We start from the raw sequence: 55,363 nt of genomic DNA, 5'->3' as shown, positions 1-55,363 counted from the left end.
TCTCAACGTATGCCTGGCCGCAGGAGTGGGCTCGGCTGGCGAGCCACGTCTCTGCTCGAGCGCCGCCTGCACGGCCTGGGCAAGCTTCAGCAGCGCAGGGACCGAGAGTCGGACCTCTCGGCCACCGACGCTCGGCGGAACGAGGGGTGGGGAACGGTCCGTCCACTCGAGCGGCAGTCTCATGTACTGCCCGGGAGGATGCTCCACGTCTACGTAGCGCCGACCATCCTGGCTACGGATGAACCGAGCGACTGGCAGTTCCATGCCTTTGAGGGGGTGGATCGGTAGCGTGACGGTCACGCGCTCAATTAAGGGGGGCGGACCCGTGGCAGTGTGTCGATGCTGTCGTGAAGGGAGCAGGAGGGGTGAGAGCGATTGTGGAGCACCTGGGGTTGCCCACGGCGAGTGAGCACCTGGCCCCTGCGCGAGGGCCGCCCCAGAGCGCGTGGTGTTGAAGCTCAAGCCGCCACAGCCAGCCAAGAGAGCCAGGCCCCTGCCGCGTCCCGCCTGGGAAGGCGGCTGGGCTGGGCAGGCGTGTGTCTGCTGGAGATGAATGGCTTCTGCGCCGGCCCGGAGTGCGGCTCATGGGCTACCCGTCAGCGTCCCTCACCTCCCGCTCTGCTCCCGCCCGCTACGCCCAATAGTGCTCCTGTCCTTCTTATGCTCGCTTCGAGCCCGTCCACCCCGGGCCCACGAACAGGTACGAGCCGGCGCGAGGCCCCGTGGCCCGCGTGCCGACGTAGCCGATGACATTGGTGAAGTAGTCAATGATCTGGAAGCTGTAGTAGCGGCGCTCGGGGATGGGGGGGACGGTGAGCACCATGGGCTCGGCCCGGAGATCCACCCACGTCTTGGAGTAGGCCGTGTCGTTGTTGGGCGTGGGGACCTCGTGGTTGGCGGGGGTATAGAGCGCCGCCGTGCCCGTGAGCCGGTTGTACCCGAGGCCCGCCTTCACGGCGTTCGAGTACATGACCCGGTAGTTCTCCACCATGGGGAGACCATAGATGTAGGCATCGTGGGCGATCTGGAAAGCGTCTTCTGGGCTGGGTGACATGCCCAGCGCGGAACCCGCGTGTCAGCCCGGGCCGCTGACATGTCAGCAGGCCGCCCGGCGGGCCAACACAGGGGCGAGTCAAGGCCGGACGGCAGCGCTCGCCCCCGTGTCACTGTCTACGAATGCCCCGGGTCTGGGGCTCGGGGACTCAAGGCGTGGGCTTGACCGTGCCCAGGTTGAAGCTCGCCTGGATGCCGCACCAGAGGGCGTTCGTGGGCGTGTTGGTCGTGTAGGTGAAGCCGTTCGACCAGGTGATCTGGCAGCGCGCGATGTGCTGCGTGATGTTGAACGAGAACGGCAGCGTGTCCGTGCAGTTGTTGGGGAAGCGCCACACCGTCTCGTTGGTGGGCATGTTGTTGTTCCGGGAGAGGCTCGGGGTGCCCCGGACGCCGAACTGGAGGAACCCGGTCCAGACCAGGGACCCGGGGCTTCCCACCGTGTACGGCGTCCCGTCATCGGCGGTGTTCATGTTGAACTTCCAGTTTCCCTGCGTGGCCGGGCTCTGGTTGATCACCGCCCAGTCCGTGATGTTGATGGTCGTCGTCTGCGACGAGTTGTAGGTGGCGGAGACCGAGGCCTTGGGGCCGGAGCTGCTCCCCTCGAACGAGACTCCCAGCGAGAAGCCCGTCGTAGCGGCCACCGACGACGAGTTGACCGCGTTCAGCGGCGCAGTCATGTCGATGGCGGAGCCCGAGGGCAGGGTGCTGGAGCTGGGGCCGTAGCTGACCTCGATCTGCTCCTGGTAGTACCCGGAGTCCCAGCCATTGGGCTGCGGTGAACCGGTGATGCTGCACCCGGTGCCCACCGTCTGGATGTCGAGGTACTTGTAGTTCGGACTGGTGACGGAATAGAGCCCAAACATGAAGTTGACGTTGATCTGCCCCTGGCAGCCGGGCGCGTTCTTCGAATCCGGGCTCCAGGAGTGCGGCCCCAGATCGACGTAGCCCTCGTTCTTGGCGTACGCCGGGAGGTTGTTGCTGCCCGGAGCGAAGAAGGACGTCGTCCCCACGAACTGATCCACCTCGGAGAACTTGTCGAGGTGCGTCCGCACGAGCCGGGCCAGCGCCCCGGGATTGCTGGCCACCCGGTAGACCGGCGCGCTCGACTCGTAGTCCGCGTACGCGGGCGTGAAGGCCTTGCGGCTGGCAGCGCCGCCCTTGGGGCTCTTCGCGTGCATGAAGAGGCGGGTCTCCTCCTGGGTGAACCCGACCTGCTGCATGCCGTGAGGATCCAGGATGCTGATATAGGAGGCGCGCCGGCTCTTGAGCGGCTGCAGAAGCACGAGCCGCGCGTTGCAGGTGAAGGCCGAGACCTGAGCCATCGCGTCCGGATCAGACATCTCGTAGAGGACGGGGATGCCCTTCTCGAAGGCCTGAGCGATCAGCCCGGCCTTCACGAGATCCTGCCCGGAGAGCTCGAAGCCATTGAGGTAGAGCAGATCCACCCCGGACAGGCTGGCGCCGTCAGCCAGCGAGGCATGGGAGATGCTCAGCTTCTCATTCTGGCCGACGAGGTCAGCGACAAGGCTGGGAGAACCAATGGAGAGTAGCTTGCTCACGATTTCTGCTCCTGTGTTTTCAGGTGTTGGAGGTGAGAGCGAGTGGCCCTCACGTGCTGCGCCCAGGCGGAAGTGCACGCCTGGTGCCAGCACCAGCGATAGAGCGGCCTCAGAGCGAGCCCCGCGAGGGCCGCGCTGTGAAGCGAGGCGGCTGCCGGGCACTGACACGTCATCGGCGTGTCACTGACACGTCAGCGGAGCCCAGCGCAGCGCGGGCCTCTTGATGAGACAGCCTGGGCGCCATCTGAAGCCGTGGGCCTCGCATACCCGAGAGGCCGGTATACCGAATGCACTTCGAGCCGATATCTCTCCAAGTGCTCGAAAGGAGCAGCGCCGCCATTCACATGGCAGCAACCAAGCTGTCCCCTCTCAAGAATCGAGGTAACCCGTATGAACTACATTCGCGTCATGATCCGAGCCACCGACGTCGCGTTCGCGCCCTCTCCTCCGCAGATGAGGCAGGGGGACACGGTGACGTTCTTCCTGCAAGAGCAGCAGTCCCTCCCGTCACGATCCACTTCGGGGAGCAGTCCCCCTTCGACGTGGCCTCCATCGACCTGTCCGTCAACGACCGCAAGCGGGATCTGATCGTCAAGACGTTCGCGAAGAAGGGGCACTACTCGTTCAAGGTCATCCCCCAACTCCCCATTGTTCAGGGCGTCTCCCACGAGCCTCCCGGCACCGTCTCGGGGGATGTCGAGGTGAGCACGGATCCGCCCTCGCCGGACGATCCCACCGCTAACAAGAAGTGAGTCCGCGCGGCGCGGGCGGTTAGGGGGTGCCCGCCGCGAGCGACCGCGGATTCAGGAACCTGCCCCACTCCCTGCCGAGGTGGGGGGTTGCTGGCGAGCGCCTGGGTCAGTTCCTCCCGGGCCTCGCGCCGCCAGTCCCGCTGCTGCTGGGGGCTGGCCGGCGTCTCCGCCAGCATCAGGAGCAGGCCGGCGTGTGCGGCTCTCGCGTGCGCCCACTGGGGCCGGGCCGCCAGCGCTTCCTCCAACAGCTTGAGCCCCTGCCGCAACGCAGGGGTTGGATCGACCCCCGAGCGCGCCAACCAGCTCCCCCAGTCTCGATCCAGCAGCGCCGCGAAGAGGCGAAACTCCTGCCACTCGGGATCCGCCTCCGTGGCCCGCTGGAAGGCGCTCGCCGCCGCCTCGAAGTCCTCGCCCCGGGCCCGCCTCTCCCGGGCCAGCCAGCGTGCGCGAAGCGCGAGCGCCTCGGCCTGGTACCGCAGGGCATTGGCCATGCGCGGGTTGAGCTCGAGAGCGCCTGGCGCACGGCCTCCGAGGAGCGCGCCAGCTCCGGCCCGGGATCCCTCCCCTGCTCGAACTCCCAGGTGGCCAGCGATTGGTGGACCTTGGCCATGTTGGTCCAGAACTGGGCGTTGCGAGGAACCCGGTCGATGGCCTGCTGGTAGGCCTCTACCGCCGCGCGGCCGCTCGGGTTCGGATCCTCACCTTGCCGGAGCTGGAGCTGCGCCCTCCAGGCGTACACCTCACCGAGGTTGTTATAGGCGAAGGCCTGGAGCATAGGAAGGACAGGAGCCCTCATGGGCGTAGCGGGCGGGAGCAGAGCGGGAGGTGAGGGACGCTGACGGGTAGCCCATGAGCCGCACGCCGAGCCGGCGCAGAAGCCTTTCATCTCCAGCAGACACACGCCTGCCCAGCCCAGCCGCCTTCCCAGGCGGGACGCGGCAGGTGCCTGGCTCTCTTGGCTGGCTGTGGCGGCTTGAGCTTCAACACCACGCGCTCTGGGGCGGCCCTCGCGCAGGGGCCAGGTGCGCACTCGCCGTGGGCAACCCCAGGTGCTCCACAATCGCTCTCACCCCTCCTGCTCCCTTCTCGTACGCCAACACCCTCCGCCTGCCTCCACACCTCAAGCACGCGAACACATCCAGGGCTTTCCGTCCTGCGCAGCAGCCCGGCCCAGCCCAAACGGGGTGTGCTCTCCTTCCTCGGCTCCTCCACCGTCGCGCCAAAGGCGGGGCTCTCCTCCTCCTGCCCCGGCTCCGCCCCTGCTTGAGGGAGCGGGTGGGCTTGCCCCGATTACGTGGACAGTAGGGTAATGCTGCCAAACTTCTGCGTATGGCTTGATGGTGCTCGTCTCGCGCGGCCTCTACCGCTGGTCCCAGGGGGCAGACGCACCCGCCCTGGGCCTCGCTCCCTCGCGTGGCGCGCTGTGGCAGCACCTGCTGGGCCTGCTGCTGGGCTTCGCGCTCACCTCCTGGAGCCTGTGGCTGGGGCTCGCCACCGGGACGATGCGGGTGACGGACACCCTCACCCGGCACTTCTCTCCCGGTGCGCTCGTGCTCGTGGTGCTCGTGGCCTTCACGAGCCTCACGCTCAACAGCCTCAACGAGGAGGCCTGCAGCCGCGCGGTGCCGCTGGGGCTCGTGCGCCGCTCTCCGCTGTGGGCGCGAGTGCTGCTGCCCGCCCTCGTCTTCTCACTGCTCCACCTGGCCGTCGAGCCCTTCCGCATGGAGGCCTTCCTCCACCGCACCCTGGCCGGCGCGGAATTCTCCGTGGCCTACCTCCTCACCCGCGACATCTGGTTCGCCGCGGGCCTGCACACGGGGCAGAACGCGGGCGTGCTCCTGTGCACCGGCCGCTGGTACATGGGCGGGCTCCTGGTGGTGGAGGGCGAGGGCTGGGTGGGCGCATGGGAGGAGCCGGCGGTGCTCCTCCTCCTCACGCTCGCGGGGCTGTGGGTCCTGTACCGGCGCGAGGCTCCCGCGGCCCCGGCCACGCCCGCGCCGCTGCGCCCACGAGTCGTCTGACACCTTCCGTGGGTGGTGGAGGACGAAGGCTGGGAAGGCGCGGGCCCCCCTTGTCACTTCTGGTACTTCGCGAGCGTGTGGGTCGTGGCATTGCAGCCCTTGCAGTTGCAGGCATGCACCCGGTAGCGGCCATTCGCTTGCGCCCAGTCGGCCCCGGCGAAGCCGTAGGCCGCGTAGTTGCCATGCGCCTCCGTGATGGCGTCGTGGAATGCCTGCAGCCAACGGTTGAGCTCGGCGTGGAGTTCATCCGTCACTTCGAACTTCACCTTCTCGCCGGCGAGGATCTTCAGCAGCTTGTCCTCCTTGACGTGCTTGAAGAGCGTATAGGCGAGCATCTTCAGCGCCACCCACCGGGCACCATCCAACCCATGCGGCTTGGTCTGCTCGATTCCGCTCTTTGGATCGTCGGTTCGATACTGACCCGTGGGGCCTTGGAACAGGTTGTAGGGCGTCCAGACCCACTCGGCGAGCTTGTTGGTCGCCGTGTTCTTCCACGTCATGGCATTGATATTGGTGAAGCGCCGGAAGTAGTCAGCCTCGCCCTTGAACTCCTTGATGCGGAAGATCAGCTGCATGTACCGCTGGCTCAGGATGTGGTGATTCGAGAGCGGTGGAACGTTGCCGGGTACACCTGGGCCGGTACCGGGACGGTCATCGGCCGTGAATTCGAGCGTCACCGCCTTCTTGGCTGCTTGAAGCGCCTTGGTTCCGAACTTGGCTTTCTGGGGCACGAGCGTCCTCGTTTCGAAGGCCAGAGCAAAGAGTCGTTGTTCACGGGTGTCAAAGAACTCGAGCCCCCGGGGCTGCGATGCCCAGTTCCTCCCGGGGCGCCCACCGATATGCAGGGCTCGAGCATAGGAAGGACAGGAGCCCTCTTGGGCGTAGCGGGCGGGAGCAGAGCGGGAGGTGAGGGACGCTGACGGGGAGCCCATGAGCCGCACGCCGAGCCGGCGCACAAGCCTTTCATCTCCAGCAGACACACGCCTGCCCAGCCCAGCCGCTTTCCCACGAGGGGCGCGGCAGGTGCCTGGCTCTCTTGGCTGGCTGTGGCGGCTTGAGCTTCAACACCACGCGCTCTGGGGCGGCCCTCGCGCAGGGGCCAGGTGCGCACTCGCCGTGGGCAACCCCAGGTGCTCCACAATCGCTCTCACCCCTCCTGCTCCCTTCTCGTACGCCAACACCCTCCGCCTGCCTCCACACCTCAAGCACGCGAACACATCCAGGGCTTTCCGTCCTGCGCAGCAGCCCGGCCCAGCCCAAACGGGGTGTGCTCTCCTTCCTCGGCTCCTCCACCGTCGCGCCAAAGGCGGGGCTCTCCTCCTCCTGCCCCGGCTCCGCCCCTGCTTGAGGGAGCAGAAATGGACGCACTTTCGCGCCTGGGGCAAAGACGCCGTGGAACCTCGTCAGGTTTGCCCTCGGAGGAGGCACCAGGCTGGCCAGCCGGCGGAGCAGCTCCAGCCCGGTGAAGAGCAGATGCGTCGTGCCGTCCGGCAGCGGGCGCTTCATGCGGTAGGCGATGCGGCCATCCTCCGCTTGTGACAAACGCTCCAGTGCCAGCGCACCGCGTGCTCCGTAGCGGCCTGGCCGCTCCAGTCCCTGCCTGTCGTTTTCGTGAAGGTGCGTATTGGCATGCAGGGAGAAGCCTTCCAGCCGACGGCGCATGGGGTTGTCTCACTTCGCTAGGGAAGTAAGTTCCGCCATGCGCCGCCACGCCCATGCCGGCTGGTTATCCGCGACAGACGCCGCTGACGGTGTTGTTTCCTTCGTTTGATTCAGCGACTACGCCGGTTGCGTCCACGGTGATGCGGAAGGCACAATTGCCTTGGAAGCAGTTCGGTGGAAAGGGTGCAGGCGGCAGAACGACTTGAGCTCCCGGGCCGAGGGGCGGGGTCGGAATGTCGACGGATGCCCCGGTGGCGAAGGTGACGCGAGTGACCGATGCACCGGCGGCGCCTGTCCCCTGATTCTTCACAGTGACGATCAAGCCCTCGTCCGTACGGTTGCAGAAACCGCCGTTGGGTAACGGCACCGGGATCAGGTCCGGCTGTCCCACGGGTGGCTGCTCTCGGCAACAACAGGCTGACTTGCGCGGGTGGACGCGTTCGGTGTGGAAGGAAACGACCTGGCCGTCGCGTCCTGATGCGGTGTAGACAGCGACGATGTCGAGCTCGACGTCGCTTTCGATAATGGCGAAGCCCTTGACGAACGGTTCGTCGGTGCCGATGTGGCGGAGAATGTCCTCGGTATCGATTTCGAGAGCGCGGTCCGGACCGAGCTTCGCGTTGAAGAAGTTCGTGACCGGGCCGGACTTCTCCGAGGGCAAGCCCACGGCGAACTTCTTGCGGAGGCGGATGGTCTTGTACGTCGGGTTGTGGACGTTGATGGCGGTGAAGTACGCCCCAGGCGATAGGATTCTGCCTTCGGATTTGCCGCAAACGAACTTGACGGCGTATTGGTAAGCCGGGGTGTCTTGCGTAAGCTCCAGTCTGGCGCCGGAGACGAGGGAGTCGTCAGCATAGCGCATGGGCACCCTGCCGCTGCCGGCGGCGAGGGCGGCGAGGATCGCGCCTGGGGTGTAGGTGGGTTGGGCGAGGAGGTCGATTTGGATGGTGCTGGTCACGTTGACCGGCAGGGTCACAATCGGTCCGGAGATGGGATTGAAGCCTGGGGCATCCAATACAACCATGTCGGTGGTGACGAGCGGGTCCCTGGGCGTGAGTGTGAGGGTGAGGACAGCGGATGTGAGTCCTTGGGCTTGGGTGAAGAATTGAAAGGCCGGGTCGGCGTTGAAGTCGAATGTCCAGCGGGTCTCTTCCTCGGTGCCTTCGCCAATGACGATTGCTCCGGGGCCGGTGCCGGTGATGACGAAATCGCCGTTTTCAACAGAGTCGGGGAAATTGCCCGTAGGCGGGGTGAGGCTACCGCTTGCGGTGGCTGTGATGGTAATGCTCATGGGACCTCCTGAATGCGGCAAGTCTTGCGGTACCCGTTCACGCGTCTGACCTCTTCACGCGCTGGCATCGGTGAGATACCCGTGCAGCTTTTGCGTCAATCTTTCTACTTCAATATAGAAAGAGGAACTGTGTGGCGGATGTGACAGGCAGTGTGCGCCCTCACGCGATCGGTTTCCTGGAGGGCTTCAGCCTGCACGCCGACTCTGCGACCGTACGTCAATGCCTGTGCACGAGATATCGCTCACCAGCTCGTAGCTCATCGGAGAGGAGCTTGAAGTCAGAGGCACGCAGGAGGCAATGCCTACTCGGAGTCACGAGGGATGCCCCAAGTGGCAGGGTGACCGCGAGGCATGGCTTGCCTACCTTTCGCGGCCGAATGAGAGACGCATGGGTCTGCCCCCTGAACCTGCAGTGCTCTGCAATACCCGCCACGCTGACCGAGGCGCTCCGATGCGAAGGCATCGAGGCCAGGACATGCGCGGAGGGAGCCCTCTCGGGCCCCGGAGTGCTATTGCTCGACTCCGTGAATCCGGATGTCCTGGAAGCGCTGCGTGAGCTCAGCCACAGCGGCTCGGCTCGGGTCCTTGCGGTCGTGACGACCCGTGACGCGCTGGCGGGTGATGCCGCATGGCACCTCCTTCAGGCCGGGGCCTCGGATGTCCTCGCGTGGTGCCATTCCAAGGCTCCGGTCGCGGAGATCGCCGCCCGCCTCACACGCTGGTTGCAGGTGGAGCAGCTCATCCGCGCGCCGCTGGTCCAGAGCCGTCTCGTCGGGACCAGCAGAACCTGGCTCTCCACCCTGCGTCAGCTCGTCGAGGTGGCGGCCTTCACCGATTCGTCCGTGCTCCTCCTGGGTGAGAGCGGCACCGGCAAAGAGGAGGCGGCACGCCTCATCCACGCTCTAGACCCTCGCGCCGGCAGGCGAGAGCTGGTGGTTCTCGACTGCACCACGGTCGTCCCCGAGTTGTCGGGCAGCGAGTTCTTCGGTCACGAGCGCGGGGCCTTCACCGGGGCGGTGGCCGCACGCGACGGGGCCTTCGCGCTCGCTGACGGGGGGACGTTGTTCCTCGACGAGGTGGGAGAGCTGCCCCTGGGACTCCAGGCCCAGCTCCTTCGAGCGGTGCAGGAGCACTCCTACAAACGCGTGGGCAGCAATGTCTGGCATCAGACGGAGTTCCGTCTCATCTGCGCGACCAATCGCGACCTCACCACGGAGGTCTTGCGTGGCGGCTTCCGGCGCGACTTCTTCCACCGGATTGCGAGCTGGAGCTGCCGTTTGCCCCCGCTACGCGAGCGCCCCGAGGACGTCCTGCCGCTCGTGCACCACTTCCTGAAGGAGCTGCGCCCCGGCCAGGAGCCGCCCGAGCTCGACGCGCCTGTGCGCGGGTATCTCCTCACACGGCAATACCCCGGCAACGTGCGCGACCTGAGACAGCTCGTCACCCGCATCAGCAAGCGCCACGTGGGGCCCGGGCCCATTACCGTGGGAGACATCCCCCCGGATGAGCTGCCACGGGAGGCCATCCCCGACGGATGGCAGGGGCATGGGTTCGAGCAGGCCATCCGGCGCGCGCTCGTGCTGGGCGCGGGGCTCAAGGACATCGGCCGTGCGGCCACCGAGGTGGCCATCCAGATGGTCATCGCCGACGAGGCGGGCAACCTCCAGCGCGCGGCCAGAAGGCTGGGCGTCACCGACAGGGCGCTGCAGCTGCGCCGGGCACAGAGGGACAGCCGCCCCGCGCCCGCCAATAAGCCCGCAGTGCCGGCCCGATGAGGCGCACCAGATTCCCGCCGAGTATCAACCGCTCGTCCCCCGGCGGTAGCCCCAGGGCCCGGACCTTTGCCAGCTCGAGCCCCGGGTGGAGCCAGGGCCCATCCGAGCCGAACAGGACCTTGTGCGCGCCGGCCCGCCGCACCGCCTGTTCGAGGAGGTCGAAGCGGCGCACCCCGGAAGTGTCGGTATAGACGTTCGGGTGGCGGGCGAGGAAATCAATGAAGGTCAGCTGGGCTTGCCAGTCGTCGGCGAAGCTTCCGAGATGCGGGATGATGAACGGGACTTCCGGGTACTCCGTGGCCAGCGGCTCGACCGCCGACACCTCCCCCATCAGGTCATAGAGCACCGGCAGGGAAAGGGCGCGGGCCACCTCACACACCTCGCGGGTGATACGCGCGTCGTGGCGGTGCACCTTGATGCCGCAGAAGGCGAAGCCCCGGACCATCTCCTCCACCATCACGTGGATCCGCCCCCGATCTCGCTCTGGATGGACGAAGGCGAAGCCCAGGTAGCGCTGGGGGCGGCGGGTGACGAGCCGTGCCACCTCCCGGTTGGCCACCGCGTAGTCGGAATGAAAGGTGGCGAAGAGCACCGTCCGCTGGATTCCCGCACGTGCCGCACGCCGCTGATACTTCCCGAGCGGTGCCACGGTATCCCAGGGACCCGTGAGGCCGTCACCGTGCCCCGCATGGCAATGACAGTCGATGATCATGCCGGCCCGCTCAACGCCGTCCGAGCCTTTGCCATCTCGCCCTCCGCCCCTCCCACTCCTGTTGCGCAACGGCAGCGGGCGCGGCGGCCGGGCCCTCGGGGGGTCCTTCCTCCGGAGGTTCCACCCGCTCCTCTGGAGGAGGCTCGACCTCGACCGGGAGCTCCACGCGGGAGGCCCCGATAACGGCAGGATACCGGTAGGGGTAGAGAAGCCACGGCCGCCGCGGGCGTGGTCGTCGCGGGGACGACGAGAGCAAGAGCCCAGGGTCGGAAGGCCGGCGCGGTCTCGTTCCCCGGGGCACTCCTCGCCTCCCGGTGGGTGCTGCCGGGGGACGACGCCAGCTCCCCGCGGTCATCAGCTCCCCTGCCCCCTGCTCCCAGAACTCCCAATCGAAGACATTGCTCATCGTACCCTCTCCCCGCGAATTCGCCGCACCGGAGCCTCCGGCTCAGCGCCGCCGCTGTGCCTCCAACCGGTTCTGGAGATGGACCGAGGGTGGAAGGTAGCGCTCAGCCGTTCGCTGCCGATCGGTGAGCTCCACCGACAGGTCCACGCCCGTCACGGCCCGGTAGCCATGGACATAGCCCTGGACCTCCGGTCGCCAGTAGCGCGCCCAGTTGGCGGCCTGGCTCGGGTCGTTGACCACGCTCCACCCTCCGAAGCGGATGGACAGGAGGAGCCGCTCGCCGAAGACGGCGAGATCGTGGAAATGGACCATGCTGACGTCGGTCCAGCCCAGGAGCGTCTTCAGGGAGTCGACGCGATCCATCCAGGGCTCGGGATAGGGGACCATCACCCGCGTGCCGAGGAACTCCCTCATCTCGGGCCGGCTGAGCAACCACTGCTGCATGAGCATCTCCTGACGGGCCGTGGAGGGCATGTCGCTGTACTGGTTGTGTGCGCCCTGGGCGAGCATGTAGTGGGTTTCCTTGATGGCGTTCAGCAGCGGAAACCCGTCGGCGATCACCGTCGTGTCGTCGTCCTGCCGGAAGAAGCGGATGGCCTCGTGCAGGAGGTTGTGGAAGGACTCGAGGAACTTCGACCGGCGGTCCGCGGAATGGAGCTCACCCACGGCCTTGCCGTGCAGCGAGAAGCCGTAGTGGTGGTCGTACTCATAGGCACGCCGTACGACGCTGAGCCGGTGCTGCTCATCCTGGATGTAGCCCCACAGCAGGCTGTTGAGCGGTCGCAGGGGATCCAGCTCGAGCTGGGCGAGCGGATCCCGCTCTCGGCCCCGCCGACGGTTCTGGAACCGGAGGCTGATGACATTCAGCGCCTGCGCCAGCATCCCCTCCTCATGCCAGTAGGACCAGATGAGCTCGACCAGGAGGGGATTGGTGAGCTTCTCCCGGAGGATGCCGATGCAGTCGATGGTCTCGTCCATGTCCTTCGCACTGGGTGGACGGCTCAGTGGTACATCCTTGAGCCGCTCCCGAACGAGGGCCAGGTAGGGGAGCGCCTGGGCGCCGTTCACCTGGACCAGGTACTTCTTGAAGAGGCGCTCGAACACTCTCGAGGTGTCCGCCGGGTCGGGCACCCCAGGGGGCACGATGGGATGCTCGAGACGCCGCTCCTCCTCCTGGATGTCCAGGGTCGAGAAGTCGATCTGCACACCGCCAAAGCACATCAGGAACGTCTCGGTGGCGGCCTTCAGCAACCGGTAGGCATCCACTCCGGGAAAGGGCAGGCGGATGGAAGACATTCTTCGGATGGGGGACGTACCTCCCCGCTGGCACGGTACGGGGGGCAGGAGAGCCCCTGTTCCTTCTCCGCAGAGGATCCTGTCCAGGAAACGCTCGTAGTTCTCGAAAGAGAGATCCTGGGTGCTTCGCCGTATCACCATCCAGAGGATTTCATCCTCGGTGGATCGCCGCGAGGTACGCTGGAGCGTTACCAGGGACTCGCGGACGGCCCGGCCTGCGGGTCGTTGTCCGCCAGCCGGTCCGCCAACCGGTGGTGTCTCAGGCTCTTCTTCCTCGGGTATCTCGTCAACCGGTGGTACCTCAGGCACTTCCACGGGCACTTCCACGGGGGCCTCCGCGCTCTTCGCGACGGTCGTCGCGCCCGGGCGCGCCTGGACGGTGAGCTCCACTTCGCCATCCAGGTCGAACGTCTCCTCCTGGCCCGTCGTCGGTCGGACATAGGTCTCCCGGATGACGACGCTGACCTTGTGTCTACCGGCGCCCACCCCCCGGGCCGTCCAGCGCGCGGAGGCATGGGTGGCCATGCTCACCAGGGGTTTTCTGGGGTCGATGATGCCGCCATCCACGTGGAACGTATAGACGCGCTCCTTGAGCTGGGCATCGCACTGCCTTTTCCGGATCTCCGAGTTGGGATTGGGAGAGGCGATGAGGACGACTTCGTCACCCTCCGTGATGGATAGATGGGAAGCCGTGATGTCGGCGCCAGACATGTCCGTTCTCCTGTTTGTTAGTCATTGAAAGCCTGCTGAAAGGGTGGGGAGAGCCGGAGGGCCGCCTCCCGCCCCGCCTGCCGCACGTGCGCGGCGCATTCCGCCGAGGTGTCCAGCGTGCTGCGCAGCGCCCAGTACCTGAGCAATTCGGCCAGTGCCTTGCCCTCCTCCTCGGGGGTGATCGTCCCGTTGGCCCTGGCCTGGCCGAGCACCGCGAAGACCAGCGAGGGAGACGCTCCACGCATCAGCGCGGGAGCGGCCCGCCACTCCCGGTAGAGCGCGCCCAGCCGCGCCGGCTGGCGCTCCTCCTTCATCAGCAGCGCTTGCGCCAGGGACCTGCCGCGCAACCTCTCGGGCCGGTGCGACAGCAGCAGCTCGACGAAGCGAGGCATGCTCTGCTCCATCGCCGCCAGGTGCGCCCTGCGCTCCGCGCCCAGGCCCTCGGTGGGATAGAACTGCTCCCACAGCCGGGACAGCCGGCCCCACTGCGGATGCGGGTAGAGCGCATCTCCCAGGGCGCAGCTCAGCTTCACCCGCACCCAGGGGCTCGGGTGGGGATCATCGAAGTTGGGGCGGAAGACGAACGCGCGGGGCAGGCTGACCACCGCGAGCAGGCCCAGCGTGGACGTCACCCCGACCCTGGCCACGGACCAGAGGTCGGCGATGATTTCCGACAGCCATCGCTCCCAGAGGCGCCAGGCGGTGTCCTCGCTGCCGACGGACCTTGGCTCCGCCTGCACGGCCTCGCGCAACGAGGGGAGCAGCTCGAGCAGCGCCGCGCCCTGGTGCCCGACCTCGTGGATGAGCGAGGAGGCGATCCCGCTGCCGATCATCCGCTCCCGGGGGATGCGGATGATGGCCACCGGGTTGTCTCCGCCCCCCGGGAGCCGGGTGCGCGCGCGACGGATGGCCGCGCCCGGCCCCCGCGCCAGGTAGCAGACCACCGGTGGCGGCTCGAAGTAGCCCGGCAGCGCGAGGGCGTCCTGCGCCGCCACGTCGAGCCCCGCGAGCCACACCCCGGTCTCGGCCTCGCTCCGCTGGCTCATCGCCTCGTTGAACAGGTCGAACTGCGAGAGCACGACGTTGAAGCGCAGCCGTAGCAGGACAAAGCGCTTCTGAGCCTCGGCGGGCGACGCCTGGCGGCCCTCCGGTGTGTCCAGCCACTCGAGGAACTGCAGAATCTGTCGTCGCAGCACGCGCCGGCCCTCGAGGAGGTAGCTCTCGATGGCCGTCTGAGCGGCGGTCGAGAGCGCCGCGGCCGGGACCATTGTCTCCTGCAGCACGAAGGGCTTGATGAGCCCGAGCCGGGTGAGCAGGGCACGGGCTTCCTGGGACAGCATCCAGGAGGCGAACGCGGCGGCAGCCATTGGGCTCAGACCCCGTAGAGAATGATCTTGTGGCCCTCGCGGACCCAGCGTCCGCTCAGGTTTCTTCCGGCGGGTCCTCCACCGTCCCGGAGCAATCCGGGGGCATGCTTCTGGATCGCCTGGACCACGGACTTCTTTGCCACCGCAGCGGGGTTGGTGCCCTCCGGCGCGGCGAGCGCCGTCTTCGTGGCATCGGCCGCGAGGCGGACGAACTGCTTGGAGGCCTCGAACTCGGCATCCTCCTGGCTCAGCCCCTCCAACTCCAGGCCGAAAATCTCTCCGGCTGCCGCGACACCCTCGCTCCCGTTCGGGCCCCCGTGGCCGGGCGCGGGGATGTTGCTGATGGCGGCGCCGGCCTGCGGGAGCGCCTTCTTGGCCACTCCCTTCAACAACCCACCCAGCGGCTTGCCGAGGGAAGACTTGACGACCTTGCCCACGACGGACCCGAGCTTCCCGAGGAGGCCGCCCAGGAACAGATCCAGCTCCTGCTCGTTGGAGACCGAGAGGAGCTCGGCGGCCATCTCATGCAGATCGGCCTCGTTGAGCACCTCTCCCTCCATCCTTCTCCCAGCGCTGAATTCGAATGCCTCGGGTTCCAGTTCAGCATACGTACGATCCACATCGTGCATGAGCCTGCTCCTTGGAAATCGGGGGCGTTCGCCACCAGGTTCGAGAGAGTTTTCCTGCAGTGGATGTGCCAGCGGACTCCCGCGCATTCTCCGTCGGGGACCCACCTGGCCTGGGCGAAGCGTGCTTCGGAAGGACGACGCTGGAGGAGAAGAAGGGCGAAGCTGACTTCGGCCTCCCGATACTTCCTGTAGCTGCTGCGCCGCGGCCGTCATGGCGCTCCTCACCGCGTCCAGCGGAGGGATGTCCGGGGACGTCTGCGCCACCTGCCGGGCCGCCAGACCAGCAAGCCGCACGAAGCGCTTCGACAGCTCGAACTCACGCACCTCATCGCTCCGTCCTTCGAGCTCCATCTCCAGCGCCTTGCTCACGGCCGACCCCAGCGCGGAGCCGATCGCTGTGCCCAGGAATGGCACGGGAATAAACGTGCCCAAGGCACTTCCCAGGAACGGCAGCGCCTTCTTCGCTATGGCCTTGAGCACTCCACCCAAGGGGCGGTCGGTCTTCTCCGCGACCTTCCGGACGCCTCCCCTGGCCTTCTCGAACAGCCCGCCCAGGAACTCATCGAGCTCCGCCTCGCTCGAGAGGGTGAGCAGCTCCGCTGCCAACTCCATCTCCTCGGTCTCGCGGAAAGGCTCCTCCCGGGTCAGGGCCTCGACCTCCGCTTCACCCTCGAGCGCAAGCTCCGGGTCCAGCTCATCGAACTTCCACTCCGGCCGCGGGTCTGTGTGAGCCACGTGTCCTCCTGCGGTGTAGGCACCCTGGAGGCAGCAAGGACAATGCCCGTCCATGCTCGTGCACGGTGCCCCCGCGATGGCGAAGCGCACTTCGGGCGCGGAGCCAGGAGGATGGGATTGCCGAACCGCGCTTCGGCGCCGGCGGTCCGCTGGCCCCGGTGGTCGCGCGACCCAAGGGCGGCACGAGGGCTGCAACCCTCAACGGCGGGAGGCGTGTGTATGCGTGCAAGATGGAATTGGAGAGAGCCCTCGGAGGGTGAGCTCGACCTGGAGAACCTTGATGTCGAGGTGAAAGGCCCCAAGGCAGGCTTCTCGTGTGCATCGAGCGGCCGCTGGATTCGCAAGGGTTCGACATTGATCGTCCTGGGCGTCGAGCGGGTGCCCACCGGGGCGATGCGCGGCGAGTTACCGCAGCAGGAGGTCTTCGAGACGAGCCAACCGACCCTTCGTCTGGGCTCGACCGGCGAGGCGGTGATGGAACTGCAGCGGCGGCTGCAGCAGGCCGGAGTCCCCCCCGGGCCCATCAACGGGACTTTCGGCCCGATGACCGATTCCGCGGTTCGGGCCTTCCAGCGGTCCCGTCAACTCGCCGTCGACGGCATCGTCGGCCCCAACACCTGGGGTGAGCTCCTCTCCTCGACGCCCGACGTCCCGGTCCCGTGGATGCCCCCCACGAGCAGCAGCGGCGGCATCCACGCGGGCCGCGGCTGGGGCGGGTCGGAGGGCGTGGCTGACGCGGCCAAGGCCATCGCGCGGGATCTGGGCATCCCGGTGACGAGCGAGAAGCGCAACCTCGAGGACACGCGGCGCGTGGGCTCCACCACGGGGTCGGACCACTACACGGGCAACACGAACGCGTTCGCGACGGACTTCGGAGTCACCGGCCAGCGCGGGGACCAGCTGGCAGGCGCCATCGCGAAGAAGTACGGCATCCCGGCGAGCAACATCGGGACGCCCGACCGGCACATCATCAACGTCGATGGGAAGAAGTACTCGCTGCAGCTGCTGTGGAATGTGAAGGGTCACTACAACCACGTGCACCTCGGCATCCGGCGCGTCGACTGAGCTTCGCGGCCAAGACAGGCCGTCCATCCTCCCAGGAATCTCCGGCTATGCTCGCGCACATCGAGGAGGCTGCGAGGATCTTCCCGCTCGACTTCTTCACCAGCCCGCAGACCGAGCCGATGAGCGTCGTCTTGCCGGCGCCATTGGGGCCGAGCAGGGCGAAGATCTCCCCGGGACGGATGGCTGAAGAGGTCGCTGGCCGCGTGTCCTCGCGCCAATTGCACCCGGCGTGCGGCCCGCGGGCATGCTTCGTGCAGTCCGGCCGTGGACGCTGCATTCAGCCAGCGTCTCGAATGGGGGAGCCGCCATGCCACCAAGGACAGGAACATGGGTCAGAAGAGGATCAACGATTGAGCTTCTCAGTGGGGAGCCTCCCACGAGGTCCACCCGCGAAGCCGAGGGAGAGGAACAGTTCCTCTCGGGTCTTTTCAGCAGCGTCGGGTCGTCGGCGAAACAGGTTTCGGACTACCTCGGGTCCCGTTACGGGAAACCCGGTGGGGTGCCAAAGCCAGTCCCCTCCTCGGCCACGCCGCCGCTGCCCAACGCAACGCGCTTCCCGGTGTCCGAGTCGGCCCTCACGTCGCTGCTGCCCGCATTCACGGACTTCCTCTACGACTTCAAATCCCCCTACTACCCATGGGCGATTCCAGGAGTCTCGCTCCCGCTGGCACCTCCTAAACTCATCAACTGTTGCACGTTTGCCGAGGCCTTGCTGGTGAAAGCCTGGGCCAACACGTATGGGCAGGCCTTCCAATGGAATAGCAAACGTCACGGCCAGATGATGATCACTTCGGCGAGTGACCTGTTTTCGCCGGTGACAGCGGTGATCGAAGCGGAAATGGGAACTCCCGTCGCCGCGAATCAGCCGCCGTCTGCCTGGTGTCTTCTCCAGGGATGGCGGTCCAGCACCAGCGGGCACACGTTCATCATCGCGGCGTATCACGCGGCCACGGATCGTGTGCTGACGCTGGAAGCGAACGCCGCGTATTCGATCAAAGGCGTGGGGTACAGAAACTTTGGCAGCATTCGAGACTTCCCCGGCGGGCGGCCTCCGTCCAGGTGGTGGGAGAGTTCCGCCGCCCCCACCTGGCGTGGAATCCTCAGCGCTTATCCCCAGGGTCTGAAGATGGCGAAGTTGAACGTCTACGGCTTGAGCTGGTCAGGACTGCCGCCGGTTTGACCGCACACCAGACTCCGCGATGCCGCTGCTGAAGCATGCTTCGGGTGGCGCACGGATGAGCCGTACCCGTCCGGGGATCGGCGTCTTGAGGGAGTGAGCCAAGAAGGTCACCCCTCTGGGCCCATGTTCAAGGCACAGCAGCAGCAGCGGGAGAAGTGGAGGCAGGCCGCTTCCGCCTGCCGCCGGCCATGGCTTCGAGGCCACCCGAGGCCTCCAGCCCGGTTGCCCGTTCCCGGGGGGCTCAGCCCTGTGCGCGGTGGGCCGCCGCCAGCTTCTCGAGCAGCTCGTCCACCTGCGCCGGGGTGATGATGAGCGACGGCGCGATGCGCAGCGTGTTGTTGCCCGCCACTCCGACGACGAGCCCCTGTGCGAGGGCGGCCTTCACCAGCTCGGAGGGGGGCCGCTGGAGCTGGACTCCCACGAGGAGCCCCTTGCCGCGCACCTCATGGGTGGGACCGAAGATGCGGCGCAGGCCCTCCATGAGCTGAAGGCCTCGCTCCACGACGTTGCCCACGAAGCCCGGCGAGGTGACCTCCTTCATCACCGTCAGCCCCGCCGCGCACGCGAAGGGATTGCCGCCGAACGTGGTGCCGTGCAGGCCCGGCTTCAACAGCGCGGCCACGGGCTCGGTCGCGAGCACGGCGCCAATGGGGATGCCTCCGCCCAGTCCCGTGGCCAGGGACATCACGTCCGGGGTGATGCCTTCATGCTGGTGGCAGAACATCCGCCCGGTGCGGCCAATGCCCGTCTGGATCTCATCCGCCACCATGAGGGCCTGGTGGCGCGTGCACAGCTCCCGGACCCGGGCCAGGAACCCCGGAGGAGGCACGTGCACGCCGCTCTCGCCCTGGATGGGCTCGAGGAACACACCGGCCACGTCATCCTTCATGGCGGCGGCGAGTGCGTCCGCGTCGCCGAAGGGAATGAAGTCCGTGGGAGGCAGGGGCTCGAAGGGTGCACGGTAGGAGGGCGTGTGCGTGATGCTGAGGGAGCCGAGCGTGCGCCCATGGAAGCTCCCCTCGAAGGCGATGATGCGGCGCTTGCGGCCCTCATGCGCCACGTTGCCCCACAGGCGCACCAGCTTGTACGCCGCCTCGTTCGCCTCCGTCCCCGAGTTGCAGAACAGCATCCGCCCCGGAAACGCCTGGGGAACGATGCTCGCCGCCAGTTCCTCCTGTCCGAGCTGCCCGTAGTGGTTCGAGGTGTGGATCAGCGTCGCGGCCTGCCGCGACAGCGTCTCCACGAGCTTCGGGTGCGAGTGCCCCAGGGTACACACCGCCACGCCGGCGTATAGGCGGGATAGAAGCCATGTTGAGGGTGAGGGCTGGAGCGGAGGGGCCGAGAAGGGCCGCTGCCGGGGCCAGCAAGGCCGCGCGCCGCGCCGGTACACGGGACGGTACAACCTCTTGGGGCACACCCCTGCCCTGGCCGCCCTCGCAGAGGAGAGAGGCAGGGAGTTGGGGCGTATTGACAGCGGCTGCGCCAGGTTCAGCACCACGCCTGCTGGGGTGGTCCCCGGGCCGGGGCCCGCTTCAGAGCCTGCGTGGGCAGTCCCAGGTGCTCCAATATCGAGCGCACCCCAGCGGGGGCCGTCACGTACGCCAATACCCGCCGCCTGCCTCCACACCTCACGCAGGCCAACACGTCGGCCAGCAGCGTGGTGAGGTTTTCCCTTACCACCTCGTACAGAACTGTCCCCGCTTCAGGGCCCCAGGTTCTCCGGAACCTGCTGGGGCCTTTGGTTTTTCCGGGGGGAGCACCGGGACCAGGGCGCCGTTCGAGTCCTTTGACACTTTTTACGGCTGATCTCAGAGTTCAAGTTGAGTTGGGTTGCTTGCCCAAGGCCAATCCGATCCTTGCCTGCCCAGTCCACTCGCGGCGTCCTCTCCTTCATCCTCTCCTTCCTGGCCGCTGCCTCAAGCCCCGCGCTCGCCTCCTCCGCACCTGCTTGAGGGAGCAGCGCATTGCCCACGCGGGACGCGAGGTGCTCGCCGCGCGGCCGGCGGACGGGGACGCCGAGGCGCTGGGGGCGTGGAAGCTCGAGCTGGAGGGCGTGGCGCGCGAGATGGACGCGGGCTTCGCGCCCGAGGTCCTGCCCGAGGCCCTGCGCGCCCTGCGGGACGAGGTGCGCCAGGCATTGGCTCCGGCTCCCCAGGCCGGGGGGGACGTCCCGCTCGGGTGAGGGACGGCCGCGCGGAGGCGGTTACAGGTGGGGGGTGAGGAACTCGCCCAGCTGGGCCTTGGAGGGCACGCCTTCCTTGAGGGCGACGCGCTCGCCCTGCTTGAAGAGCATCATCACGGGGATGCGCTGGACCCCCTGGGCCTGGGCGAGGGCGCGGTTCTCCTCGATGTTCAGCTTGGCGATGGTCAGCTTGCCCGCGTAGTCCTCGGCGAGCTCGTCCAGGATGGGCGCGAGCCGATAGCAGGGGCCACACCAATCGGCCCAGAAGTCGACCAGGATGGGGCCCTCGTTCCTCAGCACGGCCGCATCGAAGTTGTCCTCGGACAGGTGAATGATCTTGTCGCTCATGGTCGGCTCCCCGGAAGTGGTCTGGGTTCGTATCGACGGCTCGCGCCACTCCGCGCGTCCCGGCCTCCGCGGCCGGGACGGCGGTTACATCTGCATCAGGGGGTGACTTCCCGCACCAGCCGGGAGTCCCACGGGCACCAGTGGCCGCCCGGGAGGAACGCGCCGCCGGCCTCGTCCAGGTGCTCCTCGACGTACGTCATGCTGGCATCACAGACCTCGATGGCCATCGCGAAGAAGTTGATGGTCATCGGGTCGATGTGGAAGCTGAACTTGGGGTTGTAGGGCTGCTGGCGCTTGATGATCCGGCCGTGGACGTGGACCTCGTTCTTCTCCTTTCCGGAGAGGATGTCCCGGGCCTTCTGGATCCTCGCGTCATCCGTCAGCTCGATGATGAACTCCTGGCCCGGCGAGGACGGCTGCTGGAAGGCGAAATACGCGGCCATATGTGCTCCTGTGAACGTCGAGAGTTGGTGGTCGGCGCCGGGTGGACGAGGTGTCGTCGCGACTGCCTGGTTTCGGCGCCCATCTCCCTGGAGAACGGCTGGGAGACGCGGAGGCTATAGGCCCGGACGTTGGGGTGAATCCATAGATGATTTGTTGAATTGACTGGCATCCGAGAATGTGCGGCTGGACCGTTAGGGAGCCGATGGTGACCCGAACCGGAAGGGCAGCATCCGCTCCACCTGGGCGTAGCGGGCGAAGAGCTCCTCGCGGGTGGGCGCCCCCAGGTTGATGATGCCGTAGCGGTAGCTGCCCACGTCCTGGTCGTGGTCCGACAGCCGCTCGCCGGGCGAGCACAGCACCTGCACCACCGCGTCCGGAAAGCGCTCCTTCACCCGCGCGATGTCCTCCTGAGTGGGCACGCGCTCCACCCGCGCGTCGCTGAAGCGCCGGAGCACGAAGCTCGCCGCCGCCCCGTCCTTCCCCGCTCCTGCCTTCCACGGCGCCGGCCGGCCCACCGCCACCGTCGCTGCCAGCGCCTGGCTCTCCTCCTCCGGCCCCGGCCCCGGCTCCGCCCCGGCTTACTGTGGATCCTTCCACGCTCGGATGATCAGCTCCTTGCTGCTCATGCCTTCCTCGTCGTGCCTACGACGGGCTGGAGCCCGGTACAGCAGACTCCAGCCCCAATGACACACACCTTCAAAACGACTACGGGGTGAAGCAGCGGCTGAGGAAATTCCCGGTGATGAGCGGCTCGCACCCCGCTGCCCTCGTGGTAACCCGCGGCGGACGAACCGGACCTCCGCCCCCCACGGCCTGGCCCAGCTCCGCCTCCCCGAGCGCATCCATCGACGGACCCACAGGGCTCTCCGGCAGCGCCGCTCGCTCCTCCGTGGACAGGCTCGCCCGGTACTGTGGATCCTTCCACGCTCGGATGATCATCTCCTTGTTGCTCATGGCTTCCTCCTTCGCTCGCCCTTGAGTGGGCATCAAGATGGAGTCATCTGCCCCCCCCTGTGATGAGCAGGCGCTGGTATCCACACTTGTACAGCACGCGTCTCCTCCGACGAGCCATCACATCCACTGCCGGCCCGTTCTACCTCTGCAGCCTGGGACCTCAGCCCTCCAGGCCTGTGCACAGGAGTGGAGGCCCCATGGAGATTCAATCAGAGCGCGAGCTCGCGGCGATTACCCGGCTCAAGGACCTGTTCCTCGGCCTTCAGGCGGAGCGCTACGTCGACATCGACCGCCGCGTCCAACGACCGGTGTTCCTCAAGCCCCAGGGTCACGCCCGAGGCGTGTTCACCCTCCAGCCCAACCTTCCCGAGGAACTGCGCATCGGCGTCTTCACCCAACGGGAGTTCTCCGCCTGGGTTCGCTTCTCCTCCGACACCGTGCCCCAGGTCCCTGACGCCGCGAACTCCACCCTGGGCCTGGCCATCAAGCTGCTCGGCGTGCCGGGCAGGAAGCTCCTCGAGGGAGAGGGGCAGGCGCTGACGCACGACTTCGTGCTGCAGAACCATGATGTCTTCTTCTCCGACGATGCCGAGGCGTTCGCCGACTTCATCGAGGCCTCCTTATCGAGCGCGGAGGCGTTCGAGGAGTTCCTCGCGAGCCACCCCGCCACGGACGCCATCCTCCAGGAGATGGCGAAGGAGGAGGACAGCGTGCTGCTCGCCCGCTACTCCAGCACCGTGCCCTACGCGTTCGGCAACCGCTTCGTCAAATACGCTGTCAGGCCTGGAAGGGGCACCCGGCCCCCCGGCCCTCAGGCGGAGCGTGGCCCCGACTTCCTGCGGCGGGACCTCCGCCGGCGGCTCCTCAAGGACGGGGCGCACTTCGACTTCTTCCTCCAGTTCCAGAAGGACCCGGAGGCCATGCCCCTCGAGAAGGCCACCGTGCGCTGGAGCGAGGAACTCTCACCGCTCATCAAGGTCGCCACCCTCGTGCTGCCAGCAGGTCAGGACATCGATACCCCTGGCCAGCCCGAGGCCATCGACAACCTCTCCTTCTCGCCCTGGCATGCGCTCGAGGTGCATGCCCCCGCCGGCAGCATCAACCGTGCTCGCCGTGCCGTCTACAAGGCCTCGGCCGACTACCGCCGCCGCCGCAACCACGTCCCCATCAGCGAGCCGCTCGAGGCTGTCTGAGCCCTCCCGTGAGGAGAGCTGCGCACGGACGACAAGGGCCGGCTCCTGGTCCTGGGCGGGTTCGGTCAGTCCAACTCCCTCGATGGCTCCCCACCCACCACCTTCGCCAACAACGAGGGCTGGCACGACGACACCTCGGATGGTCCAGTCCGTGCGACGGTGACGATCGGCGACCGCGTCCTGGAGGCGGAGCCCGCCATGGTGGTCGTCGCACCACCCAACTACGGACCGGGCGTATAGGCGGGAGAGAGGCGATGTTGAGGGAGAGGGCTGGAGGGCAGGGGCCGAGGAGGGCCGCTGACGGGGGCCGGCCGAGCAGTGCGCCAGGCTGGTGGAGAAGCCGCGCAGCCCCTTGGGGTACACGCCTGCCCAGGCCGCCCTCCCATGAGGTGCGCGGCAGGGGCCTGGCTCTGTTGGCTGGGGCGGCTTGAGCCTCAACACCACGTGGTCTGGGGGGCCCTCGCGCCGGGGCCAGGGCGCCATTCGAGTCCTTTGACACTTTTTACGGCTCTCCTCCTGCTTGCCATGGCTGCGCAGATGGGACTGGACTTCATTCCCATGCGACAACTCCTGACGCTCGTCCTCCTCCTGTCGTGGGTCCTCATGGGATGTCGTTCACCGCCCTTGGACGGGCGCTCCTTGGCCGAGGTACCTCACGTGAAAGAGAGCCCCATGGCGGAGCTGCCCCGCTGTGAGACGCTGCGGGATATCCAGACGCTCTCGGGCCGCCAGGTGCTGCTGGTGGGGCTCTACCAGCAGGTGGACATGCGCATGCGACCGAAGCCTCCGCCGGTGTACCGGGGCCATGTGCGCGAGAACCATGAAGGCCGTCGCGTGGAGGTCACGGGCATCATCCATGAGGAATCCCCCGCTCCCCCCGAGATGGCGGCCTACACGACGGGTCCTGTCCTGAGCCCTGTCGAGCGCATCCAGCCTGCGCAGTGAAGGACTGGGGGAGGAGAGGCAGCGTGCGGTGCGAGGACTCCTGGAGCCCTTCTCGGGTCGAGCCCACTCAACGGGGGCGAACTCCCTTGTTCAGGAGGAACGCGTCCAGCGGAATGACGTCGGCGTCGAGTTCCCGCGCGCGACGAAGCCGGGCCACGGCCTCGTCGAACCGCCCCAGCGCCAGGTGACACATGCCCACGTTCCACAGTGTCGCCGGTTCTGCCCCGCTCAGCGCGAGCGAGGCGTTGAAGTAGAAGAGCGCCTCCTCATGAAGGCCCGCCCACACCATCAAGAGCCCGAGCTCGAAGGCCAGATCGCGCTCCTCGCCGATGGGATAGTGATTGTCCCACGCTCGGCGGACGACCGTGGCGACCTCCTTCTTGAGCGAGGCGTCTGATTCCTCGACCTTCGTCATGAGCGCGGGAAGGCAGTCACGGACCACGCGTGGGACGTCGCGCGTCAGGCGGATGAGTGACAGGAGCTGGCCGGTCGTCATCGACTCGTAGCTCATGGGGCAGTCTCCGCTGCTCGGCGAGCTGCACCGGGTGCTGCGCTACCGGCTGGTGGAAGCCAACCTCGCGGATATTGCCCGGGAGCTGGGCATGTCCGAGCGCACCCTCCAGCGCCGCCTGCGCGAGGCCGGCACCTCCTTCCAGTCCGAGCTCAATACGGTGCAGGTGCGCACCGCGCAGGCGCTCCTGCTGGAGAGCGATGCCAAGCTCACCTCGGTGGCCGTGGAGGTGGGGTGCGCCTCTCTCCAGCACTTCAGCAGCCTGTTCCGCAAGATGACGGGCGAGTCCCCCAGCGCCTGGCGCGCCCGGCACCGCAAGACGCCTTAGTTCAGGCCTCTTCGTCGGGCAGGAGCGTGCGCAGCAAGTCGTCGTCGGGGCCGAGCGGCCGCCACCCGGGCGGTGGAGGTGTGGCGAGGAGCGCATCGCTGGCTCTATCGACGCGCTCCTTATGAGTTTCAGGAGTGTAGGCAATCCACGAGCCGAGCGCCTCGGCAACCTTGAACCGGTTGGCGTCGTCCAGCACGGCCGGCCAACCCTCGGGGACGCTCTGGGACCACAGGCGCCCGAATACATCGCGCACAAAGCGCGTGACCTGCTTGCGCCGCTCCGCCTCGGCGAGCAACCCACTCAACACCTGCACCCCGGCGACATCGTCCTTCCCTAGTTCCTCGGCCAGCAAGTGCAGCGGGACAGCAGGGCGCGCATCAGCGAAGGCTGTGAGCGAATCGTAACCACGTTCGCGGACCCGCTCGTACAGGCGTACCTTCACGTTGCCCTGCCAAGGGTGTCTCTCGCTCATGGTCCTCTCCACGAGATGAAATTCATCGGGATGTAGTAGTCCTTCATGCGCTTCGCGACTGTTCCCAGGATCTCACTCGGCGTCAACATCCGGCCAGCCCTGCGCTCGGCGTTGTGCAGCGCCTCCATGATCATCCGGTTCCATTCACCGGGCCATGTGCGCCCCAGCTTCCAGTTCCCACCGCCGTGGATTGCCTCATGGTGTGCCTGCTCAAGCCTGACGCAGAACTGATCGATGTCCATCTCGCCGGTGAACCCGCGCTTCTCGAACCACTCGCGGAACTCCTTCGGCATGACATGGTGACGTGGGGGCTCGGCCATGCCGGCCCCCGCTTTGCCCGTCACCCGCATGCCTCGCACCTCAGGCCCGTCGCCCAGCGCCTCGCGCACGCCGCGCGGCAGCTCGCCGTGCGCCTGCGCCATCGTCACCTGGCCGGCCTGTATCCGCACAGCGGCGCTGACGGCAGGCAGGGAGAGGATGCCCGCCCGCACCAACTGGCGCATCATCTCCACCCACTCAGCGGAGACGACAATCCGCGTCCCCATCATCACGCCGTTGGGGCCCACCATGAGGCCTACGCCGAGCATGGCGGGAGCAGCCGGACGCAGAGCGGGTAGCGAAAACTTCAGCGCCGACACCATGGTGAGCGCCTCCATGGACTCCTTCAGCACCAGCGCCTTCTCGAGGTTCTCCGCCCCCCGGCGCACGGCCTCACGGAGTGCGGCGAACTCGCCGGTGAGGTGGCCTACCAGTGCGGGCATGTCTTTCGCTGCTGCCTGCACCTGCCCTGGATCCAGGGAGGAGAGTGCTGTCATCGCGGGCTCGAGCATCTTCTGAAAGCGGTCCATGTCCACGTACAGCCGCTCCACACTGTAGAAGCGTCGGGAGAGCACGTCGTCGGTGAGGTTGAGGAAGTCAAACCAGACGGCCAGCAGGATGGAGCCCATCATGGCGGCCTCCATCCGTGGGCCGGCCAGGCGCAGCAGGGCGAGCTGCATGTCCGGGTCCTCCACCTGCGAGGCGGCGGTGGCCAGCCGGGTGGCGGCGGCGAGCTCGGCATCAATCCACCGTCGTTGACGTTCGCCGTATTCGACATAGGGGACGAAGATGCCGTTGCCTGCACCGGCAATGCCCAGGTAGCTGACCTTGAGCCTGGAGAGCTCGCTGGAGACGCGGCGCGAGGAGGCGGACACGTCGTCCACGGCACCGAGAAACGCCACGTGGGCCGCGAGGGCGCTCGGCCACGCATTCCCCTCAACCCTGCCAGGGCCCGCCGCCGTCACCGCCTCCCGCGAGCCCCGGCGGCGGTGCAGCCGCTCCGCATCGGCGGGCTCGGGCGTGGAGGGTGGCGGGGAGGCGAGGGCGAACGGAGACTCGTCGCCCGGCCCGGCCTCCAACCCAGGCCCCGTGGCCTCGTGCGGCGTGTAACGCAGGTCCATCCCACGGCCGGGCGGTGGCATCAGCGGCACACAGCCAGCGCACAGCAGGGCCAGGGCGAGCAGCAGCTTCGCCCACGGGGCACGTGACGAGTCAGCGCGCATTGTCCACCCACGGCGCCACGGGTGCATTGTCCGAGCCTGGCTTGAACAGGGGCACCCAGGTTGACACCGAGCTCCGCGCCCCCATCGAGAATCCAGCCGAGGAGGCCGCGAGTGGGGGCTCCATCCGCGACAGCAGCGCCAACAGCGTGGGCGTCATCAGTGGCTCCAATGGGTGACGCCCATTCTAGCGAGTGCTCCCGACAACTCCGGATGCTGCGCGGGGGAGCCGTGGGCGCTCAGAAGGCCACGTCCGCTCCGACGAGGATGCGAAGGGGATCCTGGGGAACACCGGGAAGGTGGGCGACGGCGCCCGAGACGAGGTAGTACCGGCTGTCGAAGAGATTGCGGACGTCGAGCCACAGCGAGGGGGAGAAGCCGTGGAAGCGCACGATGTCCGAGTAGCGCAGGTGCGCGTTCACCACCGTGGAGCCGGGGATGACCACGAGCTGGCCGTTCACGTCGCGCAGAACGGGGTGGAAGGCGCTGCTGCGTGCGATGAGCCGGGTCGACAGCGACAGCCCCCGCCACGCGATGTCCAGTCCGCCCTTGAGCACGTGCATCGAGGAGCTCGGGAGGGGCTCCTCCCCTCTCCTCCCGCCGGTGAAGGTGTAGGACGCATAGGGATTGACGGAGAGCCTGCCCGAGCGCACGCGCGCATCGAGGCGCAGCGTGCCCCCGTAACTCAGGAAACGCTCGCCGAGGTTGATCGGCTGCTCGACGACGTCGACCGGCCACGTCTTGAACGTCTGGTTCTCGAGAAGCTGGATGCCAAACCGATTGCGGACATGGCTCAGGAACCCGTTGGCGCTGACCCGAACGGCGTCCCCAATGTCTTGAGAGACGATGAGTTCGCCCATGCGAAGCCGCTCGGGCTTCAAGTCCGCATTGGGCAGGTGGAAGAAGAAGCTCTTCAGGCCGACGATGTCGCCGGCCGCGTCCGTGACGGAGGCGAAGGAACCGAAGTGCTGGTAGGCCACGTTCGGCGAGGGCGCGAGGAACCCCTCACCGTAGAGCAGCTTGAGCCGAGTGCCCTCGAGCGGCTGCAGAACCACGCCGATGCGCGGGGTCAGGCTGTCCCCATAGCGTGTCTGGTGGTCGAACCGCACGCCCGCGGTGAGGGAGACCCAGGGGCGCGGCTGGGCGCGCAGCTCCAGGTAGGTGCCGAGGTTCTGCTCGTGGATATTGTAGAAGTCCACCGGCACGCTCAGGTCGCGTCCGGTGACGTCCCGGACGTCCGTGCCGATGTACACGTGCCCCTGGAATTCGGGCGGTGAGGCATCGGGATCGAGGCGCCTGGCCAGATCGGCCGTCTTGGGGATGCCGGCGAGGTCGCGGTAACTCAGCCCCCATGTTCCCGAAAGCCAGTCGAGGAAACGATAGGAAATCCTCTCCTCGAGCTCGCCGACGAGGAATTGCTCGTACTTGAAGCCGCGCTGGTAGCTCGTGACGTAGTTGATGAAGGCGGAGTCGGAATCGAGTTCGTAGGTGTTGAGGGAGAGGGAGGTGATGAACTCGAGTTTCCCGTCCCCGCTGCGGTAGGTGTACTGGCCGTAGACCGACTGAACCGTATACGCCCACTTCGCATCCTCGACGTAGAGGGCGAGATCCGACGCTTCGGGAACGGAGGAGCTATGCCGGTCGTAGTGCCGCGAATAGCCAAACCGGAAGTCTCCGATATCGAGACGTGCGCTCAGGAAATAATTGTTCGTCGGGGTGGCGTAGGGCTGGATGGGGACGACAACGACGGGCTCCCCGGGCGCGAAGGGCGAGACGTGGACCTCACCCCGCGTCTTGTATCGCTCGTTGTACCAGCGGAAGTCTTCCGGATAGAAGTCGGGGAGGGTGGGCTCGTCCGAGTGGTAGTAACTGCCGGACACCGCGAGCGAGATGCCACCTTCCTTCGCGCCGGCGACGAACGAATCCTCGGTCGTGTTGAACCGGCCGATGCTCCCGGTGACGCGCCCGCCCTGCACCTCCGCCCCGCTCCGGGTGATGATTTGAATGACGCCCGTGAAGGCATCAGGGCCATAGAGCGCGGACACCGGCCCGAGCACGACCTCCACGCGCTTGACGTTCACCAGTGAGAAGTTGCGCCCGATGGAGTGGGGAGTCTTGCTCAACGCATCGATGCGGAAGCCGTCGAGCAGGATGATGAGCTTCTCATTGCCCTGTCCGAGGATTCCACGGACGATGATCTGCTCGCTGTACTCGGGCCGTGACTTGAACAGCATCTCGATTTCCGGCACGTCCTCGAGCAACTGAGCAAGGGAGGTGTAGCCGCGGAGCCGGATGGTTTCCTCGGTGAATACATAGACGGTGGACGGAGCCTCACCGACTGTCTGGGCCTGCGCCGAGGGGGTGACGACCTCCAGATTCAGGAGCTCCTCGAGCGACAGCTCGCTGATGTCCGACGGCCTTCCCGACCGCGGCGTTTCGGGCGGCTCCTGAGCCAGGGCCGCGCCCCCCATGCCGAGCGGAAGCAGGAGGACCAGAAGCTCCGCGAAGATGAGCGCTCCGAGGCTGCGGCAGGAAGCCATGGATGGAGAGGTGGAGGATGGGCGGTGGACGTCCCTTATCTTTCGTAGCATCACGGCCTGTCAACGAGCGCCCGCTCACCTGTCGAGCCACGAACAGCCATGCGACTTGATTGAAAGGGATTGGCGTCTCAGGCGACGGCCGGGGCGGACCCCCGCGGCGGCAGCCACAGGACAAAGCGAGCGCCTCCTTCGAGACGGTTCTCGGCATGCAGCGAGCCCCCGACCCTCGAGACGTACTCGCGGCACAGGGCCAGCCCCAGCCCGGTCCCCTTCCCCGGCGGCTTGGTGGTGAAGAAGGGCTCGAAGAGCCTCGGCAACACGTCCTGCGGAATCCCCGGGCCGTTGTCCTCTACCTCCAACCGCACCCCACCCTCCATCCGCCGTGCCCTCATGACGATGGCGGCTCGGCGCACGGGCTCCGCCTCCTCCACCGCGTCCGCCGCGTTCAGCAGCAGGTTCAACAGCACCTGCACCAGGTGCCGCTGGCCCAGCCGTACCGGCGGCAGCTCCGGGCCAACGTCTATCGCCACCTCGCCCATGCTCCGCAGGCGCACTGACGCCAGCCGCCTCGCCTCGTCGATGGCGTCCCCCGCCAGCCCCTCGTCGCCCTCGTCTATCTCACGCGAGAAGCGCCGCAGATCCATGACGATCTGCTGGATGCGCAGCACCCCATCCTGCGTCTCGGCGAGCACGTCACACAGCTCCTCCTGGTCCGCCGGCCCGTCCTCCTGCCGCAGCTCCCGCTCCAGAAAGCACAGGTTGGACTTCACGAAGGCCAGCGGATTGTTCACCTCATGGGCCACCCCGGCGGCGAGCTGCCCCACCAGCACCAGCCGGTCCACCTCCGCGCGCTGGCGCTCGGCATGCAACCGGCGGCGCTCGCTCTCGGCGAGCTGCTCCAGCGCCACCAGCCGCTCCTGCTGCGCCGCCTTCCCCGCGTCGCGCATGCGCCGGTACGTCTGCGTCCCGGCGATGGCCACCGCGCCGATCAGGCCGAAGCTCGACACCTGCACCAGCATCTCCCGCAGCGGCATGCCAGCCATCATGTCCAGCAGCACCACCGCGGCCAGCATCCCCACGCAGGCCACCACCGTGGGCTCTCGGGTGTCCGGAGTGAAGATGGCGATGGCGAAGGGTAGGGCGCTGAGCATCGGGAAGCAGGGGCTGAGGGGCCCTCCGGTGTGGTGGATGAGCACCGTCACCGCCACGAGCGCGACGGGCCCTGACCACATCCCCGCCGACTTCTCGTGAATCCACCCCGCCCCCACCGCCACCCCAATCCCCGCGAAGCTCGCGCTCCACCCCAGATACGTCAGCGTAAGCGCCAGGCTGATGCCGCCCGACGCCAGGCCATGGGCAGCAAATCCCCCGATGAGCAGGGCCGCGCAGACGAGGTGGTTCTTCCTCTTCTCCCGACGCAGGGCCCGCGTTTCGGTGGAGTCATCCGTCATGCGGGGCCAATTGTAACATTCTGAACAGCAGCACGCTGGGAGGGGGAGTCTCCGCTGGGAGTGAAGGCTGGAGCAGCCGCGCGTGCGTCAGCGTGACTTTCGCTGAGGCTGGCGCACCAGACGCCGCGCTTTGCCCAGACGGATGCCGTTGGAGGAGGCCTTCGTCGAGCCCACGCCTCCGGGCAGGATGGGACGCATGCCCACATGCTCGCATACCAACCAGGCCGTCAAGAGCGAGGGGCGTGGACGGGGACGCGGGTGGCGCGCGCGGTGGCGGAGACGTTGGAGGGAGAGGAGCCGCTCACCAGGAGGTGAAGTTCAGACTTCCTCATCGGGCAGGAGCGTGCGCAGCAACTCGTCGTCGGGGCCGAGCGGCCGCCACCCGGGCGGCGGTGGCGTGGCGAGGAGAGCATCACTGACCTTCCTGGCGCGCTCCTTATGGGTTTCTGGGGTGAAGGCAATCCACGCGCCGAGCGCGTGGGCGACATCGAAACGATTTGGGTCGTCCAGAACAGCCGGCCAGCCGTTTGGGAGACAGTCGCACAGCTCCCGCACGAGTTGTCCGCGCACAAGACGTGTGACCCGATTGTTCCGCTCGGCTTCGGCCACCAATCCGCTGAACACCTGCACTCCGGCGACGTCTTCCGGACCCAGCTCCTCGGCCAACGCCACCAGCGAAGCGGTAGGGCGCGCCTCGGCGAAGGCGGTGAGCGAATCGTAGCCACGCTCGCGGACCCGCTCATACAGGCGCACCTTCACGTTCCCCTCCCAGGAACGATCTTTGCTCATCATCCACCCCAGCGCGTGAAATTCATCGGGATCTTGTACACCTTCATACGTCCCGCGACGACCTTCAGGATCTCGTTGCGCGTCAACATCCTGCCTGCCCTGGTCTCAGCTTCACGCAGCGTCTCCATGATCATCCGGTTCCATTCACCGGGCCAGGTGCGCCCCAGCTTCCACCACCGTGGATGGCCTCGTGGTGTGCCTGCTCCAGCCTGACGCAGAACTCGTCAATGTCCATCTCGCCGGTAAACCCGCGCTTCTCGAACCACTCGCGGAACTCTTTTGGCAGAACGTGGTGCCGGGGTGGCTCGGCCATGCCGGCCCCCGCCTTGCCCGTCACACGCATGGCCCGCACCTCGGGCCCGTCGCCCAGCGCCTCGCGCACGCCGCGCGGCAGCTCGCCGTGCACCTGCGCCATCATCACCTGGCCGGCCTGAATCCGCACAGCGGCGCTGACGGCGGGCAGGGAGAGGACGCCCGCGCGCACCAACTGGCGCATCATCTCCACCCACTCGGCGGAGACGACAATCCGCGTCCCCATCATCACTCCGTTGGGGCCCACCATGAGGCCCACGCCGAGCATGGCGGGAGCAGCCGGGCGCAGAGCGGGTAGCGAAAACCTCAGCGCCGACAGCATGGTGAGCGCCTCCATCGACTCCTTCAGTACCAGCGCCTTCTCGAGGACTTCCGCCCCCTTGCGCGCGGCCTCATGGAGTGCAGCGAACTCGCCGGTGAGGTGGCCTACCAGGGCTGGGACGTCTTGCGCCGCTGCCTCCACCTGCCCTGGTTCCAGGGAGGAGAGTGCTGTCATGGCGGGCTCGAGCATCTTCTGAAAGCGCGCCATGTCCCTAAACAGCCGCTCCACACTGTAGAGGTGCCGGGTGAGCACGGCGTCGGCGAGGTTGAGAATGTCGAGCCATACGGCAAGCAGGATGGTCCCCATCATGGCAGCCTCCAGCCGTGGGCCGGCCAGACGCAGCAGGGCCAGTTGCATGTCCGGCTCCTCCACCTCCGAGGCGGCGGTGGCCAGCCAGGTGGCGGCAGCGAGCTCGGCGTCAATCCACCTCCGTTGCCGTTCGCCATATTCGACGTAGGGAACGAAGATGCCGTTGCCTGCACCGGCGATGCCCAGGTAGCTGGCCTTGAGCCTGGAGAGCTCGCTGGAGACGCGGCGCGAGGAAGCGGACACGTCGTCCACGGCACCAAGAAACGCCACGTGGGCCGCGAGGGCGCTCGGCCACGCACTCCCCTCAACCCTGCCAGGGCCAGCCGCCGTCACGGCCTCCCGAGAGTCCCAGCGGCGGTGCAGCCGCTCCGCAGCGGCGGGCTCGGGCCGGGAGGGTGGCGGGGAGGCGAGGGCGAGCGGGGACTCGTCGCCCGGCCAGGCCACCAACCCAGGCCCTGTGGCCTCGTGCGGCGTGTAACGCAGGTCCATCTCCCGGCCGGGCGGTGGCTTCAGCGGCGCACAGCCGCCTGCCAGCAGGGCCAGGGCGAGCAGCAGCCCCACCCACGGGGCCCGCAGCGAGTCAGCGCGCAGGTTCCACCCCCAGGCCCACGGCAGCGAAGGCCCCCGGGCGCAGCGTGCCTTCGCCTTCTGGAGATCACCGGGCCATTCCGCCTGAGAGCGCAGCAACAGCACCAGCAGCGAGGAAGTCATCAGCGTCTCCGAACGTTGACGCCGACTCTAGCGAGTGCCCCGACACACCCGGACAGCCTGGATGGCGCGGGCCACCGCCAACCCCATGCGCCCTGCTCAGCGCCGACGCACCAGACGCCGCGCCTTGCCCAGGCGGATGCCGTTGGGTGGACCCTTCTTCGCCGGGCCCGCGCCCCCGATGGGATCTGGACACACCGTGCGCAGCCGGCAGCCCCGGCACTCCGCCCCGCTCCATACCGACTCGAAGAGCGCCGTCGCCCGATCGATGACGTCGAAGTCCTCGGTGACGAAGCCCAGTTCGAAGTTGCGCACGTCCTCGCCCTTGGCCCCCAGCCCCGCCCCGGTGAGGTTGGCGCTGCCCAGATAGGCCCACGCTCCGTCCACCAGCACCGTCTTGAAGTGCACCCGCGGGCACACCTTCAACTCCAGCCCGCCCTTCACCAGCCGCGAGCGCTTGTCGAACTCCGCTCGGAATGGCCGGCTCGGCAGCTCCGCGTGCAGCAGCCGCAGCGCCACCCCTCGCGCCGCCAGTGAGTCCAACACCTCCAGCAATGGAACGAAGCGCCCCGCGTGCTCCACGTACATGGCCTTCACGTTCGCCGTCGCTATCCACACCGACTCGCGCGCGTGCGCCAGCTTACCCAGCACCACTTCCCGGTACAGCGCGCCACCGTCGAGAAGCTCCGCCTGGATGGGACGCATACCTACATGCTCGCACACCAACCAGGCAGTCGCGAGTTTCTCCACCTCTGAACAGATGACCGAAGGTCACTTGACTCGCGCTTCGGGTCCTCTTAGTTGATGACTCATGGTCAGCAACACGGCGAAGCGGGTGATGCCGCAGCGGGCGAGGAAGGAAGAGGACAAGGAGGCGAGGCGGCGGCAGCTGCTGGACGCGGCGCTGGAGCTGTACCGGGCCACCTCGTACGACGAGGTGAAGATGGCGGACGTGGCGGAGCGGGCGGAGCTGGCCAAGGGGACGGTGTTCCTCTACTTCCCGACGAAGGAGGCGCTCTTCCTGGCGCTGCTGGAGGAGCAGCTCTTCGCGTGGTTCGCGCGGCTGGAGGAGGCGCTGGGGCGGGGCGAGGGGCCGTGGACGGGGACGCGGGTGGCGCGCACGGTGGCGGAGACGCTCGAGGGCGAGGAGCCGCTCACCCGGCTGCTGGCGAGGCTGCAAACGGTGCTGGAGCAGAACGTCACCGTGGAGCAGGTGCGAGGCTTCAAGGAGCGGCTGCTGGAGGCGGTGGTGCGGGCGGGGACGCTGGTGGAGCAGCGGCTGTCCTTCCTGAAGGCGGGCGAGGGCGTGCGCTTCCTCCTCCAGGTGCACGCCCTGGTGGTGGGCCTGCGGCAGATGGCGGACCTGGCCCCCGTGGCGCGCGAGGTCCACGAGGCCGCCCCGCACCTCAATCCCCTCCGAGTGGACTTCACGCGAGAGCTGACGGACGCCCTGAGCACCCTGTTGAGCGGGCTGGAGGCCCGCTGAGCCCCCCATTTTCAACCGAGAAGCCTTTCAAGGAGATGACGCAATGCGCGTGGTGAGCATGGAAGAGCAGTCCCAGAAGAACCCCTTCCGGGAAACCTTCGAGCGTCTTCAGGCCCGGCGCTGGGAGGTGTCGAGGTCGAGCGCGAAGGAGCGCATCGAGAAGCTGAAGAAGCTGCAGCGCGCCGTCATCGAGCGGCGTCAGGCGCTCTATCAGGCCATCCACGCGGACTTCCGCAAGCCGGCGGCCGAGGTGGAGACGAGCGAGATGCTGCTGGTGTTGCTGGAGCTGAAGCACGCCATCAAGCATCTGGAGAAGTGGATGAAGCCGCGCAAGGTGGGCACGCCCGTGCTGCTCACCGGCACGCGCAGCGAGGTGCACTACGAAGCCAAGGGGGTGGTGCTCATCATCGCGCCGTGGAACTACCCCTTCCAGCTCACCGTCTCCCCGCTGGTGGCGGCGGTGGCGGCGGGCAACTGCGTCGTCATCAAGCCCAGCGAGAAGACGCCGCACACGGCGAGCTTCCTCGCGCAGCTCATCCGCGACGTGTTCGACCCGTCGGAGGTGACGGTGGTGGAGGGAGGCGCGCCGGAGAGCCAGGCGCTGCTGGAGCTGCCCTTCGACCACTTCTTCTTCACCGGCGGCCCGAAGGTGGGGCGCAAGGTGATGGAGGCGGCGGCGAAGCACCTGGCCGGAGTGACGCTGGAGCTGGGCGGCAAGTCGCCCGCGGTGGTGGACGAGCACGCGGACGTGAAGGCCGCGGCCGAGCGCATCACCTTCGGCAAGTTCCTCAACGGAGGCCAGACGTGCGTGGCGCCGGACTACGTGCTGGTGCACAGCTCCAAGGAGCAGGAGTTCCTGGAGCGGGTGCGCGAGACGCTGGAGCGCTTCTACGGGAAGACGGAGGAGGCGCGGAAGGGCAGCCAGGACTTCTGCCGCATGGTGGATGACGCGCAGTTCGCCCGGGTGAACCGACTGCTGGAGCGCTCGGTGGCCAGCGGGGTGCGCGTGGTGGCGGGCGGCGTGGTGGACGCGACCAGCCGCTACATCGCCCCCACGGTGCTCGCGGACGTGAAGCCGGAGACGCCCATCATGGAGGAGGAGATCTTCGGCCCCGTGCTGCCGGTGCTGCGCTACGAGCGACTGGACGATGCGGTGCGGCACATCCGCGCGGGCACCAAGCCCCTGGCCATGTACATCTTCAGCCAGGACAAGCACTCGGTGGACCGTCTCGTTTCGGAGACGTCCGCGGGAGGCACGTGCGTGAACACGACAGTGGTGCACCTGACGAACGCGGACCTGCCCTTCGGCGGCATCGGCGAGAGCGGCGTGGGCAACTATCACGGCGAGTACGGCTTCCGGACCTTCAGCCACGAACGGGCGGTGCTGCGTCAGGGCCCCGTCGCCTTCCTGCAGACCTTCTTCCCGCCGTACACGGACAAGGCGAAGAAGATGCAGCGCATGGCCAGCCGCCTCTTCGAGTAGAAGGACGGCGTGCTCACCGTCGATCCCCATCCCCTGCTGGACACGGTGGCCTTCGAGGCCACCTTCTCCTCGCCCCTGTCCGCGCAGCCCTCGCCCGAGTGGCTGGTGGCGCTGTTGAAGCTGGAGGCCTCGGCTCCCCTGAGTGCCGATGACGCGGTGCGCGGCGCGGTGAGAGACCTGCTGCGCCACGGCGGCTACAAGCCCACGGGCCGGGGTAAGCCCGCCTCGGAGTACCTGGTGCGGGCGGCGGGGGATGGGACGCTCGGCTCCATCAACGCCGCGGTGGACGTGTGCAACGCGGTGTCGCTGCACAGCGGGCTGCCCATCAGCGTGGTGGACCTGGACCGGGCGAAGCAGCCCCTGCGCATCGGCATCGCCCCCGAGGGGGCCTCGTACGTCTTCAACGCCTCCGGGCAGACCATCGACCTGGCGGGCCTGCTGTGCCTCTTCGACGCAGAGGGCCCCTGCGCCAACGCGGTGAAGGACGCGCAGCGCACCAAGACCCAGGCCGATACGCGCCGCACCCTCACCGTGCTGTGGGGGACGAAGGCCCTGCCCGGACGCACCGAGCAGGCCTTCACCTGGTACCGCGAGCTGCTCGAGCGGCTGGGCGTGGCGGTGGAGCGGCGGTCCTGAGCGCGCCGGACCTCACGTCCCTGCTGGCCCACGGGGCCCGTGCGCTGTCCGCCGCCTGGGGCCGCCCGGTGCTCCTCAGCGTGCCCGAGCTCCTCAAGACCGAGTCGCGCAGCGTGGTGGTGCGTGCCCAGGTGCGCGGCGGCCCCGTGCCGGCCGTCATCCTCAAGCACTTCCGGGATGATCCCGTGTGCGGGCTCGACGACCTGGCGGGCGTGGACTTCCTCTCCCGCCAGGAGCTGGAGTTCGGGCCCCGGCTGCTCGCATCCGACGTGGACGCGCGCCTCTTCATGCTGGAGGACCTGGGACGCGGACGCTCGTTGGAGGAGCTGCTGAACGGAGAGGACGTACGCGCGGCCACCGGAGGGCTGATCTCCACCGCGCGGCTCACCGGCCAGCTCCACGCACGGACCCTGGGCCTTCAGTCCGAGTACGAGCTCGTCCGCCAGGCGCTGCCTCCCCGGCCCGAGCGGGTGCGGGTGGAGAACGCGCGCTTCCTGTTGGACCACGAGGACCGGCTGCTGCGCTGGCTCGCGGCGGTGGACGCCAAGGCGGCTCCGGGCCTTCACGAGGACCTGGAGGACGTGGCGCGCACGCTCGCCGACCCGGGCCCCTTCCTCGCCTTCACCCACGGGGACATGGCCCCGAGCAACGTCCTCTTCACCCCCAGCGGCCCGCGCCTGCTCGACTTCGAGTACGCGGGCATGCGTCACGCGCTGTACGACGCGCTGATGTGGCTCGTCACCGTGCCCTTCCCGGACGAGCTCGTGGCCCGCGCCGACATCACCTACCGCATCACCCTCTCCTCGCACTGCGAGGCGGCCCAGGCGGATTCGGCGTGGACCCGGGCCCGAGCCACGGTGGCACTGGCGCGCACGGTGAATCTCTTCCAGTGGCTGCACCCGCGCGTGCTGGAGGAGGACCGCGAGTGGGCCCCAGGCATGTCCCAGCGCGCCGCCCTCCTGCACCACCTCGCGCGCTGCCGGGCCCTGCTCGCCCCCACCGAGGGTTTCACGGGACTGGCTCGCACGTTGGAGTCGCTGGAGGCCCGCCTGCGCGAGCGCTGGACCGTGCCGTCCTTCGTGTGGCCCGCCCTCCACGAGCTGGAGTGAGGCGCGAAAGACTCAACGCTCAGGAGGCCGTCCCCAGCCGCAGCTCTCGGAGAAGGGTGGCCACCAGGGTGTCCGGGTCCGCCGAGGCCTCCAACTTCAGCGCATCCTCTGGAACCTCCAGCGCCATCAGCTGGCTGTCGAGCAGCGCCTGCGGCATGAAGTGGCCCCGCCGCGCCTTCAGCCGCTCGGCGATGAGCTCGCGAGGCGCATGCAGGTACACCCACCGCTGTCGCGCCGCGTCCACCGTCAACTGCGCCCGGTAGGAGCGCTTCAGCGCCGAGCACGCCAGCACCAGGCCCTCCCCGGCCGCCAGCGCGTTCTGGAGCAGCTCCCGCAGCACCGCCAGCCAGGGCGCCCGGTCCTCGTCCGTGAGCGGAAGCCCCGCGGCCATCTTCGCGATGTTCCCCGGGGGGTGGAAGTCATCCGCGTCGCGGAACCGCCACCCGAGCGCCGCGGCGAGCCGCTGCCCCACCGTCGTCTTCCCCGACCCGGACACTCCCATCACGATGACGACCACGCGCGTGTCCTCCACTGCGCCAGGTGCGGGCTTCGCCCTACTCCGCACGACACCTTTTGCACATCCACCACCCCCGGGCAGCAAGAGCAGAAGATCGATTTAAACCCGGGAGATGTGGAAGTTTTGATCAATCCTACTCGGCTTCAGCTGAACGAATTGAGCACCTCTTTCGAGGGCTCAGCGCACGTGCGCTGGTGGGCATTACAAGCCCCTGATTTCCGGCCACCACACACACGCTGCGACCTCCCTCGGCGTCCTCCTGGGCTCTCAGGAACGGAGCATGACGCTTGCAGGTGTTGGGTAGCCTCCATGTACTGCGAGAACTGTTCGTCAGAACATCCCGCGAGCCTCTCGTGCGATGAGCAGGACACCTGGACGGGAGCTGAGTCCTCGGACTCGGTTCCGCGAACGATTCCAGCCCTGTTCGATCTGCGGGGCCGAACGCTTGGGCACTATCGGCTCACCCACCTGCTGGGCAGCGGGGGAATGGGCACGGTGTACCTCGCCGAGCAGACCATCATCGGCGCCCGGGTGGCGGTGAAGGTGCTGCACCCGAACCTGGCCCAGGACGCCCGGCTGCGCGCGCGCTTCTACGCCGAGGCGCGCACGGTGAACCTCATCGGCCACCCCAACATCGTCCGCATCTTCGACATCAATGAGTCGGAGGACGGGCTGCACTACTTCGTCATGGAGTACCTGGACGGCACGCCCCTGTCGCGGCTGCCACGCCCCACGGAGCCGGGCCTGGTGGCCTGGTTGCTCGCCCAGGCCTGTGACGCGCTGGAGGCAGTGCACCGCAGCGGCGTGGTGCACCGAGATCTCAAGCCGGACAACCTCCTCATGGTGCAGCGCCCCGGAGAGCGCCCCACGCTCAAGGTGCTGGACTTCGGCGTGGCCAAGGCGCTGCACGACACGGGCAACCAGGAGCAGACCATGGCCGGGCAGGTGTTCGGCACCCCCGCGTACATGGCCCCGGAGCAGTGGGCGGGACAGCCCGTGGATGGGCGCGCGGACGTCTACTCGCTGGGCGTGACGGGCTATCTGCTCGTCACCGGCCAGCTCCCCTACCCGCGTGGACAGCTCGCGGAGCTCGTCCTCTCGCCGGAGCCGCCTCCTCCACTGCGTGCACCCCACGAGCTGGCGCCCGCCGTGCCGGAGGCGCTCTCGCGCGCCCTGCTGCGTGCCTTGGCCCGCAGCTCGTCGGAGCGCTTCGCCAACGCACTCGAGTTCAAGAAGGCCCTGCTCGCCGCCGTACAACCTGCGCCGCGGCCCCAGGCCTCCCACGCCACCGCCCTCGCCCAGACTCCCCGCGCGCGCGCCGCCACGCCCATTCCCGCGATTCCCACCCCGCCGGATCCCAATGACCCCACTCCGCCTCCCACGTGGACGGCCCGGGTGCGCCGCAGCCAGGACTCCGGCTCGGTGGTGGTGCACTGCAGCGAGCTCAGCCGCGGCGGCCTCTTCATGTGCTGCGCCGAACCCTTCCCTCAAATCTTCACCCGCCTCGAGTTCACGCTGTTGATTGGCGGCGAGGAAGTGGAGTGCGTGGGCGAGGTGGTGCGGCACGTGGACTCGGCCCAGGCGCGCGCCTGGCGCATGTCTCCGGGCGTGGGCCTCCAATTCGTCAACCCCTCACCCCGGCTGCGCGAGCTGCTGATGCGGTTGCATCCTTCGCACCGTCAATCCGCGGCCTCCCAGCAGGCAGGCGTGAAAGAAGCCCTCGCGCTGATCTGAGCCGCGCCCCCCTTGTCCTCTTCGCGTCATTGCGGGGAGTGGGAACGTCGGGCGCCCGACGGCGGCGAAGTCAGGACAGGACGCCTGCGGTACTCATGCATACCCTCATGTGCGCCATGATGCGCGGACCTGAGACGGCGACCCGGGGGGGTTGGAAGCTGGTGCTCGTGTGCGCTGTGCTGCTGGGAGCCTGCCGGGATCCGGCCACGGCCTCGGGCACGGCGCTCTACGTCACCACGCACTTCGAGCCCACGTTGCTGCTCACCCAGGTGCGGGTGGGGGGCGCGGTGGAGCAAGCAGCGCCCTTCGGGCCCCACGTGCTTCCGGAGGAGCCGACGCGGCTGCTCTCCAGCGGGGAGACGTTGCGCGTGCTGCTGGGGGACGTGCCCAATGGCATCCAAGCGAAGGTGTCCGTCGAGGGACTGCGCGACGGAAACGTGGTGGCCCGGGGCGAGAGCACCGTGCAGGTCCGCGATGGGTACGAGGTAGGGGTGACGCTCCGGCTGGAGCCCACCACCTCGGACACCTTCTGCCTCGGGTGCAATGGCTGCTGCCAGAATGGCGTGTGCACCAACGCCACCCAGGAGACCTGCGGCGCGGGCGGCAACGCGTGCGTGGCGTGTGACGCCGTGAGAACCGACACCTGCGATGCCCGCGGCATCTGTGTCTGCGGCTCCAACCCCGCTTGCAGCGAGCTGACTGTGGACCACTGCGTGAACGGGCAGTGCAGGTGCGGCAGCGGCGGCCCGTGCGCCCAGGGACAGGAGTGCGTGGACGGGATGTGCCGGTGCACGGCCAACTCGTGCGGTGGCTGCTGCTCGGGCAACACCTGCGAGCCGGGCAACACGAAGGACAAGTGTGGCAAGGACGGCGGGGTCTGCAAGAAGTGCAACAAGAGCTGCAACGCGCAGCGCGAGTGCACGAACTGAGACCGTGCCGGCGTCGGCTCACTTCACCGTGAAGGTGCGCGAGGTGCCTCGGTACGGGCGCACCCGGCCATCCCAGCCGGACTTCCAGTCGCCCTCGTGGACGATGCGGTAGGTGCCTGGGGCGGCGTCCAGAGGAATGGCCCACTCGATGAGGACGTGCGAGCACGCCAGGGTGGGCAGGCAGTAGCCGCGCCGCCACGTGTACTTCGTCTCCCAGTCCCAGTCGTACGCCACGTCCTCCCACAGCAGCAGGCCCGCGCGGCGCTGCACGCGCAGGAAGGTGCCCTGAAGGCGCAGATTGTTCTTCGGGTGCCCGCCCCAGAAGGTGACTCGCACCGTCTCGCCTCGCGCGTAGGAATCGCGCGCATCGGCGAAGACGTCTCCAAATGCAACCCACAGCGGCTTGTCGTCGAAGAGGACGCCGGGCCGCAGGCGGCTCTGCTGCTGGCACAGGTCGCGCGGCGTGGGGCCTGGGGGCACGGACGACCCCTCGCGCAGGGCCCGCGCCAACTTGTCGAACTCCTGCTGTAGAGCCGCCAGCGTCCAGGGCCCGAAGTGGGTGGAGGCGCCCTCGTACTCCTGCCGGGCGTACTCCTCTCGCGTGGCGACGTAGCCGGCGTAGGCGTTGGACAGTCCCGCGATGACCACCTCCGTCACCCCCGCTGGCGCCAGTCGTGCCCGCACCGTCTCGCGCAGGCGGCGCCCCGCCATGGTGGTCAGCTCGAAGGGCACCGCCACCAGCGCCACATTGCCCACCGTGACGAGCTGCATCGGCAGCACCTCGGGGCTCCATGGGAAGGGTTTCAGCGTACCCATCTCCAACACGATGGGCTTCTCCGCCTGGCAGGCCGTGGTGGTGGTGGCACAGGTGAAGGCGCTCCACACGTCGTGCATGGCGGCGCACGTCGCGCCCTCTCCGCCTCCCACGCCCGGCCCGTCCTCCGCGCCCGACAGCATGGAGATGCCGATGGCCGCCGGGCAGGTGTGCGCCGGCTCACCTTCCGTGAAGGCGGGCCCCACCGTGACGTCGTCCATCTTCACGTAGACGTGCCGATAGTCCACCCCGCCGGTGAGGGGCGTGGTGGCGCTCGAATAGAGGGAGGCGGCACGCTCGTACTGCTTGCGGCCAGAGAGCTCCGTGCTCTCGAAGTCGTCCCGCCCCCCGCCGTCCTCGCCCCCGAAGATGTTGGGCGTCACATCGCCCTCGTTGCCCTGCGCGAAGGCGGCCACGAAGGTGTCTCCGGTGGCGTCGTAGCGCGTGCCCTTCTCCTTCTCGAAGAGATAGGAGGCGTACCCCTTGTTGTCGCCGCTGACGTACTGGTTGTACTGCCCCATGGACGTGGGGTGCACCGCGAACCAGTTGATGAGCCCCACCTCCGCGCCCGACTCCTTCGTGAAGCGCAGCAGCGTCATCCGCTTGTCCGTGTCGTACGCGTAGCGCGCGCGCTCCTCGGGCGGGTTGAGGCGGTAGGCCTCCGTCGAGCGGTTGCGGCTCGCATCGAGCAAGTCCCCCGCCGCCAGGGTGATGCGGCCCGGCGCCAGGTGCTCGTGGGCGCGGACGATGGACTGGTAGATGCCTTGGACGATGGCCTCGAAGTTCTTCAGCTCGAAGCCGAACGTGCTCAGGTTGTAGAGCGCGTAGTGTGAATAGCCCCCGGGCCCGCTGTGCGTATGGGTGGCGCTCAGCAGCACGTTCTCATCGGAGTAGAGCGGCCCGAAGGTGGCCTTCAGCCGCTGCACCACCTGCTGCTTCACGCCCTGGAACACCATGCCCAGGTCCGCGCTCACGAACACCACGCGCTTGCCGTTACAGGGCGAGGCGATGACGAAGGCGCGCGAGCGCAGGCGCTGGTGGATGCCCGCCGTCTGCTGCTTCAACTCCACGTAGCCCATCATCCCCACTTCGGCGGCGGGGCCAGTGATGTCGTGGATGCCACTGCCGATGAGGAACGACTGCTGCCCGGCGCAGGTGCCTCCGAGCCCCTGTCCGCCCCTCCCCACAGGGAGCCCGCCGTCCGTCCGCTCCTCGCGGGAGCCTCGTTGGCCGCAGGCGGCGAGCACCAACGCGAGCGCGAGCGCACCCAGACGGATGATGGATGGACGCACAGCCACCTCCAGCCAGAGCCCAGCAGCGGCCCTACCCGGAGGTTAAGAACTCACGAGGCCAGCGGCAGCGTCACGCGGAAGACGGTTCCCCGGCCCACGGTGGACATCACCGTGATGCTGCCGCCGAGCCCGCGAATGATCTCCCGGCTCACCGAGAGCGCCGGCCGAGCCTCGTGCGTCGTGAAGAGCGGCTCGAAGACCTGGGAGAGCTGCTCGGGGGAGATGCCATCACTGGTGTCATGCACCTCGACGGCCACGAAGCCCCCACCCGCATCGCGGGTGACCAGCCGGACCTCGTTCTCCTCCGTGTCGCCCCCATCGCGCAGCGACAGCACCGCGTGGAGCACCAGGTTGAGCAGGGCCTGACGCAGCCCGCTCCCACTCCCAGCCACCAGGGCCCGGGCGCCGTAATCGCGCACCAGCCGCCCGCGCGAGCGCAGTGTGCTGGAGACCAGCTGCCCCACCGAGTCGAGCAGCGTGTTCAGGTCCACCGGTCCCTGGCCGGACTCTGAGCGGACGCTGCGCAGGTTGCCGATCAGCTGCCGCAGCCGCTCGGCGCCCTCGCGCACCTCGCCCACCGCCTCACGCCACTCGGCCACCTGGGAGGCGGGAGCAGAGCCAGCGATGTCCCCCATGCTGGAGAGCAGGTAGTCCAGGTTGGCGAGCATGAAGGCCAGCGGGTTGTTCATCTCGTGCGTGAAGCCCGGCACGAGCATCCCCAGGGTGGCCAACTTGTCGGACTGCTGCAGCCGAGCCTGGAGCTGCCGGCGCTCGGTGACGTCCGCGAGCGTGCCCAGCACCTCGCCCTGACCCGTGGGCGAGCTGTGCGCGGCCAGCTCCACCCACCGGGGGCCACCAGCGGCCAGCAGCTTGAGCTCGAGCCGGAAAGAGGCCTGGATGCGTGCGGCGATGGCGCCCAGCAGGGCCTCCACACGCGGCCGCTCCTCGGGGTGCACCATCTCCGCCAGCGGCTGGCCGAGCACATCCTCCACGGGCAGGCCGGTGAGGGCCGTCCACGTGGGGCCCAGGAACGTCAGGTTGCCCTGACCATCGAGGTGGAAGACGACCTCGCTGAGCTGCTCGGCCAGGAAGTGGTAACGCAGTGCGTCCGCTGACAGTCCGGAGCGCAGACTCTCGGCGAGCGCGAGCAGGCCCAGGCGGGACACTGCACCACGCGACTGGCGCTCGTCCTCGAAGGCGATGGCCTGCGACAGCTGCTGGTACGCCATTACCGCGCTCCTTTCCCCCGGGGAGCTGCTCAGTCGGAGATGGCGCACAGCATAAGGCCCACGAATGAAATCACGTCAATTCGCGTACGCTCCTATCGCGCTGGTTTCTCAGGAGTTGACAGAAATCCGGGTAAAAGTCCGGTGGTTACTGATCGGAATCGTCCGGTGGTGACCAAGAGGCGCTGGGAGTGCCGGAGCGGCGGCGCTCGCGGCGGTCGCCAATGACGCGAGCGGGGACGCCGGCGACGATGGCCCAGGGAGGCACATCCCGGGTGACAACGGCCCCCATGCCGACAATGGAGTGGTCGCCGAGGCGCACCCCATCGGTGATGCCAGCGTTGGCGCCCACCCACACGTCCTTGCCGAGCACGATGCCGCGGGAGGTGACGGGCTGTTCGCGCACGGGGCGATCCGGGGCGAGGCCGTGGTCGAAGGCATAGAGGGTGGCGCCGGTGGCGATGCGGCTGCCCTCGCCGATGTGGATGCCGGCGGCACCGCCATCGAGGCTGACACGCGCGTTGAGGCTGACGCCGGCCTCGAGCACCACGGGCCCGTGCACGAAGGTGTTGGCGGCGATGCTGACTCCGGGGCCGATGATGCGGATGGGTCGGCCCGGCTCGGCGAACAGGTTTGCGTCTGGAGAGATGAAACAGCCCTCGGCGATCTCCACCGTCTCCAGCTCGCGCAGCCTGTCCTGCACCTCCTTCTGCCAGGCCTCGGCCCAGGCGCGGTGACGCGGCTTGAGCGTGAAGTAGAGCCACGGCATCCAGGAGAGGCGCTGCTTGTGCTGCTCACGGCGGCGAGCGTCGAGATCGTCCACGGCGTTTGACTACCACGGCCGCGCATGGGGCGGGCACCGCGCCGCGAGCCCGAGGGACAAGTGTTGAGGCGAGTGGCACGCCGTGCTACCCGCCCTCCCATCTGAAGACCCGTATGGCTCCCGCAAGACTCATCGCCTCGACCCTCTGCCTGCTGCTCGCCTCGTGCAGCACCACCCGCTCCGGCGCCGCTCCTGCCGCCGAGGAGCTCACCCGCTATGTGCTCGTCCTCGAGGAGTCGCCCGGCGGCCAGGTCACCGAGCACTGGCGGCATGCCGAGGAGTTCGACCTTTCGTGGTACCCGTTTCCCACGAGCGCCCGTGCATCGACGTATGGACGCATCGTGCGCGTAGCGAAGACCTACCAGCGTGACTGTGATGCGGAGAAAGACCAATGCATCGACATGTGCATGAGCCGCCCTCTGCCTCGGGGGTTCGGACACATCAGATCTGGAGGGCGGAAGATGGGTGGAAAGGATCAGTGGTGCCGCGAGCAATGCCAACAAGCCTACGATGACTGCCTGGAGTTGGAGGGCCGTCAGCGCCAGGAGTTCTCGGCCGTGGACGAAGCCATCGACTGGTTGAAGCGCCATCACCAGGGCCTGCTGGTGGGCAGCATTGTCGTCATCGCCGGGGTTGCCTTCGTCACGGTTTCCGCCGGAGCGGGGCTCGTGGTCCTCGCACCCACGGTGCTCCTGGCATCCTGACGAGCCCTGCTCAGCTCCACATCACCGAGGCATCATATGAGACCCAAAAGCCCCGTCTTCGAAGCCATCAATCTTCTTGGCTTGATTCATGAGAAGACCGAGTCCGCCGAGGAGAAAGAGTTGCTTCTCACTGCGGCCGATGCGCTCCAATTCATCATTACAACGGGCCAACGGTATGAACTCGACGACTACCGCCAGGAGCTCAAGACAGAAGGGCCCGAGATGGTGATCGCCTCTTTCACAACGCGCGAAGAGGCGGAAGCATGGCTGAAGAACCACCCCAAACCGCCCTACATGGCCCTCGTGCTGATCGCGGACCAGTACCACGTCGTCATGTATGACCGTGATGACAACTTCCGCAAGCTGGTCTCCACCCACTCCATCGAGTACCACTTCGAGGAGATGATGAAGGACGGCCGTCCTCCTCCTCCGGTGGCCAGCTTCGACACCCGGGAGCAGGCCCGGGCCTGGTTCTACGGCCTGCCCGAGCGGCCCTCACAGGCCGTCATCCAGCTCGGGGGCGAGCCCTATCTCGCGGCGTACCATCGCAACATCGACCACCTCGCCTTCCACCCCTTCTCCCTCTTCGAGCGGTTCGAGGAGTGGCGCAAGACACTGAACGAGAAGAAGGTGCCCGAGGACCCCGAGCCGCAGTCCTGACCCTCGCCCCCCTCCTCCCCCCGCCGGAGGTCCACGGGTGGACAGCAGCTTGAGCCCGAGCCGGAAGGAGTCCTGGATGCGCGCGGCGATGGCGCCCAGCAGGGTCTCCACACGCGAGCCCGAGGGACAAGTGTTGAGGCGAGTGGCACGCCGTGCTACCCGCCCTCCCACCTGAAGACCCGCATGGCTCCCGCAAGACTCATCGCCTCGACCCTCTGCCTGCTGCTCGCCTCGTGCAGCACCACCCACTCCGCCGTCGCTCCCGCCGCCGAGGAACTCACCCGCTACGTGCTCGTCCTCGAGGAGTCGCCCAGCGGCCAGGTCACCGAGCACTGGCAGCATGCCGAGGAGTTCGACCTCTCGTGGTACCGGTTTCCCACGAGCGCCCGTGCATCGACGTACGGACGCATCGTGCGCGTCGCGAAGACCTACCAGCGTGACTGTGATGCGGAGAACGACCAGTGCATCAAGATGTGCATGAGCCGCCCTCTGCCTCGGGGATTCGGACACATCAAGTCCGGGGGAAGGGGAGAGGGCGGAAAGCTGGAGTGGTGCACCACTCAATGCAAACAAGCCTACGCTGACTGCCGGGAGTTGGAGGGCCGCCAACGCCAGGAGTTCTCGGCCGTGGACGAAGCCGTCGACTGGTTGAAACGCCATCACCAGGGCATTCTGGTGGGCAGCATTGTCGTCATCGCCGGAGTGGCCTTCGTCGCGGTTTCCGCCGGAGCGGGGCTCGTGGTCCTTGCGCCCGCAGTGCTTCTGGCATCTTGATGAGCCCTGTCGGCTTCTCACTCCATCACCAAGGCATCACATGAAAGATGAAGCCCCCACTTTCGAGGCAATCAATCTCCTCGGCCTGATTCTTGAGAAGACCGAGTCCGAGGAGGAGAAGGAGCTGCTTTTCACCGCAGCCGAGGCTCTCCGATTCATCGAGACGACGGGCCAGCAGTATGACTTCGTGGACTATCGACAGGATCTCAAGACAGAAGGGCCACAGATGGTCATCGCCTCTTTCGCGACGCGCGATGAGGCGGAGGCGTGGCTGAAGAACCACCCCAAACCACCCTGTAGGGCCGCGGTGCTGATCGCGGACAAATACCACACCGTCTACTATCGGCGAGACACCAACGACCGCACGATGCCCTCCACTCCAGGCATCGAGTTCCATCTCGAGGAGATGATGAAGGACGGCCGTCCACCTCCGCCGGCGGCCACCTTCGACACCCGGGAACAGGCCCGGGCCTGGTTCTACAGTCTGCCCGAGCGACCCTCACAGGCCGTCATCCAGCTCGGGGGCGAGCCCTATCTCGCGGCGTACCATCGCAACATCGACCACCTCGCCTTCCACCCCTTCTCCCTCGTCGAGGGACTGAAGGAGTGGCGCAAGAAGATGGAACAGGAGCGGACCCCGGAGGACCCCGAGCCGCAGTCCTGACCCTCGCCCCCCTCCTCCCCCCGCCAGAGGGCCACGGTCGGACAGGGGCGCCCCGCCCAGGAAGTCCTGGGAAGCCTCCATGTGGTCGGGCATGGTTGGCGCGAGTCTCCTCTCCGGAGAACGAACCCATGAAGGTAGCCCCCCCGCATCCCCAGGAGGAAGCGCGCCTCGCCGCGCTGGATAACCTCGAGATCCTCGACACGCTGCCCGAGGTCGGCTTCGACGACCTGACGCGCCTCGCCTCGCAGCTGTGCGAAACGCCCATCGCCCTGGTGTCCCTGGTGGACCACTATCGGCAGTGGTTCAAGTCCCGCGTCGGGCTGGAGGCTCCCGAGACGCCGCGCGAGCTGGCCTTCTGCGCCCATGCCATCCTCGGCGAGGAGCTCTTCATGGTGGAGGACTCCCACAATGACGAGCGCTTCCATGACAACCCGCTCGTCACCGGGGGACCGCATGTGCGCTTCTACGCCGGCATCCCCATCAGGGGCGCGGCCGGCCTCAACATGGGCACCCTGTGCGTCATCGACCATGAGCCGCGCCGGCTCACCCCCGCCCAGCAGTACGCGCTGGCCGTGCTCGGACGCCAGGTGGAGGCCCAGCTGCTGCTGCGCCTGCGAGTACGCGAGCTAGAGCGGCGTGAGGAGGAGCTGCGCTCGCAGCGCGACACCCTCGCCCACATCCAGAACCAGAAGGATGAGCTGCTCCACAAGGTGATGCGCGACTTCAAGGCGCCCCTGGCCAGCATCCTCACCAATGCCGCCTTCACGCTCTACCGCCCGCACCTGCCGGAAGACGTGCTGCGCGCCTCGCGCGACATCCGCGACGCGGCCGACACCCTGCACCGCACCACGTCCAACCTGCTGGACGCGAGCGGCGACGAGACTACCCTCCCCCTCAACACCTCGCAGTTCGACGCCCACGTGCTGCTGTCCGAGGTCGCGCGTGACTTCCAACAGCGTCTGGTGAGCTCTCCGCGCCGCTTCACCCAGTCCGCCAAGCTGGTGGAGCCCCTCATCACCGCGGACCGGGAGCTGCTGCGCCGTACGCTCGTCAACCTGCTGGACAACTCCTTCCAATACACCGCACTGGGCAGCAGCCGGGTGACGCTCGAGGCCTCCAACCCCGAGCCCGGTCTGCTGGAGCTGCGCGTGCGCGACGAGGGCCCCGCCATCGCCCCCGCTGCGCGCGCTCACCTCTTCGAGGCCCACCTGCCCGACGCCCACACGCCCAGCTCCGGGCGCGCCGAGGGCAGCAACCGACTCGCGCTCGCCTTCTGCCGCCGCGCCGTCCAGGCTCACGGCGGGTGGCTCTGGGTGGAGGACAACCACCCCAAGGGCGTGGCCTTCTGCATCCGCTTGCCCGTGCGCCCCCACGGGCCCTTGTACTCCGGCTCATGAGGGCGCGGTCTCTCCCCGGGACTCTTCTCGCAACCCGGGGCTGCGACGCTTGACGGCTCGGGCCAGCAAGGCCGTCAGCAGCGCCCAGGCCAGCCCCGCCATCCACCCGCCCAGCACGTCCGTCGGGTAGTGCACCCCGAGGTACACCCTCGTCAGGCCAACGAGCAGCGTGAGTGACAGCGCCACGCCCACCAGGTACGCCCGCAGCCACCGCCGCTCGACGAGCTGCGCCAGCAACGCCCCCAGCGTCAGGTAGACGATCGCCGACAGCATCGCGTGCCCGCTGGGAAAGCTCTCCGTCAGCACGTGCGTGAGGTGCGGCACCACCGTGGGCCTCGGCCGGGCGAACAAGCTCTTGAGCAGCGTGTTCACCAGCGCCCCGCCCACCGTCGAGCCCACCACCAGCGCCAGCGACCTCCAGCGCCGCACCAGCACCAGGAAGCCCGCGACCGCGCACACCACCAGCGTCAGCACCGACACGCTGCCCAGCGCCGTCACGTCCCGAGCCGCCTCGGCCAGCCACCTCGGGCCGCGCGGCTCCTCCGGGTTGTCCGCGCGCCTCAGCGACAGCAGCACACGCTCGTCGAAGTGCTGCGTCTCCTGCTCTCGCACCTCGTCCGACAGCCCGATGAAACCCAGCCCCACCGCCGCCAGCGTCAACAGCGTGGCCAGCAGACCAATCCCGTCGGCTCCCAGCTTCCCGTGGAAGCGCACCCATAACTCCCTCGGTGCGAGTTGCATGCGCCCACTATGGTCACACACCGGGAGTGCTCCCACCTGTGCGGAGTCTTGGCGACCCCGCCGTCCTCCAGCGCACCGCGATTCCGTGCACCCCTGGACACTGCGCCCCGTCCATTCGTGTTCTCGACGGCAGACGGCCCCAGGTGGGGCTTGGGATTGAGGCGCTCGATCACCAGATTGGCCGCACCCTGTTGTGAGCGAGCCGGGCACGTCAGCCGCTCGGAATAACTTTTCCGGGCGCCCTCATCCCGGCCACCTCTTGGGAGTGATGTCCCATGAACGCTTTCGCTACTGCTACTCCTACCCCTCCGAACTTCAAGACGGGCCTTATCAACAAGGTCTTCTTCATCCGCTGGGAGCAGCCGCCCAGCCCGCAGGATCTGTTCGTGGTGGACAAGCGCTTCCGCGAGTCCTACGAGGCGTACCGCCAGCAGCTCTCCGTCGTCGTCACCACGGGGGCCAAGGCCCGGGTGCCCAACGGCGAGCAGCGCAAGGGCCTCTTCAAGCTGCTGGAGGAGAACCGCAAGTACATCTGCGAGCTCCACCTCCTCATGGAGGGCAACGAGCTGCAGCACAACCTCCAGCGCATCATCGCCTCGGCCCAGCTCATCGTGACGCGCATCTACGACAACAACTACGCGCGCCTGCACAAGAGGGCGGATGACATCGCGCCCTTCCTCACCAGCCGCCTGAAGGTGGACGGCAACCGCATCATCAACGATGCGCGCCTGCTGGGGCTGGTGGCCTAGCCCCAGCGCGGCGGTGCCCGGCGCCTACCGCGCCATGCAGACGTAGTAGTTCTCGCCGTAGTAGTCGTCGCTGTCGGCCGCGAGCGCGCGCGAGAAGCCCAGGCGCCGCAGCGTGTCCACCAGCACGTCCGGCTCGAAGAAGGTCACCATCTCGTTGGGATCGGTGACCAGCCGGCGCGTGATATCGACATGGTAGGTGGTGGCGGCCTGCAGCGCCTCATCCCAGCGCCCCTCCGCCTTCCACTCCTCGATGGAATTCACCATCACCTTGCGCAAGTCCGGCCGCTGCCGGGGACCGGTGGCGATGACCACGCCGCCCGGCTTGAGGTGCTCGAGGCTCTGGCGCAGCACCTGCTCCGGCTCGCGCACGTAGAAGAGGACGTTGTTGAGCAGCACCGCATCCGCCTCGCCCGGCACCTCTCGGGGGAAGCTGCGCACGTCTCCCTCCAGCACCTTCCAACGCCAGCGCGCCTCCTCGGGCGCCCGGGCCTGCTTGCCCACGGCCAGTCCGAGCATCACCGGGTTGTTGTCGAAGCCCACCACCGTGTGCCCGCGCTCGACGAGCGGCTGGCTCACCAGCCCCGTCCCACACCCTGCGTCGATGATGTACTTGCGTCCCTCGGTGTCGCGCAGAATCTTCGCGACCATCCGGCGGTAGCAGTTGAGCTGGGAGCAGATGGCATCGTAGCTCCTCGCGAACTCGGTCCAGATGTTGTCGACCACGGTGGCCCTCGCTCGGCCCGGGGCCATCCCGGGCGCGGGCTCACAATCTAAGGAGCCGGACAAGGGCGGGGAGTCCCCCCAAAGGAGCGGTACGAGCGCGCGGAGCTGGAGGCCGCGGCAGGCTCACCAGCCGCCATAGGGAACGGTGAGGGCCTCCATGTAGTGGCCCGAGGGGTCCTGGAAGTAGACCCCGCGGCCCCCGTCGTTGGTGTTGATCTCACCCCGGCGCTGGCCTCGTGGGTCGGCCCAGTGTTCGATTCCGCGGTCGCGAATCTTGGCGATGAGGGAGTCGAACACGTCCTCCGACACGAGGAAGGCGTAGTGCTGGCCGATGAAGTCGATGTCGGTCTGGATGTAGTCGAGCGACACCCCGTCATCCAGCTTGACCGCCAGGAAGTGCCCGAGGGGTTGCGGCTCGGGGAGCCCGAGAAGCTCGGCGAGGAACCGCGCGGAGCGCTCCTTGTCCTTCGCGGCGATGATGGTGTGATTGAAGCGGACGGTCATGGTCGGGTCCTTGTAATGGGCCCCGAACTCAGCACGCCCCCGAGATCGCCGGCAATCCCGCCACCGCCAGGAGACCCATGCTCCCGACAATAAAAAACGGGCCCCGCGTCTCCGCGAGGCCCGGGCACCGGGGCGACGGCAGCGCTCCCGAGACTCAGTGCTTCTTCATCCACTTCAGGATGGGGGCCCACACGTCCTGCTCCGCCCCACTGGCCAGGAACAGGTCCGCATGGCCATAGTCGAGGAGACGGTACTCGTCCGACTGATACTTCTTCACCAGGAGAACGCTCACGTCCTTGCTACCCAGCTGCTTCGCGCTGTGCACGCCGTAGCTGCCGAAGCCACCCGCGGCGCCCACGTACAGCACCGGCACCTTCACCTGCGACAGGTGATCGTCATACGGCAGGCTCGTATCGCCGCACATCATCCGGTCGCTCTCCACCTGCTCCATGAAGCTCTGGTAGGGACGCGCGGAGGCGAGGAAGTCGAAGAACTGCCGGTCACTCTCCAGGTGCTTCAGCTCCGTCGGCAGGCCCGTCGTCGTGGAGAACTCACCCGCGGAGAAGTGGTAGTAGGGCACCGACGGCTGGATACCGAACTCCTCATTGGTGAGGAGCGAGAAGGTCGCCGCTCCCACGGTGCGGCCGAGCTCCCGGTAGGTCATCGGCGGCAGCTCGACGCCAGGCACCTGCGCGGGGAAGTCCGGATAGGTGATGGCGGCCTGACCCACCTGCTGGATGGTCACGCCCGCGCCGGGCCCGCCCAGGTTGCCCTCGACGCGCCCCGACTGCAGCACCAGGTCCCCCACCGCCGCGCGCACGCAGGCCCACTGGCGCTGCTGCTCGCCCTCCGGCCCGAACTTCAGCACCATGTCCACCGGGATGAAGCCGCTCACGTTGCGCAGGCCCTGCGGCAGCTGCGTCTCCGCGCTCATGTAGGCGTAGGACACCGTGGCCCCACGGCTCCAGCCCAGCAGGTTCATCTTCCCGGCGCCGCTGCCCGTCAGCGCGCGCACCGCCCGCGCCACCGTCAGGCCCGTGCCCACGTCCTGGGCGTGCGTGCCCAGGTTCCAGCCCGCCATGAAGGAGAAGTCCTGCGTCCCCTCCGGCACGTGCGTCCAGCGCTGATCGATGCCCCACACGTCCACGCCCTGGTCCGCCAGGTACACGGCGATGGACTGCTTCTTGTTCACCGTCGCCGTCAGCGTGCTGGCCATGAAGGCGCCCTGGAAGTTCCAGGCGTCGCCATGCACCATGAAGATGGACTCGGGGGCGCGCACCGGCCACCAGGCGAGCCGCTCCTTCACCACGCGGTGCAGGGTGATGATGTCGTGGGCCGAGCGGCCCACCTGCAGGCGGATGCTGTAGTGGTAGATGTCACCCTGCACCCGCTCGCGCTCGAAGCCGCTGATGAAGCGCGCGCCCTCCGTCCCAGCCAGGCAGCTCGAGCAATCCGAGGCCTGGAGCATGGACTGCGCCTGCCCCACCTCCTCGGCCGTGGCGGACAGCTCCTCGGACTCGGAAGTCTCGGCACCGCAGCCCACCAGCGAGAGCAGGGCGATCGGGACGATGTGGCGGAGATTGAAGCGCATGTGTTCCTCAAAAAAGAGTTTCTACATGGCTGAAGAAGCAACGTTGCTGCCACCCAGCCAGCCCCACTTGCACAAGCCAGAGAGCAGGAACCACGCCAACCCCCCAAGCCCGCGAAAAGACTGGAACGCCCTCACGAACGTACCGTCACCGCTGAAACATGACGCCTATACTAAACAAAGGAAAGCCCGATTTTCAAAGGGGACGGAGATAACGTGTCGAAACTGAAACTCATGCTTCAAGATTGAATCAGAAAACATGAAATCACGGCGAGGCATGACAGCCTTGTCCTCTCTGAAGTCCGAGAGTCGCGACACCCCTGTCCGGAAGGCCGCGTGAAGGCGTGAACGGGGGCCTCAACTGCGTCTTGTGGCCTTCGGGGAGCCGCGCCCACACTTCGCGCCCCTGGAGGAGAGCCCCATGAGCTTCGCCACCATCGACCCCACTACCGGCAAGACGCTGCGCATCTTCCCTGCCCACACACCGGAGGAGGTGGAGGCGAGGTTGAGGAGGGCCGAGGAGACGTTCCGCACCTTTCGCCACACCTCGCTGGCCGAGCGCGCCGGGTGGATGCGGCGTGCGGCGGAGCTGCTGGAGGGGGAGGCGGACGCCTACGGGCGGATGATGACGCAGGAGATGGGCAAGCCGCTGGAGGCGGCGCGCGCCGAGGCCCGGAAGTGCGCCACGGCCTGCCACTACTACGCGGAGAACGCCGAGCGCTTCCTCGCGGACGAGCCGGTGGACACCCCGCCGGACACGAGCTTCGTGCGCTACCAGCCGCTCGGGCCGGTGCTGGCCATCATGCCGTGGAACTTCCCCTTCTGGCAGGTGGTGCGCTTCGCCGCCCCCGCGCTCATGGCCGGCAACGTGGGGCTGCTCAAGCACGCGCACAACGTGCCGCAGTGTGCGCTCGCGCTGGAGGAGCTCTTCCTGCGCGCGGGTTTCCCCCAGGGGGTGTTCCAGTCGCTGCTGGTGGACGTGGCGGGGGTGCGCCGGCTGATTGAGGACCCGCGCATCCGGGCGGTGACGCTCACCGGCAGCGAGGGCGCCGGGCGGGACGTGGGCCAGCGCTCGGGCCAGCAGCTCAAGAAGGTGGTGCTGGAGCTGGGCGGGAGCGACCCGTTCGTGGTGCTGCCCAGCGCGGACCTGGACAGGGCGGTGGAGACGGCGGTGAAGGCCCGCCTCATCAACAACGGCCAGTCCTGCATTGCCGCCAAGCGCTTCATCGTCACCCAGCCCATCTATGAGG

The 55,363-nt window shown here is 67.7% G+C and carries 55 protein-coding genes and 2 pseudogenes (2 of these 57 running past the window's edge); 22 read left to right on the top strand and 35 right to left on the bottom strand.

Annotated elements, in window-relative coordinates; genetic code table 11:
* From OV287_RS56790 to OV287_RS04915, 4 genes are all read right to left on the bottom strand, one after another.
* On the bottom strand, window positions 1-300 hold the 5' portion of the coding sequence (locus OV287_RS56790) for a DUF5372 family protein (RefSeq protein WP_506344821.1). 51 nt of this gene lie to the left of the window's left edge; only the first 300 of its 351 coding nucleotides appear in the window; the start codon lies at window positions 298-300; its stop codon lies beyond the left edge, outside the window.
* A gap of 358 nt (window positions 301-658) precedes the next feature.
* A complete protein-coding gene (locus tag OV287_RS04925) occupies window positions 659-1,054 on the bottom strand; it encodes a DUF1254 domain-containing protein (RefSeq protein WP_267532810.1) in 396 nt (131 codons plus the stop codon).
* A gap of 148 nt (window positions 1,055-1,202) precedes the next feature.
* Window positions 1,203-2,612 (bottom strand): hypothetical protein, encoded by a 1,410-nt coding sequence (locus OV287_RS04920; RefSeq protein WP_267532809.1) that lies wholly within the window; start codon window positions 2,610-2,612, stop codon window positions 1,203-1,205.
* A 652-nt stretch (window positions 2,613-3,264) separates the two neighbouring features.
* Window positions 3,265-3,855 (bottom strand): hypothetical protein, encoded by a 591-nt coding sequence (locus OV287_RS04915; protein WP_267532808.1) that lies wholly within the window; start codon window positions 3,853-3,855, stop codon window positions 3,265-3,267.
* Window positions 3,856-4,701: 846 nt separating this feature from the next.
* Between OV287_RS04915 and OV287_RS04910 the strand changes: the two genes are divergently transcribed.
* Window positions 4,702-5,385: a CPBP family intramembrane glutamic endopeptidase gene (locus OV287_RS04910; protein WP_267532807.1), complete on the top strand. Its 684-nt coding sequence runs from the start codon at window positions 4,702-4,704 to the stop codon at window positions 5,383-5,385.
* 53 nt (window positions 5,386-5,438) lie between these two features.
* On the opposite strand, the gene OV287_RS04905 is transcribed toward OV287_RS04910, so the two are convergent.
* The 3 genes from OV287_RS04905 to OV287_RS04895 form a co-directional block, all read right to left on the bottom strand.
* Entirely contained in the window at window positions 5,439-6,116 is a 678-nt protein-coding gene (locus OV287_RS04905; RefSeq protein WP_267532806.1) for a hypothetical protein, read from the bottom strand.
* Window positions 6,117-6,348: 232 nt separating this feature from the next.
* Window positions 6,349-7,047, bottom strand: coding sequence for a transposase (locus OV287_RS04900; protein ID WP_267532805.1), 699 nt, complete (start codon window positions 7,045-7,047; stop codon window positions 6,349-6,351).
* A gap of 64 nt (window positions 7,048-7,111) precedes the next feature.
* Complete coding sequence (locus OV287_RS04895; protein ID WP_267532804.1) at window positions 7,112-8,338, bottom strand: CARDB domain-containing protein; 1,227 nt, start codon at window positions 8,336-8,338, stop codon at window positions 7,112-7,114.
* A 506-nt stretch (window positions 8,339-8,844) separates the two neighbouring features.
* Between OV287_RS04895 and OV287_RS04890 the strand changes: the two genes are divergently transcribed.
* The gene (locus OV287_RS04890) at window positions 8,845-10,113 is read left to right on the top strand and encodes a sigma 54-interacting transcriptional regulator (RefSeq protein WP_267542292.1); all 1,269 of its coding nucleotides are present in this window, start codon (window positions 8,845-8,847) and stop codon (window positions 10,111-10,113) included.
* Here OV287_RS04890 and OV287_RS04885 read toward each other — a convergent pair.
* The 4 genes from OV287_RS04885 to OV287_RS04870 form a co-directional block, all read right to left on the bottom strand.
* A complete protein-coding gene (locus OV287_RS04885) occupies window positions 10,028-10,825 on the bottom strand; it encodes an amidohydrolase family protein (protein WP_267532803.1) in 798 nt (265 codons plus the stop codon). The two genes, OV287_RS04890 and OV287_RS04885, sit on opposite strands and share 86 nt — an antisense overlap.
* A gap of 448 nt (window positions 10,826-11,273) precedes the next feature.
* The gene (locus OV287_RS04880) at window positions 11,274-13,238 is read right to left on the bottom strand and encodes a hypothetical protein (protein WP_267532802.1); all 1,965 of its coding nucleotides are present in this window, start codon (window positions 13,236-13,238) and stop codon (window positions 11,274-11,276) included.
* Window positions 13,239-13,255: 17 nt separating this feature from the next.
* Window positions 13,256-14,605 carry a hypothetical protein gene (locus OV287_RS04875; RefSeq protein WP_267532801.1) on the bottom strand — a complete coding sequence of 450 codons (1,350 nt, stop codon included), beginning with the start codon at window positions 14,603-14,605 and terminating at the stop codon, window positions 13,256-13,258.
* A gap of 5 nt (window positions 14,606-14,610) precedes the next feature.
* Window positions 14,611-15,969 carry a hypothetical protein gene (locus OV287_RS04870; protein ID WP_267532800.1) on the bottom strand — a complete coding sequence of 453 codons (1,359 nt, stop codon included), beginning with the start codon at window positions 15,967-15,969 and terminating at the stop codon, window positions 14,611-14,613.
* A 219-nt stretch (window positions 15,970-16,188) separates the two neighbouring features.
* Between OV287_RS04870 and OV287_RS04865 the strand changes: the two genes are divergently transcribed.
* The gene (locus OV287_RS04865) at window positions 16,189-17,034 is read left to right on the top strand and encodes a peptidoglycan-binding domain-containing protein (RefSeq protein ID WP_267532799.1); all 846 of its coding nucleotides are present in this window, start codon (window positions 16,189-16,191) and stop codon (window positions 17,032-17,034) included.
* A gap of 73 nt (window positions 17,035-17,107) precedes the next feature.
* On the opposite strand, the pseudogene OV287_RS04860 reads toward OV287_RS04865, so the two are convergent.
* Window positions 17,108-17,215 (bottom strand): annotated as a pseudogene (locus OV287_RS04860) (ATP-binding cassette domain-containing protein); the annotation flags it as partial.
* Between the two features lie 318 nt (window positions 17,216-17,533).
* On the opposite strand from OV287_RS04860, the gene OV287_RS04855 reads away from it, so the two are divergent.
* Window positions 17,534-18,214 carry a hypothetical protein gene (locus OV287_RS04855; protein WP_267532798.1) on the top strand — a complete coding sequence of 227 codons (681 nt, stop codon included), beginning with the start codon at window positions 17,534-17,536 and terminating at the stop codon, window positions 18,212-18,214.
* Between the two features lie 241 nt (window positions 18,215-18,455).
* On the opposite strand, the gene OV287_RS04850 is transcribed toward OV287_RS04855, so the two are convergent.
* Complete coding sequence (locus OV287_RS04850) at window positions 18,456-19,496, bottom strand: aspartate aminotransferase family protein (RefSeq protein WP_267532797.1); 1,041 nt, start codon at window positions 19,494-19,496, stop codon at window positions 18,456-18,458.
* Window positions 19,497-20,162: 666 nt separating this feature from the next.
* Here OV287_RS04850 and OV287_RS04845 point away from each other — a divergent pair.
* Window positions 20,163-20,396, top strand: coding sequence for a hypothetical protein (locus tag OV287_RS04845; protein ID WP_267532796.1), 234 nt, complete (start codon window positions 20,163-20,165; stop codon window positions 20,394-20,396).
* A gap of 21 nt (window positions 20,397-20,417) precedes the next feature.
* Here OV287_RS04845 and trxA read toward each other — a convergent pair whose 3' ends face one another.
* From trxA to OV287_RS04825, 4 genes are all read right to left on the bottom strand, one after another.
* Window positions 20,418-20,744 (bottom strand): thioredoxin TrxA, encoded by a 327-nt coding sequence (trxA, locus tag OV287_RS04840; RefSeq protein ID WP_267532795.1) that lies wholly within the window; start codon window positions 20,742-20,744, stop codon window positions 20,418-20,420.
* A 95-nt stretch (window positions 20,745-20,839) separates the two neighbouring features.
* Window positions 20,840-21,187: a BP74-related protein gene (locus OV287_RS04835; RefSeq protein ID WP_267532794.1), complete on the bottom strand. Its 348-nt coding sequence runs from the start codon at window positions 21,185-21,187 to the stop codon at window positions 20,840-20,842.
* Between the two features lie 192 nt (window positions 21,188-21,379).
* Window positions 21,380-21,709 (bottom strand): hypothetical protein, encoded by a 330-nt coding sequence (locus OV287_RS04830; RefSeq protein WP_267532793.1) that lies wholly within the window; start codon window positions 21,707-21,709, stop codon window positions 21,380-21,382.
* 184 nt (window positions 21,710-21,893) lie between these two features.
* A complete protein-coding gene (locus OV287_RS04825) occupies window positions 21,894-22,142 on the bottom strand; it encodes a mersacidin/lichenicidin family type 2 lantibiotic (RefSeq protein WP_267532792.1) in 249 nt (82 codons plus the stop codon).
* Between the two features lie 197 nt (window positions 22,143-22,339).
* Here OV287_RS04825 and OV287_RS04820 point away from each other — a divergent pair, with 197 nt between their 5' ends.
* The 3 genes from OV287_RS04820 (at window position 22,340) to OV287_RS04815 (ending at window position 24,280) form a co-directional block, all read left to right on the top strand.
* Entirely contained in the window at window positions 22,340-23,335 is a 996-nt protein-coding gene (locus OV287_RS04820; RefSeq protein WP_267532791.1) for a catalase family protein, read from the top strand.
* Window positions 23,336-23,353: 18 nt separating this feature from the next.
* A complete protein-coding gene (locus OV287_RS56345) occupies window positions 23,354-23,575 on the top strand; it encodes a LodA/GoxA family CTQ-dependent oxidase (protein WP_373371904.1) in 222 nt (73 codons plus the stop codon).
* A 432-nt stretch (window positions 23,576-24,007) separates the two neighbouring features.
* Window positions 24,008-24,280 carry a hypothetical protein gene (locus OV287_RS04815; protein WP_267532790.1) on the top strand — a complete coding sequence of 91 codons (273 nt, stop codon included), beginning with the start codon at window positions 24,008-24,010 and terminating at the stop codon, window positions 24,278-24,280.
* 67 nt (window positions 24,281-24,347) lie between these two features.
* Here OV287_RS04815 and OV287_RS04810 read toward each other — a convergent pair whose 3' ends face one another.
* Window positions 24,348-24,791, bottom strand: coding sequence for a tetratricopeptide repeat protein (locus tag OV287_RS04810; RefSeq protein WP_267532789.1), 444 nt, complete (start codon window positions 24,789-24,791; stop codon window positions 24,348-24,350).
* A gap of 1 nt (window position 24,792) precedes the next feature.
* Between OV287_RS04810 and OV287_RS04805 the strand changes: the two are divergent.
* A pseudogene (locus OV287_RS04805) lies at window positions 24,793-25,119 on the top strand (helix-turn-helix transcriptional regulator); the annotation flags it as partial.
* A 1-nt stretch (window position 25,120) separates the two neighbouring features.
* Here the strand turns inward: OV287_RS04805 and OV287_RS04800 are convergent.
* The 9 genes from OV287_RS04800 to OV287_RS04760 all read right to left on the bottom strand — a co-directional run bounded on the left by OV287_RS04800 (window position 25,121) and on the right by OV287_RS04760 (window position 34,265).
* A complete protein-coding gene (locus tag OV287_RS04800; RefSeq protein ID WP_267532787.1) occupies window positions 25,121-25,591 on the bottom strand; it encodes an NUDIX hydrolase in 471 nt (156 codons plus the stop codon).
* Window positions 25,588-27,132 (bottom strand): DUF2380 domain-containing protein, encoded by a 1,545-nt coding sequence (locus OV287_RS04795; RefSeq protein WP_267532786.1) that lies wholly within the window; start codon window positions 27,130-27,132, stop codon window positions 25,588-25,590. The genes OV287_RS04800 and OV287_RS04795 overlap by 4 nt, the downstream gene beginning before the upstream one ends.
* Window positions 27,122-27,289, bottom strand: coding sequence for a hypothetical protein (locus OV287_RS04790; protein WP_267532785.1), 168 nt, complete (start codon window positions 27,287-27,289; stop codon window positions 27,122-27,124). The genes OV287_RS04795 and OV287_RS04790 overlap by 11 nt, the downstream gene beginning before the upstream one ends.
* A 79-nt stretch (window positions 27,290-27,368) precedes the next feature.
* A complete protein-coding gene (locus OV287_RS04785) occupies window positions 27,369-29,669 on the bottom strand; it encodes a TonB-dependent receptor plug domain-containing protein (protein WP_267532784.1) in 2,301 nt (766 codons plus the stop codon).
* 128 nt (window positions 29,670-29,797) lie between these two features.
* Entirely contained in the window at window positions 29,798-31,120 is a 1,323-nt protein-coding gene (locus OV287_RS04780) for a sensor histidine kinase (RefSeq protein ID WP_267532783.1), read from the bottom strand.
* A 318-nt stretch (window positions 31,121-31,438) separates the two neighbouring features.
* Entirely contained in the window at window positions 31,439-31,909 is a 471-nt protein-coding gene (locus tag OV287_RS04775) for an NUDIX hydrolase (RefSeq protein ID WP_267542291.1), read from the bottom strand.
* Entirely contained in the window at window positions 31,909-32,037 is a 129-nt protein-coding gene (locus tag OV287_RS04770) for a hypothetical protein (RefSeq protein WP_267532782.1), read from the bottom strand. Before OV287_RS04770 ends, OV287_RS04775 begins: the two co-directional genes overlap by 1 nt.
* Before the next feature lie 2 nt (window positions 32,038-32,039).
* Entirely contained in the window at window positions 32,040-33,563 is a 1,524-nt protein-coding gene (locus OV287_RS04765) for a DUF2380 domain-containing protein (protein ID WP_267532781.1), read from the bottom strand.
* Between the two features lie 96 nt (window positions 33,564-33,659).
* Window positions 33,660-34,265, bottom strand: a complete 606-nt coding sequence (locus OV287_RS04760; RefSeq protein WP_267532780.1) for a phospholipase D family protein — start codon at window positions 34,263-34,265, stop codon at window positions 33,660-33,662.
* Window positions 34,266-34,371: 106 nt separating this feature from the next.
* Here OV287_RS04760 and OV287_RS04755 point away from each other — a divergent pair, with 106 nt between their 5' ends.
* From OV287_RS04755 to OV287_RS04740, 4 genes are all read left to right on the top strand, one after another.
* Complete coding sequence (locus OV287_RS04755) at window positions 34,372-35,046, top strand: TetR/AcrR family transcriptional regulator (RefSeq protein WP_267532779.1); 675 nt, start codon at window positions 34,372-34,374, stop codon at window positions 35,044-35,046.
* A gap of 43 nt (window positions 35,047-35,089) precedes the next feature.
* Window positions 35,090-36,529 (top strand): aldehyde dehydrogenase family protein, encoded by a 1,440-nt coding sequence (locus OV287_RS04750; protein ID WP_267532778.1) that lies wholly within the window; start codon window positions 35,090-35,092, stop codon window positions 36,527-36,529.
* Between the two features lie 9 nt (window positions 36,530-36,538).
* Complete coding sequence (locus tag OV287_RS04745) at window positions 36,539-37,165, top strand: phenylalanine--tRNA ligase beta subunit-related protein (RefSeq protein WP_267532777.1); 627 nt, start codon at window positions 36,539-36,541, stop codon at window positions 37,163-37,165.
* A gap of 80 nt (window positions 37,166-37,245) precedes the next feature.
* The gene (locus OV287_RS04740; RefSeq protein WP_267532776.1) at window positions 37,246-38,274 is read left to right on the top strand and encodes a phosphotransferase; all 1,029 of its coding nucleotides are present in this window, start codon (window positions 37,246-37,248) and stop codon (window positions 38,272-38,274) included.
* 19 nt (window positions 38,275-38,293) lie between these two features.
* Here the strand turns inward: OV287_RS04740 and OV287_RS04735 are convergent, their stop codons facing one another.
* Entirely contained in the window at window positions 38,294-38,791 is a 498-nt protein-coding gene (locus tag OV287_RS04735; protein WP_267532775.1) for a gluconokinase, read from the bottom strand.
* 309 nt (window positions 38,792-39,100) lie between these two features.
* Here OV287_RS04735 and OV287_RS04730 point away from each other — a divergent pair, with 309 nt between their 5' ends.
* Both OV287_RS04730 and OV287_RS04725 read left to right on the top strand, forming a co-directional pair.
* Window positions 39,101-40,525 carry a serine/threonine-protein kinase gene (locus tag OV287_RS04730; protein ID WP_267532774.1) on the top strand — a complete coding sequence of 475 codons (1,425 nt, stop codon included), beginning with the start codon at window positions 39,101-39,103 and terminating at the stop codon, window positions 40,523-40,525.
* Between the two features lie 95 nt (window positions 40,526-40,620).
* A complete protein-coding gene (locus OV287_RS04725; RefSeq protein ID WP_267532773.1) occupies window positions 40,621-41,454 on the top strand; it encodes a hypothetical protein in 834 nt (277 codons plus the stop codon).
* An 18-nt stretch (window positions 41,455-41,472) separates the two neighbouring features.
* Here the strand turns inward: OV287_RS04725 and OV287_RS04720 are convergent, their stop codons facing one another.
* The 3 genes from OV287_RS04720 to OV287_RS04710 form a co-directional block, all read right to left on the bottom strand.
* Window positions 41,473-43,560 carry a neutral/alkaline ceramidase gene (locus OV287_RS04720; protein WP_267532772.1) on the bottom strand — a complete coding sequence of 696 codons (2,088 nt, stop codon included), beginning with the start codon at window positions 43,558-43,560 and terminating at the stop codon, window positions 41,473-41,475.
* Between the two features lie 50 nt (window positions 43,561-43,610).
* A complete protein-coding gene (locus OV287_RS04715) occupies window positions 43,611-44,789 on the bottom strand; it encodes a two-component system sensor histidine kinase NtrB (RefSeq protein ID WP_267532771.1) in 1,179 nt (392 codons plus the stop codon).
* Window positions 44,790-44,934: 145 nt separating this feature from the next.
* Window positions 44,935-45,555 carry an acyltransferase gene (locus OV287_RS04710; RefSeq protein WP_267542290.1) on the bottom strand — a complete coding sequence of 207 codons (621 nt, stop codon included), beginning with the start codon at window positions 45,553-45,555 and terminating at the stop codon, window positions 44,935-44,937.
* A 167-nt stretch (window positions 45,556-45,722) separates the two neighbouring features.
* On the opposite strand from OV287_RS04710, the gene OV287_RS04705 reads away from it, so the two are divergent.
* The 5 genes from OV287_RS04705 to OV287_RS04685 all read left to right on the top strand — a co-directional run bounded on the left by OV287_RS04705 (window position 45,723) and on the right by OV287_RS04685 (window position 49,808).
* Window positions 45,723-46,313 (top strand): hypothetical protein, encoded by a 591-nt coding sequence (locus OV287_RS04705; RefSeq protein ID WP_267532770.1) that lies wholly within the window; start codon window positions 45,723-45,725, stop codon window positions 46,311-46,313.
* A 36-nt stretch (window positions 46,314-46,349) separates the two neighbouring features.
* The gene (locus OV287_RS04700) at window positions 46,350-46,973 is read left to right on the top strand and encodes a head protein (RefSeq protein WP_267532769.1); all 624 of its coding nucleotides are present in this window, start codon (window positions 46,350-46,352) and stop codon (window positions 46,971-46,973) included.
* A 183-nt stretch (window positions 46,974-47,156) separates the two neighbouring features.
* Complete coding sequence (locus OV287_RS04695; protein WP_267532768.1) at window positions 47,157-47,747, top strand: hypothetical protein; 591 nt, start codon at window positions 47,157-47,159, stop codon at window positions 47,745-47,747.
* Between the two features lie 40 nt (window positions 47,748-47,787).
* A complete protein-coding gene (locus OV287_RS04690) occupies window positions 47,788-48,411 on the top strand; it encodes a head protein (RefSeq protein WP_267532767.1) in 624 nt (207 codons plus the stop codon).
* A gap of 128 nt (window positions 48,412-48,539) precedes the next feature.
* Window positions 48,540-49,808, top strand: coding sequence for a GAF domain-containing sensor histidine kinase (locus OV287_RS04685; RefSeq protein ID WP_267532766.1), 1,269 nt, complete (start codon window positions 48,540-48,542; stop codon window positions 49,806-49,808).
* Here the strand turns inward: OV287_RS04685 and OV287_RS04680 are convergent.
* On the bottom strand, window positions 49,803-50,549 hold the full coding sequence (locus tag OV287_RS04680) for a phosphatase PAP2 family protein (RefSeq protein ID WP_267532765.1): 747 nt from the start codon (window positions 50,547-50,549) through the stop codon (window positions 49,803-49,805). The two genes, OV287_RS04685 and OV287_RS04680, sit on opposite strands and share 6 nt — an antisense overlap.
* A gap of 275 nt (window positions 50,550-50,824) precedes the next feature.
* Here OV287_RS04680 and OV287_RS04675 point away from each other — a divergent pair, with 275 nt between their 5' ends.
* A complete protein-coding gene (locus OV287_RS04675) occupies window positions 50,825-51,298 on the top strand; it encodes a DofA protein (protein ID WP_267532764.1) in 474 nt (157 codons plus the stop codon).
* A gap of 24 nt (window positions 51,299-51,322) precedes the next feature.
* Here the strand turns inward: OV287_RS04675 and OV287_RS04670 are convergent, their stop codons facing one another.
* From OV287_RS04670 to OV287_RS04660, 3 genes are all read right to left on the bottom strand, one after another.
* Window positions 51,323-52,021 carry a class I SAM-dependent methyltransferase gene (locus OV287_RS04670; protein WP_267532763.1) on the bottom strand — a complete coding sequence of 233 codons (699 nt, stop codon included), beginning with the start codon at window positions 52,019-52,021 and terminating at the stop codon, window positions 51,323-51,325.
* 123 nt (window positions 52,022-52,144) lie between these two features.
* Window positions 52,145-52,525 carry a VOC family protein gene (locus OV287_RS04665; RefSeq protein WP_267532762.1) on the bottom strand — a complete coding sequence of 127 codons (381 nt, stop codon included), beginning with the start codon at window positions 52,523-52,525 and terminating at the stop codon, window positions 52,145-52,147.
* Window positions 52,526-52,679: 154 nt separating this feature from the next.
* On the bottom strand, window positions 52,680-54,116 hold the full coding sequence (locus OV287_RS04660; protein WP_267532761.1) for a hypothetical protein: 1,437 nt from the start codon (window positions 54,114-54,116) through the stop codon (window positions 52,680-52,682).
* A gap of 418 nt (window positions 54,117-54,534) precedes the next feature.
* Here OV287_RS04660 and OV287_RS04655 point away from each other — a divergent pair, with 418 nt between their 5' ends.
* Window positions 54,535-55,363, top strand: the 5' portion of a protein-coding gene (locus tag OV287_RS04655) for an NAD-dependent succinate-semialdehyde dehydrogenase (protein ID WP_267532760.1). Its footprint extends 584 nt past the window's final position; only the first 829 of its 1,413 coding nucleotides appear in the window; the start codon lies at window positions 54,535-54,537; its stop codon lies off the right edge, out of view.

Source organism: Archangium lansingense, assembly GCF_026626635.1.
GTDB classification, from domain to species: Bacteria; Myxococcota; Myxococcia; order Myxococcales; family Myxococcaceae; genus Archangium; species Archangium lansingense.
This window is presented reverse-complemented; position numbering and strand designations above follow the sequence as displayed.

Excerpts from the sequence above, each read along its gene's own strand:
- OV287_RS04680 (WP_267532765.1), bottom strand. The coding sequence starts at position 50,549 with ATGCAACTCGCACCGAGGGAGTTATGGGTGCGCTTCCACGGGAAGCTG.
- OV287_RS04895 (WP_267532804.1), bottom strand. The coding sequence starts at position 8,338 with ATGAGCATTACCATCACAGCCACCGCAAGCGGTAGCCTCACCCCGCCT.
- OV287_RS04755 (WP_267532779.1), top strand. The coding sequence starts at position 34,372 with ATGGTCAGCAACACGGCGAAGCGGGTGATGCCGCAGCGGGCGAGGAAG.
- OV287_RS04900 (WP_267532805.1), bottom strand. The coding sequence starts at position 7,047 with ATGCGCCGTCGGCTGGAAGGCTTCTCCCTGCATGCCAATACGCACCTT.
- OV287_RS04785 (WP_267532784.1), bottom strand. The coding sequence starts at position 29,669 with ATGGCTTCCTGCCGCAGCCTCGGAGCGCTCATCTTCGCGGAGCTTCTG.
- OV287_RS04815 (WP_267532790.1), top strand. The coding sequence starts at position 24,008 with ATGGCGGAGCTGCCCCGCTGTGAGACGCTGCGGGATATCCAGACGCTC.
- OV287_RS04760 (WP_267532780.1), bottom strand. The coding sequence starts at position 34,265 with ATGCGTCCCATCCAGGCGGAGCTTCTCGACGGTGGCGCGCTGTACCGG.
- OV287_RS04800 (WP_267532787.1), bottom strand. The coding sequence starts at position 25,591 with ATGAGCGAGAGACACCCTTGGCAGGGCAACGTGAAGGTACGCCTGTAC.
- OV287_RS04910 (WP_267532807.1), top strand. The coding sequence starts at position 4,702 with ATGGTGCTCGTCTCGCGCGGCCTCTACCGCTGGTCCCAGGGGGCAGAC.
- OV287_RS04675 (WP_267532764.1), top strand. The coding sequence starts at position 50,825 with ATGAACGCTTTCGCTACTGCTACTCCTACCCCTCCGAACTTCAAGACG.
- OV287_RS04685 (WP_267532766.1), top strand. The coding sequence starts at position 48,540 with ATGAAGGTAGCCCCCCCGCATCCCCAGGAGGAAGCGCGCCTCGCCGCG.
- OV287_RS04880 (WP_267532802.1), bottom strand. The coding sequence starts at position 13,238 with ATGTCTGGCGCCGACATCACGGCTTCCCATCTATCCATCACGGAGGGT.
- OV287_RS04780 (WP_267532783.1), bottom strand. The coding sequence starts at position 31,120 with ATGACGGATGACTCCACCGAAACGCGGGCCCTGCGTCGGGAGAAGAGG.
- OV287_RS04665 (WP_267532762.1), bottom strand. The coding sequence starts at position 52,525 with ATGACCGTCCGCTTCAATCACACCATCATCGCCGCGAAGGACAAGGAG.
- OV287_RS04660 (WP_267532761.1), bottom strand. The coding sequence starts at position 54,116 with ATGCGCTTCAATCTCCGCCACATCGTCCCGATCGCCCTGCTCTCGCTG.
- OV287_RS04730 (WP_267532774.1), top strand. The coding sequence starts at position 39,101 with ATGTACTGCGAGAACTGTTCGTCAGAACATCCCGCGAGCCTCTCGTGC.
- OV287_RS04875 (WP_267532801.1), bottom strand. The coding sequence starts at position 14,605 with ATGGCTGCCGCCGCGTTCGCCTCCTGGATGCTGTCCCAGGAAGCCCGT.
- OV287_RS04765 (WP_267532781.1), bottom strand. The coding sequence starts at position 33,563 with ATGACTTCCTCGCTGCTGGTGCTGTTGCTGCGCTCTCAGGCGGAATGG.
- OV287_RS04835 (WP_267532794.1), bottom strand. The coding sequence starts at position 21,187 with ATGGCCGCGTATTTCGCCTTCCAGCAGCCGTCCTCGCCGGGCCAGGAG.
- OV287_RS04825 (WP_267532792.1), bottom strand. The coding sequence starts at position 22,142 with ATGAGCAACAAGGAGATGATCATCCGAGCGTGGAAGGATCCACAGTAC.
- OV287_RS04820 (WP_267532791.1), top strand. The coding sequence starts at position 22,340 with ATGGAGATTCAATCAGAGCGCGAGCTCGCGGCGATTACCCGGCTCAAG.
- OV287_RS04710 (WP_267542290.1), bottom strand. The coding sequence starts at position 45,555 with ATGCCGTGGCTCTACTTCACGCTCAAGCCGCGTCACCGCGCCTGGGCC.
- OV287_RS04725 (WP_267532773.1), top strand. The coding sequence starts at position 40,621 with ATGCATACCCTCATGTGCGCCATGATGCGCGGACCTGAGACGGCGACC.
- OV287_RS04695 (WP_267532768.1), top strand. The coding sequence starts at position 47,157 with ATGGCTCCCGCAAGACTCATCGCCTCGACCCTCTGCCTGCTGCTCGCC.
- OV287_RS04795 (WP_267532786.1), bottom strand. The coding sequence starts at position 27,132 with ATGCGCGCTGACTCGTCACGTGCCCCGTGGGCGAAGCTGCTGCTCGCC.
- OV287_RS04750 (WP_267532778.1), top strand. The coding sequence starts at position 35,090 with ATGCGCGTGGTGAGCATGGAAGAGCAGTCCCAGAAGAACCCCTTCCGG.
- trxA (WP_267532795.1), bottom strand. The coding sequence starts at position 20,744 with ATGAGCGACAAGATCATTCACCTGTCCGAGGACAACTTCGATGCGGCC.
- OV287_RS04715 (WP_267532771.1), bottom strand. The coding sequence starts at position 44,789 with ATGGCGTACCAGCAGCTGTCGCAGGCCATCGCCTTCGAGGACGAGCGC.
- OV287_RS04690 (WP_267532767.1), top strand. The coding sequence starts at position 47,788 with ATGAAAGATGAAGCCCCCACTTTCGAGGCAATCAATCTCCTCGGCCTG.
- OV287_RS04790 (WP_267532785.1), bottom strand. The coding sequence starts at position 27,289 with ATGACGCCCACGCTGTTGGCGCTGCTGTCGCGGATGGAGCCCCCACTC.
- OV287_RS04810 (WP_267532789.1), bottom strand. The coding sequence starts at position 24,791 with ATGAGCTACGAGTCGATGACGACCGGCCAGCTCCTGTCACTCATCCGC.
- OV287_RS04925 (WP_267532810.1), bottom strand. The coding sequence starts at position 1,054 with ATGTCACCCAGCCCAGAAGACGCTTTCCAGATCGCCCACGATGCCTAC.
- OV287_RS04885 (WP_267532803.1), bottom strand. The coding sequence starts at position 10,825 with ATGATCATCGACTGTCATTGCCATGCGGGGCACGGTGACGGCCTCACG.
- OV287_RS04700 (WP_267532769.1), top strand. The coding sequence starts at position 46,350 with ATGAGACCCAAAAGCCCCGTCTTCGAAGCCATCAATCTTCTTGGCTTG.
- OV287_RS04770 (WP_267532782.1), bottom strand. The coding sequence starts at position 32,037 with ATGGAGACGCTGCGTGAAGCTGAGACCAGGGCAGGCAGGATGTTGACG.
- OV287_RS04915 (WP_267532808.1), bottom strand. The coding sequence starts at position 3,855 with ATGGCCAATGCCCTGCGGTACCAGGCCGAGGCGCTCGCGCTTCGCGCA.
- OV287_RS04705 (WP_267532770.1), top strand. The coding sequence starts at position 45,723 with ATGGCTCCCGCAAGACTCATCGCCTCGACCCTCTGCCTGCTGCTCGCC.
- OV287_RS04865 (WP_267532799.1), top strand. The coding sequence starts at position 16,189 with ATGCGTGCAAGATGGAATTGGAGAGAGCCCTCGGAGGGTGAGCTCGAC.
- OV287_RS04775 (WP_267542291.1), bottom strand. The coding sequence starts at position 31,909 with ATGAGCAAAGATCGTTCCTGGGAGGGGAACGTGAAGGTGCGCCTGTAT.